The organism is Vibrio sp. 2130-1, from assembly GCF_033339515.1.
The window spans coordinates 245132-302802 of the sequence record NZ_JAWOUT010000001.1 but is presented as its reverse complement, the minus strand read 5'-3'; the positions used below and the strand labels follow the sequence as shown (position 1 = coordinate 302802).

52 protein-coding genes (1 of these 52 cut by a window edge) are annotated in these 57671 nt (G+C 44.9%); 20 read left to right on the top strand and 32 right to left on the bottom strand.

The window, feature by feature from the left end; all coding sequences use genetic code 11:
* Positions 1 to 372 precede the first annotated feature (372 nt).
* Together R7Q09_RS01455 and R7Q09_RS01450 are read left to right on the top strand one after the other, a co-directional pair.
* Positions 373 to 1290: a leukocidin family pore-forming toxin gene (locus R7Q09_RS01455; RefSeq protein ID WP_005376731.1), complete on the top strand. Its 918-nt coding sequence runs from the start codon at positions 373 to 375 to the stop codon at positions 1288 to 1290.
* Positions 1291 to 1365: 75 nt separating this feature from the next.
* On the top strand, positions 1366 to 2049 hold the full coding sequence (locus R7Q09_RS01450; RefSeq protein ID WP_132936823.1) for a topoisomerase I: 684 nt from the start codon (positions 1366 to 1368) through the stop codon (positions 2047 to 2049).
* A gap of 79 nt (positions 2050 to 2128) precedes the next feature.
* Here R7Q09_RS01450 and R7Q09_RS01445 read toward each other — a convergent pair whose 3' ends face one another.
* The 14 genes from R7Q09_RS01445 to R7Q09_RS01380 all read right to left on the bottom strand — a co-directional run bounded on the left by R7Q09_RS01445 (position 2129) and on the right by R7Q09_RS01380 (position 16218).
* On the bottom strand, positions 2129 to 2824 hold the full coding sequence (locus R7Q09_RS01445; protein ID WP_213886661.1) for an ABC transporter ATP-binding protein: 696 nt from the start codon (positions 2822 to 2824) through the stop codon (positions 2129 to 2131).
* A 22-nt stretch (positions 2825 to 2846) separates the two neighbouring features.
* Positions 2847 to 4130 carry an ABC transporter permease gene (locus tag R7Q09_RS01440; RefSeq protein WP_318070837.1) on the bottom strand — a complete coding sequence of 428 codons (1284 nt, stop codon included), beginning with the start codon at positions 4128 to 4130 and terminating at the stop codon, positions 2847 to 2849.
* Positions 4131 to 4132: 2 nt separating this feature from the next.
* Positions 4133 to 5347, bottom strand: coding sequence for an ABC transporter permease (locus tag R7Q09_RS01435; protein WP_318070820.1), 1215 nt, complete (start codon positions 5345 to 5347; stop codon positions 4133 to 4135).
* Positions 5344 to 6615 carry a TolC family protein gene (locus R7Q09_RS01430; RefSeq protein ID WP_318070819.1) on the bottom strand — a complete coding sequence of 424 codons (1272 nt, stop codon included), beginning with the start codon at positions 6613 to 6615 and terminating at the stop codon, positions 5344 to 5346. The genes R7Q09_RS01435 and R7Q09_RS01430 overlap by 4 nt, the downstream gene beginning before the upstream one ends.
* Positions 6608 to 7741 carry an efflux RND transporter periplasmic adaptor subunit gene (locus R7Q09_RS01425; RefSeq protein WP_186584819.1) on the bottom strand — a complete coding sequence of 378 codons (1134 nt, stop codon included), beginning with the start codon at positions 7739 to 7741 and terminating at the stop codon, positions 6608 to 6610. Before R7Q09_RS01425 ends, R7Q09_RS01430 begins: the two co-directional genes overlap by 8 nt.
* 228 nt (positions 7742 to 7969) lie before the next feature.
* Positions 7970 to 8530, bottom strand: coding sequence for a GNAT family N-acetyltransferase (locus R7Q09_RS01420; protein ID WP_080773719.1), 561 nt, complete (start codon positions 8528 to 8530; stop codon positions 7970 to 7972).
* A gap of 3 nt (positions 8531 to 8533) precedes the next feature.
* Positions 8534 to 8959 carry a GNAT family N-acetyltransferase gene (locus R7Q09_RS01415; protein ID WP_042523060.1) on the bottom strand — a complete coding sequence of 142 codons (426 nt, stop codon included), beginning with the start codon at positions 8957 to 8959 and terminating at the stop codon, positions 8534 to 8536.
* 19 nt (positions 8960 to 8978) lie between these two features.
* Complete coding sequence (locus R7Q09_RS01410) at positions 8979 to 9734, bottom strand: class I SAM-dependent methyltransferase (RefSeq protein ID WP_213970706.1); 756 nt, start codon at positions 9732 to 9734, stop codon at positions 8979 to 8981.
* 25 nt (positions 9735 to 9759) lie between these two features.
* Positions 9760 to 10392, bottom strand: coding sequence for a class I SAM-dependent DNA methyltransferase (locus tag R7Q09_RS01405; RefSeq protein WP_213970707.1), 633 nt, complete (start codon positions 10390 to 10392; stop codon positions 9760 to 9762).
* A 161-nt stretch (positions 10393 to 10553) separates the two neighbouring features.
* A complete protein-coding gene (locus R7Q09_RS01400; protein WP_151514996.1) occupies positions 10554 to 11081 on the bottom strand; it encodes a protein disulfide oxidoreductase in 528 nt (175 codons plus the stop codon).
* Positions 11078 to 13189: a protein-disulfide reductase DsbD family protein gene (locus R7Q09_RS01395; protein ID WP_213970708.1), complete on the bottom strand. Its 2112-nt coding sequence runs from the start codon at positions 13187 to 13189 to the stop codon at positions 11078 to 11080. The genes R7Q09_RS01400 and R7Q09_RS01395 overlap by 4 nt, the downstream gene beginning before the upstream one ends.
* A 64-nt stretch (positions 13190 to 13253) precedes the next feature.
* The gene (locus R7Q09_RS01390; protein ID WP_115386181.1) at positions 13254 to 13652 is read right to left on the bottom strand and encodes a hypothetical protein; all 399 of its coding nucleotides are present in this window, start codon (positions 13650 to 13652) and stop codon (positions 13254 to 13256) included.
* A 102-nt stretch (positions 13653 to 13754) separates the two neighbouring features.
* Positions 13755 to 14357 (bottom strand): response regulator transcription factor, encoded by a 603-nt coding sequence (locus R7Q09_RS01385; RefSeq protein ID WP_115386182.1) that lies wholly within the window; start codon positions 14355 to 14357, stop codon positions 13755 to 13757.
* 25 nt (positions 14358 to 14382) lie between these two features.
* Positions 14383 to 16218: a sensor histidine kinase gene (locus tag R7Q09_RS01380; protein WP_213970709.1), complete on the bottom strand. Its 1836-nt coding sequence runs from the start codon at positions 16216 to 16218 to the stop codon at positions 14383 to 14385.
* 179 nt (positions 16219 to 16397) lie between these two features.
* On the opposite strand from R7Q09_RS01380, the gene dsrO reads away from it, so the two are divergent.
* The 10 genes from dsrO (at position 16398) to R7Q09_RS01330 (ending at position 28486) form a co-directional block, all read left to right on the top strand.
* Positions 16398 to 17165: a sulfate reduction electron transfer complex DsrMKJOP subunit DsrO gene (gene dsrO / locus R7Q09_RS01375; protein WP_213970710.1), complete on the top strand. Its 768-nt coding sequence runs from the start codon at positions 16398 to 16400 to the stop codon at positions 17163 to 17165.
* Positions 17162 to 18292, top strand: a complete 1131-nt coding sequence (nrfD, locus tag R7Q09_RS01370; RefSeq protein WP_213970711.1) for an NrfD/PsrC family molybdoenzyme membrane anchor subunit — start codon at positions 17162 to 17164, stop codon at positions 18290 to 18292. The genes dsrO and nrfD overlap by 4 nt, the downstream gene beginning before the upstream one ends.
* Before the next feature lie 17 nt (positions 18293 to 18309).
* Positions 18310 to 21402 (top strand): tetrathionate reductase subunit A, encoded by a 3093-nt coding sequence (locus R7Q09_RS01365; RefSeq protein ID WP_170966811.1) that lies wholly within the window; start codon positions 18310 to 18312, stop codon positions 21400 to 21402.
* 277 nt (positions 21403 to 21679) lie between these two features.
* Positions 21680 to 22243, top strand: a complete 564-nt coding sequence (locus R7Q09_RS01360) for a c-type cytochrome (RefSeq protein ID WP_372059261.1) — start codon at positions 21680 to 21682, stop codon at positions 22241 to 22243.
* A gap of 8 nt (positions 22244 to 22251) precedes the next feature.
* Positions 22252 to 23304 (top strand): c-type cytochrome, encoded by a 1053-nt coding sequence (locus R7Q09_RS01355; RefSeq protein WP_005376684.1) that lies wholly within the window; start codon positions 22252 to 22254, stop codon positions 23302 to 23304.
* A gap of 303 nt (positions 23305 to 23607) precedes the next feature.
* Positions 23608 to 24939: a paraquat-inducible protein A gene (locus R7Q09_RS01350; RefSeq protein ID WP_005376683.1), complete on the top strand. Its 1332-nt coding sequence runs from the start codon at positions 23608 to 23610 to the stop codon at positions 24937 to 24939.
* Positions 24932 to 26578, top strand: coding sequence for an intermembrane transport protein PqiB (gene pqiB, locus R7Q09_RS01345; RefSeq protein WP_213970712.1), 1647 nt, complete (start codon positions 24932 to 24934; stop codon positions 26576 to 26578). Before R7Q09_RS01350 ends, pqiB begins: the two co-directional genes overlap by 8 nt.
* A complete protein-coding gene (locus R7Q09_RS01340) occupies positions 26578 to 27156 on the top strand; it encodes a membrane integrity-associated transporter subunit PqiC (RefSeq protein WP_213970713.1) in 579 nt (192 codons plus the stop codon). The genes pqiB and R7Q09_RS01340 overlap by 1 nt, the downstream gene beginning before the upstream one ends.
* A 110-nt stretch (positions 27157 to 27266) precedes the next feature.
* Positions 27267 to 28040 (top strand): hypothetical protein, encoded by a 774-nt coding sequence (locus tag R7Q09_RS01335; protein WP_031778929.1) that lies wholly within the window; start codon positions 27267 to 27269, stop codon positions 28038 to 28040.
* Positions 28041 to 28246: 206 nt separating this feature from the next.
* Complete coding sequence (locus tag R7Q09_RS01330) at positions 28247 to 28486, top strand: hypothetical protein (protein WP_213970714.1); 240 nt, start codon at positions 28247 to 28249, stop codon at positions 28484 to 28486.
* A 61-nt stretch (positions 28487 to 28547) separates the two neighbouring features.
* Here R7Q09_RS01330 and R7Q09_RS01325 read toward each other — a convergent pair whose 3' ends face one another.
* The 8 genes from R7Q09_RS01325 to sohB all read right to left on the bottom strand — a co-directional run bounded on the left by R7Q09_RS01325 (position 28548) and on the right by sohB (position 37670).
* Positions 28548 to 30386 (bottom strand): extracellular solute-binding protein, encoded by a 1839-nt coding sequence (locus R7Q09_RS01325; RefSeq protein WP_005385813.1) that lies wholly within the window; start codon positions 30384 to 30386, stop codon positions 28548 to 28550.
* Positions 30387 to 30885: 499 nt separating this feature from the next.
* Entirely contained in the window at positions 30886 to 31587 is a 702-nt protein-coding gene (gene pyrF, locus R7Q09_RS01320) for an orotidine-5'-phosphate decarboxylase (protein ID WP_005376667.1), read from the bottom strand.
* 84 nt (positions 31588 to 31671) lie between these two features.
* Positions 31672 to 32847, bottom strand: coding sequence for a lipopolysaccharide assembly protein LapB (gene lapB, locus R7Q09_RS01315; RefSeq protein ID WP_005376665.1), 1176 nt, complete (start codon positions 32845 to 32847; stop codon positions 31672 to 31674).
* Between the two features lie 18 nt (positions 32848 to 32865).
* On the bottom strand, positions 32866 to 33162 hold the full coding sequence (locus R7Q09_RS01310) for a LapA family protein (protein WP_005376663.1): 297 nt from the start codon (positions 33160 to 33162) through the stop codon (positions 32866 to 32868).
* A gap of 281 nt (positions 33163 to 33443) precedes the next feature.
* Positions 33444 to 33725, bottom strand: coding sequence for an integration host factor subunit beta (ihfB, locus tag R7Q09_RS01305; RefSeq protein WP_005385816.1), 282 nt, complete (start codon positions 33723 to 33725; stop codon positions 33444 to 33446).
* A 213-nt stretch (positions 33726 to 33938) separates the two neighbouring features.
* Entirely contained in the window at positions 33939 to 35609 is a 1671-nt protein-coding gene (rpsA, locus tag R7Q09_RS01300; RefSeq protein ID WP_005385817.1) for a 30S ribosomal protein S1, read from the bottom strand.
* Positions 35610 to 35719: 110 nt separating this feature from the next.
* A complete protein-coding gene (gene cmk, locus R7Q09_RS01295) occupies positions 35720 to 36400 on the bottom strand; it encodes a (d)CMP kinase (protein ID WP_021033981.1) in 681 nt (226 codons plus the stop codon).
* A gap of 208 nt (positions 36401 to 36608) precedes the next feature.
* Positions 36609 to 37670, bottom strand: a complete 1062-nt coding sequence (sohB, locus tag R7Q09_RS01290; RefSeq protein ID WP_172563545.1) for a protease SohB — start codon at positions 37668 to 37670, stop codon at positions 36609 to 36611.
* A 254-nt stretch (positions 37671 to 37924) separates the two neighbouring features.
* On the opposite strand from sohB, the gene R7Q09_RS01285 reads away from it, so the two are divergent.
* From R7Q09_RS01285 to R7Q09_RS01270, 4 genes are all read left to right on the top strand, one after another.
* A complete protein-coding gene (locus R7Q09_RS01285) occupies positions 37925 to 38671 on the top strand; it encodes a YciK family oxidoreductase (RefSeq protein ID WP_005372980.1) in 747 nt (248 codons plus the stop codon).
* Between the two features lie 129 nt (positions 38672 to 38800).
* Positions 38801 to 39493, top strand: coding sequence for a translesion DNA synthesis-associated protein ImuA (imuA, locus tag R7Q09_RS01280; protein ID WP_033905734.1), 693 nt, complete (start codon positions 38801 to 38803; stop codon positions 39491 to 39493).
* A gap of 4 nt (positions 39494 to 39497) precedes the next feature.
* Positions 39498 to 40901, top strand: a complete 1404-nt coding sequence (locus R7Q09_RS01275) for a Y-family DNA polymerase (RefSeq protein WP_172563544.1) — start codon at positions 39498 to 39500, stop codon at positions 40899 to 40901.
* Between the two features lie 27 nt (positions 40902 to 40928).
* Positions 40929 to 44003, top strand: a complete 3075-nt coding sequence (locus tag R7Q09_RS01270; RefSeq protein WP_213897728.1) for an error-prone DNA polymerase — start codon at positions 40929 to 40931, stop codon at positions 44001 to 44003.
* 72 nt (positions 44004 to 44075) lie between these two features.
* On the opposite strand, the gene R7Q09_RS01265 is transcribed toward R7Q09_RS01270, so the two are convergent.
* Together R7Q09_RS01265 and R7Q09_RS01260 are read right to left on the bottom strand one after the other, a co-directional pair.
* Positions 44076 to 45029 carry a chemotaxis protein CheV gene (locus R7Q09_RS01265; protein WP_005372976.1) on the bottom strand — a complete coding sequence of 318 codons (954 nt, stop codon included), beginning with the start codon at positions 45027 to 45029 and terminating at the stop codon, positions 44076 to 44078.
* Between the two features lie 363 nt (positions 45030 to 45392).
* Entirely contained in the window at positions 45393 to 46610 is a 1218-nt protein-coding gene (locus R7Q09_RS01260; RefSeq protein WP_005385828.1) for an ROK family protein, read from the bottom strand.
* Between the two features lie 410 nt (positions 46611 to 47020).
* Here R7Q09_RS01260 and pyk point away from each other — a divergent pair, with 410 nt between their 5' ends.
* The gene (pyk, locus tag R7Q09_RS01255; RefSeq protein WP_005372972.1) at positions 47021 to 48463 is read left to right on the top strand and encodes a pyruvate kinase; all 1443 of its coding nucleotides are present in this window, start codon (positions 47021 to 47023) and stop codon (positions 48461 to 48463) included.
* Between the two features lie 108 nt (positions 48464 to 48571).
* Here the strand turns inward: pyk and R7Q09_RS01250 are convergent, their stop codons facing one another.
* Both R7Q09_RS01250 and R7Q09_RS01245 read right to left on the bottom strand, forming a co-directional pair.
* Entirely contained in the window at positions 48572 to 49723 is a 1152-nt protein-coding gene (locus tag R7Q09_RS01250) for a patatin family protein (protein ID WP_005372971.1), read from the bottom strand.
* 44 nt (positions 49724 to 49767) lie between these two features.
* Positions 49768 to 49860, bottom strand: coding sequence for a YnhF family membrane protein (locus R7Q09_RS01245; protein WP_005372970.1), 93 nt, complete (start codon positions 49858 to 49860; stop codon positions 49768 to 49770).
* Positions 49861 to 49987: 127 nt separating this feature from the next.
* Here R7Q09_RS01245 and R7Q09_RS01240 point away from each other — a divergent pair, with 127 nt between their 5' ends.
* The 3 genes from R7Q09_RS01240 to R7Q09_RS01230 all read left to right on the top strand — a co-directional run bounded on the left by R7Q09_RS01240 (position 49988) and on the right by R7Q09_RS01230 (position 52706).
* Positions 49988 to 50578, top strand: coding sequence for an outer membrane protein (locus R7Q09_RS01240; protein ID WP_053349626.1), 591 nt, complete (start codon positions 49988 to 49990; stop codon positions 50576 to 50578).
* A 569-nt stretch (positions 50579 to 51147) separates the two neighbouring features.
* Entirely contained in the window at positions 51148 to 52614 is a 1467-nt protein-coding gene (locus R7Q09_RS01235; protein WP_213897726.1) for a sodium-dependent transporter, read from the top strand.
* The gene (locus tag R7Q09_RS01230; protein WP_005372963.1) at positions 52611 to 52706 is read left to right on the top strand and encodes a MetS family NSS transporter small subunit; all 96 of its coding nucleotides are present in this window, start codon (positions 52611 to 52613) and stop codon (positions 52704 to 52706) included. Before R7Q09_RS01235 ends, R7Q09_RS01230 begins: the two co-directional genes overlap by 4 nt.
* A 63-nt stretch (positions 52707 to 52769) precedes the next feature.
* Here the strand turns inward: R7Q09_RS01230 and R7Q09_RS01225 are convergent, their stop codons facing one another.
* The 6 genes from R7Q09_RS01225 to mltG form a co-directional block, all read right to left on the bottom strand.
* Positions 52770 to 53171, bottom strand: a complete 402-nt coding sequence (locus R7Q09_RS01225) for a hypothetical protein (protein ID WP_005396996.1) — start codon at positions 53169 to 53171, stop codon at positions 52770 to 52772.
* Between the two features lie 211 nt (positions 53172 to 53382).
* The gene (gene ptsG / locus R7Q09_RS01220) at positions 53383 to 54813 is read right to left on the bottom strand and encodes a PTS glucose transporter subunit IIBC (RefSeq protein ID WP_005372959.1); all 1431 of its coding nucleotides are present in this window, start codon (positions 54811 to 54813) and stop codon (positions 53383 to 53385) included.
* Between the two features lie 444 nt (positions 54814 to 55257).
* Positions 55258 to 56025 (bottom strand): TatD family hydrolase, encoded by a 768-nt coding sequence (locus R7Q09_RS01215; protein WP_005372957.1) that lies wholly within the window; start codon positions 56023 to 56025, stop codon positions 55258 to 55260.
* Positions 56016 to 56978 carry a DNA polymerase III subunit delta' gene (locus R7Q09_RS01210; protein ID WP_005372955.1) on the bottom strand — a complete coding sequence of 321 codons (963 nt, stop codon included), beginning with the start codon at positions 56976 to 56978 and terminating at the stop codon, positions 56016 to 56018. The genes R7Q09_RS01215 and R7Q09_RS01210 overlap by 10 nt, the downstream gene beginning before the upstream one ends.
* A gap of 24 nt (positions 56979 to 57002) precedes the next feature.
* A complete protein-coding gene (tmk, locus tag R7Q09_RS01205) occupies positions 57003 to 57635 on the bottom strand; it encodes a dTMP kinase (protein ID WP_005387350.1) in 633 nt (210 codons plus the stop codon).
* Positions 57632 to 57671, bottom strand: partial view of an endolytic transglycosylase MltG gene (mltG, locus tag R7Q09_RS01200; RefSeq protein WP_151515008.1) — the 3' end only. It continues 977 nt past the right edge of the window; the window shows 40 of its 1017 coding nt (coding positions 978-1017); its start codon lies off the right edge, out of view — the gene reads right to left on this strand; the stop codon is at positions 57632 to 57634. The genes tmk and mltG overlap by 4 nt, the downstream gene beginning before the upstream one ends.

The window sequence follows — 57671 nt, the reverse complement described above, 5'->3', positions numbered from 1 at the left end:
TAACCACATAACGATACTTTACTTAATTTGGTATAACAAAAACCCTAAAAATAACATGGCTAACATTTATAAAATTCACTTTTATCAATAGAAAACCTCAACACAACATTAGAAAATTAAAATTAAGCAATAACTTAAAAAGACAATACTTAATAACCAAATTCTTATTTATTATAGTTGAGTGGTGAATTTAAAAACTATGAGACATTAACCCCACGAATCTATCCTTTTTCTTTTTTTAATAAAAAACAAGATGCACTATTTCACCGCTCATTTATTGAGCTTGAATTTATAACCTGTCCATAATTATAAAGTGCCCATCAAGATGGTTTAAAACAAAAGTCTTTATGGGCTGACTAATAGGAAAAAATAATGGAAAAACAGCATCTTTCTGCGAGTATTATCGCACTCGCTTTACTTGGTTCTTTAGCACCAGCACATGCTGAAGATACATTGAAATCTTACACTTCGACGTTGCTTCAGCTTGATGATGGTGATGCTCGCTCGAAAAAAATCCGCTTAATTTATTCTTTAGAAAATGTCTGGAACCAATCTTTGCTACCAAATGGCGCTAAAGAAGCCAAGTTGATCCTAAATGGCGGTTCTGGCTTCGACATGACTAATGTTCCAAACAAAGAACAAATCTATGGTTTTGCTACTGGGGGAGATTACCGTTACACCGTTCCAACGGCTTTTAAGCTGGCACTGAGCTATTTAAATGGCGCCCCTTTACGCCACATGAGCCATGCTCCAGAAAACACCATTGCAACGGCATCTGTCAGTGAGTCGCTAGATTTTAACCTTGGATTCAGTGCTTCTACTTCTCCAAATATTAGTGGGGGAATCTCCTGGAGCAACCGTGTAACGTACGACCAGCCAGAGTTTCAAACGGTTGCCGATTTTAACCAAGCTAACGAAAGCATTAATTGGTTAATTGAAAACAAGACTATCCGCCATAATACGCCAGCTAAAGACTGGTTATTGTATCGTTGGACCAGTTGTGACATGGGTAATTTGATTGATTACAATGAGTTACCTGTCGTTATGCGTTCAGACTTTAAACCACAAGTCGGCGTCGTATATAGAAAAAATGACATTCAAGATGGCCTAGATACATCAGAGGTCAAGCTGGTTGCTGGTTGGCGAAAAACCAATTACTACTTTGGTCGCGACTGGTGTAGCTGGTATACCACTCCAGAAAATACCTGGAAGAAAAATCGTGATAGCAGTCAATGGACAGAGACTAGCCGAGCCGTAACTATCTCTTGGAATGACGATCTCTACCACTAACTTATTAGCCTGCGGCCACGGAATAAATAAGTGGCCGCTATATTTACTAATGAAATAAACGGTAAGACATGACACATGACAAGTAACAAAAAACTCTTGACTGGATCGGCGCTAGCACTTGGTGCAGTACTCGCCATATTTCTAATTAATTCAAATAACAAGAATGCCCAGACCGAACCTGTTGCAAGCCTTGATGAGCAAATCAAGACAGAAGACGCTGCGACAATAAGTGTAACGCCTCCTGAGAGCGATGCTGCTCAAGAGGTTGTTACCGCTCCAACACCACTAAGTCGCAATGATGATACTTCCGACGTCATTCCAGCTACACCTTGGATATCTGCCCCATTAAATGAACTGAGCAATGAACTGTACGATTTTATTGAAGCTGAACAGGTAAGTTACATCAGTACGAACGACTATCCATTCGACGAGAAAAAGCAAAAACAATTGCGAACATTAGCTAAGCAAGGGGTTCCTATCTTGTTTGACAATACGGAGTCATCCTATTTGGATAGCTACGGTGTCAGCGAAACCAAAGTCGTATCAGAGTATTTTGGTACGGCGTCTGAAGGTGATGTCATCATCGCTACCGGAGTACAGAATGCAGATGGCAGCATTCATTATCTAGTTTTGCCTTTGAAGAGCAAAGATCTCAACGATAACAGTAAATTGATTGAGGACACTAAGCTCGCAATCACTCTACTTAAAGAACAAAAGCATGACTTGATAAAAGAGAGACAAAACGAACATCGCGAATAAAAGTAAAGGGAGATAGCCTCTGTATCGCTATTTCCCTTAAAACTCAGTTCTCAATTAAGAAAAGCTCATTTCTCCCTACTTACCTTACCGGCACCCTATCCGAAATCACCTTGCCGTCTTTGATGGTGATGATGCGTTTAGTGCGCTCTGCCAGAGCGTTATCGTGCGTCACGATGATCAGCGTTCTACCTTCGGCGTGGAGTTGGTTGAACAAGGCTTCAATCTCTGCGCCGGATTTTGAATCCAATGCACCCGTTGGTTCATCTGCTAAGATGATTTGCGGATCGTTGACCAAGGCTCTTGCAATCGCGACCCTCTGTTTTTGACCACCAGAAAGCTGGTTTGGTTTATGGTCTAAACGATCCCCTAGCCCGACTTGCTCTAGCAATTTAGCTGCGCGCTGGCGACGTTCTTTGGCTTTGATACCAGAGTAAACCAACGGCAGTGCCACGTTATCAAGCGCCGTCGCGTATTCCAATAAGTTAAAGCTTTGGAAGACAAATCCGATCTTTTGGTTACGAATGCCAGCCAGCTCATTCGCACTTAAACTTGCGACGTTTTGGCCGCCAAGTTGGTACTTGCCATCGGTGGGCTTATCTAAACAACCGAGCATGTTCATCAACGTTGATTTGCCTGAACCGGACGGGCCAAGAATCGAAAGAAACTCGCCTTGATTAATGGTTAAGTCAACGCCGTCTAGCGCGCGAACTTCCGCCTCCCCGCTTGAGTAGTATTTACAGATGTTGGTCAGCTCAACAAGCGGCTTGTTCGACATGTTCTCTCCAGAGTTATTGTTGTTATTCACTTTGTAGCGCCTCCAATGGGCTGACTTTTGCGGCTCGGTTTGCAGGTAACCATGCAGATGCCACACCAATTATCACTAAGGTGAGGATGACAATCGCGACAACGACCCACGACAACTCAGGGACAGGTTTACCCAGTTGTTCATAAAAGGCATTGCCCTCTAAAGGAATGGAACTGATGGCAGACACCAGCGCGTACGTCACGCCTAAGCCAAGCGCGCCCCCCATCATCATTGTCAATAAAGACTGCACTAAATAGTGCATGCGAATGGCCGTTGGGGTTGCACCGACTGCCATGCGCACGCCGATATCACGCGTAGATCGCTTTACGGTGGCATACATCACATTGGCGATGCCAACGCCAGCAACAGCTAACGTCACGAAGCCGATAATGCCAAGAAAACTCTGCAAACCTATCAGAAACTGCTGCATACTCTTTTGTTTAAGGAACATATCATCGACTTGGACGATCTGCTCATCGCTGACACTTGCCCCGTGCTTACGGGCAATCACTTGCCTGATCGTCTTTGCTAAGGCTTCTCGGTCTACATCGGCTTGTGGTTGCACATTGATGCCACCAATTTCACCGTTGACATGAAATCGCTTCCACGTCGCTAACGGCACAAAGCTGGAATAGTTGATAAGATCCCCCAGTTCTATTTGAGCGCTGTTTTTCTCCAATACGCCCACAACGGTGAACTCCTCATTGCCGATTTTTACCTTTTTCCCAACAGGGTTGACTTGTAATGTGACTGTCGCAAACCAACTAAAGTCCTCATTCGGGTTGAATAAGTCGGCTGCCAGTTCATAACCCAGTACAACGACTTTGCGCGTCTCTTTTTGATCGAGTGGATTTAACCATCGCCCCCCCGCCATCGGCACCAAATTGGTCATGGATTGAAACTCGCTCGTGACCGCTAACGGTTCTTGCCACGAGCTTCTGTCACCAACGGTGATGCGCTCTTTCCACTTCGCAGTTGGCGAAACGCTTTTTACATCGGGTAACGCTCGAACAACCTCTGAATCGTCCATTTTTAGTGTCAGAAACTTACCTTGGTGAAAAGCACCATGGTCGACGGTGGCCATCCCTCCGGTCAAATAAATCAAGTTGCCGTTACCATTTTGTGCGGTTTTCAATACGCCCTGACGAATACCCTCACCTACCGCCAACATAGCAGCGATACAAAGGGTCGCCCACGCTACTGCTAGAATGGTCAAACCCAGTCTCAGCTTTTCTGCGGCCATTTCTTGGAAAATTTGTCTCATCGGTAACAACATGGCTAAGCCCTCGCACTCAAAGCAATGACTGGCGTGAGACGTGATGCTCGCCTTGCTGGGAAATACGATGCCATCAATGCCAAGATAAGCGTCACAAGTAAAGACCAAGCAATGGAATCTGGCGTGATCACAGGCAAACCAATCCATTCCGGTAATTCCATGCTGCTTAGGACAGATACCACGGCATACGAAAACATCAGACCTAATGCCGTGCCCACAGCTACCAAAATAAGCCCCTCAAGAATAAACTGACTGAGTATGGATTTTTGAGTCGCCCCGATCGCCAAACGCACACCGATTTCACGCGTGCGCTCAGTGACGGATAAAAACATGATGTTGGCAACACCAAGCGCACCGACCGCCATGGTCATCGCACCGCTCGCTCCGAGAAAAATCTGAATGCCACGCAAAATTCCACTGATGACCGCCGCACCTTCACTAAAATCGGGTAATTCGACCGCATCTTTATCACTTGGGTCAAAATGAAGCTGCTTGGCGAAAAAGTTCACGATATTTTGTCGAAATGACGATGCATCCATCCCTTCTCTCGGCTTCATCAATACCATCCAAGGTTTCGCATCCCACAAATCGCGGTACGTTGTTTGAGGAATGAAAACCGTGCGGCTATCGCCGAATGAAATGCCAGTGTCCTCACCAACGGTTATCCCAATCACCAAAAACGGAATGCCGTTGACTTTGAGCCTATCCCCGATTTGGATTCCGCCCATTTGCGCAATTTGATCGCCTAACACCGCCACGCGAGTATGGTTGTTCATATCACTTGGTGACAGGTTTCTCGAACCAGATTGCAGCTTGCGTTGCATTAAAGGAAAGTAAGACGTGTCAATACCGCTGACCGTACTCGATAAGTTCTGTCCTTTGAGATTGGTGATATTCGCATCCCATTTGGCGTAAACGCTCGACGCCTGTTGCACGAAGCCCGACTGTTTGATCGTGTCGACTTTTTCTTGTGGTATATCAATTTGGCGCCTTGAAGGTAACCCTTGCCACGGTTTACTGGTACTCGACGGAAACACCACTTGCACATTGTTGATCATAAATGAAAACGACTGGGTCTGATGGCGATAAAAGCCTTCTCCAAGTGCGATTAACACCACCACAGAGATCACGCCCCAAGCAATCGCGATAATGGCTAGCACGCTCTTCATGCGGTGCGCCATCAACGTTTGCCAAGTTTGCTGCAACAGGCTGCTCATGAATGAAAAGCCCGAGAGATCAACACCATGGTATCGTCATCGAGTTTCCCTGCGGTTTGCAGTAAGCCGATTCTCTTACGCCAATAGCTGTACAAGTTGGTTTGCAGACTGTTTTTCGCCTCAAACAAGCTGTTGTGTGCACTGATAACTTCCGACACTTCAAGCAGGCCAGCGTCGTAAAGTTTCTCTTTGCTTTGCAACACTCTGGCGCGCGACTCAACCAGCTCGTTCGCTATTAAAACTTGATTCCAATTGATATCGACCTGCGTAAACTGCTGAATAACTCGTTTCTGAATATCAATTTCCACTCTACGCATATCTTGCTTGGCGCTTAAAATGTTCAACGATGCTTCGTCCACTTTCGCTCGCACTGCACCATTGAGGTCAATCGGCAAACTCAAACTAATCCCAGCGTTAAACTCGCCGTTTGAACGATTGTCACCATCGCTGTAGCCCACACTGCCTTTGACGGTTGGGTAGTATCCACCTTTAGCTGAATCTTTCGCGAACTCGCTCGCTTTCACCATCTGCGCCGCGACCAACAGCTCTGGACTACTGTCTTTCGCCAGCTTTAGCCATTGCTCCTGAGAGTCCACCAGCATCGGCGGCTGAATTAGAGAATCCGTTCGAATTTGGTCGACACTCTCCGGCATTTGATTGATTAACGCCGCAAGCTCTGCTTTTTTCACTTCGAGATCGGCTTTTGCATTGAGGATACTTGCTTGCTCAGAAACTTGATTCGCTCGCATCTCTTCAACATCAACCGACTTCACTTTGCCTGCTCGATAGCGTTTCTCGATGATGTTGAGAAGTTCTTTCCCCTCCTCCAGCTTGGACTGCGCCAATTTGAGGTCGCCCTGTGCGCTTGCCACATCTAGGTAAGCGGTGAGCAACTTTTGCGCAAGCTCGTTATGCGCTTGAGATAACTCTAACTGTACTTTGAGATAATTGGCATTCGCTTGATCCAGTTCCGACCACAAACTACTATCCCAAATAGTTTGAGTTAAGGTAGCGCCGTAACTGTTCGAATGGCTTGAGGACTCATTCCAATCCGCTGACGCACTGGCACTTAAACCCGGCAATAACGCACTGCGGCTGCTCTGTACGCCAACCTCGCCAAGCTGGACGCCGATTTTCGCTTTTTCGTAATTTGGATCGTTCTGCTTTGCTTGTTGCCAAGCTTGTTCAATAGAAATTGCATAGGTAGGCAAACTGAGCGTGGTAGCCAACAATACAAAGGCGATTGTTGGTCGTTGCAGCTTAACCATGCGCCGCTCCCATCATACTGTTGTCGATAACCTCTTCATCAAGCTCCACGCCGTCAAGCACTTCGACATTGATGCCATCTGACAGACCGAGTTTCACAGGTTGTTTATGAAACCCTTGTTCTGAGCTATCGGGGATCAGAACATTCGGTGCGTCACCATCAAATTGCAGAGCGCGCTCCGGTAGAGTGAGCACGTTTTCAGACTTCTTCAGAATGATTTGAGCCGTCGATGAAAAACCAGAACGAAGCAACACATCTTGTGGGATCTTGAGTTCTCCCACTTCAACCTCAAAACCGTTATCAAAACTTTTTGCCGAAGCATTGCCCTCTGGTGAGTTAAGGTTCTCAGATTGAATCGCCACTTTGGTTAGCACACCAGAAATCGCCACATCAGGATAAGGCGCAACCGTCAACATAACGGGCATTCCCGGAGACAACTGCGCAGCATCATGCTCACTGACGCTACCTTTAAAAATCAGACTGTTCATGTCGGCCAATGAAATCATTTCAGTCGCGGCTTGGCTTGATTGAGTCGAGATGATCGGCTCTCCGACCTCTACTTTCTGGTTGAGTACCGTGCCATCAATTGGCGCGTAGATCGTCGACGTTAAACGCGCATCACCGATAGACGCCTCACCACTGCGGATGAGTTCGAGATTCTGGCGCTTTTGCAATACGTCCGCTTGCGCAGATTTGACTGCCGAGCGCGCACTTACGTATTCGTCGTAGTTACTTGGAATAATGTCCTGCTTGACCAAGCTTTCTAAGTTGGACAGTTTTTGTTTGGCGGATTCCAGATCGGCTTCGCTACGCATGAGTTCTGCCGATGCATCCGTTAATGCTTGGGGTGTTGGGTTTGGACGCACTTTGATCAGCGGCTGGCCTTGCTTCACCTTTTCACCAACTTTCGCGTAAATTTCACCGACGATACCGTCAATTTGTGACTTGATAGACACAGAGTGTGCAGGGACAATTTTACCAACAGCCACCGCTTGTTTTTCAATTGTGCCTTTTTCCACAATCAATGTAGGCAGTAATTCTGGTTGAGCAGCAGATTGGAGATAGAAATACGTACCACCGCCGAGCAGCGCAATGCTCACAGCGGAGACAAGCCAACGTTTCGTCATTATTTATTCCAACAATTATTGGGTAGTCTAATGACTACTCCTAAAACACAAAGTTGAAGGAATAATATCCTGCTTTAATAGAGGTTTGGTTGTCACAGTTGGTATGGTTTTGTCAGTCACCTCTGACAATCAAAGACTAAAAAAATCTCGAGGAATCATTCAGCAAAGACGCTGTCTACGATGGCGACTAACATGCTCTGTAACCGCTCGTTTCAACCGCTATCAATTTCATTCTGAACAATGTGCAAAATGGCGCAGTTCGATATCCTCCAATTGCATATCCATACAGTCTTGCGCCTCACGTCCTAGAGCAGGAAAAACTGCATGCGCTTTTAAAATGCCTTGGCTGATAAAGCCGCATTTCTCCAACACACGGATACTCGTGTGGTTGCCAATATGCGGGGCGGTGCGAATGCGCGTTATACCCAAGCTTTGCAGGCAGACAACGCCAAGTTTGCAGGCTTGGGTTGCATAGCCTTTTCCCCGATAGCGAGCAGAAATACCAAAATGGATTTCACTGCTGTCTTGCTCAGGTATCAGCACCAGACAACCAATAGGAGTTTGAGAAGTGAGTTCTTCAATAGCGAAGACTAAGAGATTGGGAGACTTTTGATCATATTGAGCACGCCATCTTTCGATAGCTTCAAGGGTTTGATTAACATTTTGGTGGACTTGGCGATTGAGGAAGCGGCATGCTTGCTCATCGCCTAAATAGTTTTCAAACAGGGGAGCAGCGTCTGTTGTTTTGAGGTGTCTGATTGCCACTTGTTGAGATTCAACTCTCATCATGATTTAGCTCTGATAAACATTCGGTTTCCAGATTTGCATGAAGTTTTCTACTGGAGCAATAGGAGTGAACCCAAACTGTTCGTACAACCCATGAGCATCGCGGGTTGCAAGCATCATACGGCGTAAGCCTTGTAGTTCTGGATGAGCAATAATTTCTGAGATCAACCACTTACTGATGCCTTTACCACGGTGTACCTCCACAACAAACACATCGGCTAGGTACGCAAACGTGGTACGATCGGTAATTAACCGAGCAAAAGCAACGAGTTGATTTTCGTCATCCAAAACCGCAAAACAGAACGAATGGCGCAATGATTTCTCCAGGCGTTCTCTTGGAATGCCCTTTCCCCAATAACTGTTTGAAATGAACTGGTAGATAACGTCTAAATCCATGTCATCTAACGACGTGGTAATTCGAAACCCTTGCATTGTATCCCCCAACATTGATTTATATTTTCTCAGCCACACAGACAAGCGAGTTGGCATTCGCCTCAAATGCTTGCGCTGACCAAGACTGGTACTTCTCTATGATTCTGAATCCCGCTTGTTCAAGGAAAACGTCTATGTCTTCCAGCGGACGATATTTTAAATCAATGCTGGAATGCTCAATCATTCCACCTTCAAAATGGCGCTCTTTCTTCAAATACATGATGGATGTTTGCAAGTCATACTCGACCTTCATACCGAAATAATTCACTTCACCATAAGTTGGAGAAACATAGGTTTGCCACAGTGCCATCTCATTATCCAATTCTAGATTTTCTGGCGTTGGTAACCGCGTATCGAAAACAAATCGCTTACCTTTTTCGAGGTGTCTTGATATTGAGCTCAGTGCACCTGCTAGCATCTCATCACTTAAAAAGGCTTGGAATGCATTCCCTGTCATTATGGCTAGGTCAAACTTCTTACCTAACGAAAACTGGGTTGCGTCGAGATGAAGAAAACGCAAGTTACTCCTGCTTTTGGCTTTGTCCTTTGCGTGTTTGAGCATCCCTTCAGAAATATCAATGCCAATGGCGTCGTTGAGTTGCTCAGAGACTGGAATCGTGACAATGCCGGAACCACAACAGACATCCAATACACTTCGAGCATTGGTTTCTTCGATTAACCTTGTGATGAAAGCAATGTCGTGATGGTAATGCTGGTCGTATTGAGCATCGTATTCAATGCCAGACCCGAACTCGGTTAAATCTTGTGTTTTCAAAAACAATCCTTGTTTGTTACTTATTTCAGCGGTGTGACTTTTTCAGCTCTAGCATTAAGTATCGACACACATAACCAATACCAGATACGTAACCAATCACGTTTTCTAGTGAAACCACTTCCAACCCAGCTTGCTGACAGAGTTGCTCAACTTCACTTTCGGTATATGCCTTATGCACGACCGATCCACTATAAGTATTTCGAGGCAAATCTTGTCCATCCGGATCGTGGTATTGAAAGCTGATAAAACATCGTCCATTCGCAGTTAGCTTATGCGAAATACACTCCAAAAGTTGTTGAGGCTCTGCTAGAAACTCAGTAAAACCAAGTGCGGTGATAAGGTCGAAGGTTTGCTCAAACAAAGGGGAAAATGGCTCATCGAGGTTATGAACCGCGACGCTTTGATAGAGGTTAGTTTGGCGCGCTTTATCAACCATTTTGGACGAGATGTCTAAGCCATGGATGGCGAGTTCTGGATAGTGACTTTTTACGACATGTCCGATACTGCCAGTCGCACAGGCTAGGTCGAGAACCGAGCCTTGCTCGATGGGAAAGGTTTTTAACTTCTCAGAAATCCAACGTGGACCGACGTAGTGACTGTCATCCACCAACTTTTGATAGCGATCCGACACATCATCATACATTTTTGCTACGTTCATCGTTTCCTCCTTGATAACCAGAACGATGCTCGAATGTAGCACGCAATAAGCATCTAGACACTTATTGGTTAACTAGTTCTTTATGGTATGTGACCGACTGGTTGTTTAGGACAACAAAAAAATCCGATACTCAATATTTTGAATATCGGATTTTTATAGCGTTATCGAGCTAACCAAATTCTCGCTAGTATTCCTATCGGAGTGGTAACGCCAGTTGTGACAGAGGAAATTTCACCATTTCTTAAAACATAAATGGTTGGGGTCACGCTAATTTTCCATTCACGCATAATATCGCTTGAAGGATCGTTTATGTTTTCAAAACGATATTCTTTTGCCTGCATAAACTGCGCCACACGCTCATTTGGCCCTGATGAGCCAGAAACGCCAACTACGGCATAGTCATCACTCAGCCAGCTCACGCTTGGACTTACAAATTTACAAGCGGGACACCAAGTCGCCCAAAAGTAAACAACGACAGGTTGTTCATGACTTTGTGCGATTGCATCGAAGTATTCACCATCGCTCAATACGGAGCTCAATACGGAGCTCAATGGTGGTGCCTCCTGTTTGGGAATATCTTTGGTGCGATACCAATCCATCGCGATAGAAATAACGGTGACAATGAGCACCATCTGTACGATTTGAACGAGCCAATACCGGACTGTTCTACGCTGCTTTGTCGAACTCATTGAATGGATCCCCCACTCGCTTGTTTCACCGCGCTTAAAACAACATCATCAGTCAGAATCACAGGTAACGGGATACCTTGTGGCGCCGCCGGGCCATAGACGATGTTAAACGGCACACCGTAACGCCCATTAGCTCGTAAAAAGTCCGTTACCGAGCCGTCCGGATGCGTCCAATCCCCTTTTAACGTCGCCACATTAGGGCTTTGCAGCAATGAGTAGACAGGATCTTGCCAGATCACGCCGATCTTGTTCGCTTTACACGTGACACACCAATCCGCAGTCACATCCACAAACACCACTCGCCCATTATTGACGTGCTCTTCAATCGCTGAATTAGAAAGCTTTTGCCAAGCTAGATCATCCGGAAGTGGCGTTGCCCATTGGTCAGCAGTGACACTGCCAAGTAGTAAGCCGCCAGCTATTAACACTAACGATGCGGTCCCTGATACAGCAAGTGCTTTCTCACCATACACACGCTTAATTCTTGCCATCATGACGACAAAAGCAACCACAGCGATGAGTGCAATCCATAACATCGGTACATGATTTGCCATTAATGAAAGTAGCCAAACGCTGGTTGCCAACATCATTATGCCAAACACGATCTTAACGACATTCATCCACGAGCCAGGCTTTGGTAGTTTCAGCGCGATATTTGGAAACACAGCGACTAAGAGCCAAGGCAGTGCCATACCCAATGCTAATGCTGTAAAAGTTGCAAATAACGTTAATACGTCGGCACCCAAGGCAAACGCCACGGCCGTTCCTAGAAAAGGCGCGGAGCAAGGCGTCGCAAGCAATGTGGCAAACATACCTTGAACATAGTGACCAACTAGGGAGTTATCACCTTTCGAGGCCAGCCATGTATTGGTACCCGATGATAGACGGATTTCAAACAGCCCCAGCATATTGGCCCCAAACAAAGTGGTGACCAACACCATCAAACCTAAGAACCAAGGGCTTTGAAATTGCACGCCCCAGCCAATGGCATTACCTGTTAGCTTAAGCACCAAAATAAAACCAGCGAGAATCCAGAACGACGTTAATATACCAAGTGACGAGGCAACAAACTGAGCGCGAATTTGACGACGCTCGATACCTTGAGCGGCAACAATGCTACTTAGCTTCATCCCCAAAACCGGAAGAACGCAAGGCATAATGTTAAGAATTAAACCGCCGAGCAACGCGAATAGAAAAACACTCGTTAGAGACGTGCTCGGCAACGGTTCAACTATTGCCTCAGCAGTTGCTTGAGTGGTTTCTTCTGCTAGTAAATTGGTGTCTTTGATGGTCACAAACAGCGACTGACCATCTAACTCCACATCGCCCAGCCAAGTATCAACGATATAGCTCGCGGTGACGATGTTTCCTTCTTGATGCATTCCTTCAAGCTTGAAGCTATAGTCTCGCGTTGCTTCATCGACGCCATCCACCAGCACTTGTGGTTGTTGCCAACCCTGACTGTTCTTTAGCTTGATTTGCAGTTTCGATTGGTTCGCATCCCAACTCGCCTGAGTAACATCAATAAACGGCGATGGCTGCGGCACGTTACTCACTGCTTGAGCGTAACTGAACATCACGTCTTCATCGACTTTTAGATCAGAAGGCAAGAACGTCAATTGAATTTGATAGTCCGTCAACACACAAATCGTCGTACAAGAAGAAAGTGTCAGTACCGCATCAATCGTGACAGGTTTGGACATGTCTTCGACGTGCAGCGTCATGGGGAACAAAGTGTCGCCTTTATACCCAAGAGTCTCGATACCTAATAATTCGAATTTTTGTGGATGCGGCCATTGCCAATCCACTTTGGATAAATTTTGTGAATTTTGCCAATCAATAGATGGTGCTACGCCGCCCTCACCAGGTGAACGCCAGTAAGTTTTCCAGTCTCCGGTTAACTTGACGTCCAGATAACCAGTGATTGTTTTGGCTTGCGGATCTTGTTGACCAGTGAGCACAAAGCGCGTTTGCACTGGAGGATGTTGTGGGTTGGTCAGCCAACCTGTATCAGTAGTTTGAGCTGAAATACTCAGAGAGAGCAAACTCAAAGCAAGCGTCATAAAAAACATGAACGCAAACTGAGTCAGTTTAGTAATTTGATTCATAGTGATTCCTAGTTAAAAGACAAAGGTGCTAAATAACTGACGCTAGTGGTCAGAAAGCACGCTTTTATTCTCGGAACACACAGAAAGTCAGATGGACTCGATACTTACGGCCTATCGGTTCCGTCCAATGTTGCGCACCAATATAGGCACTGCACAACCAAATTGCCGAAGCAAAAAGACCGACAAACAGAACAACAATAAATACATCGAGTTGATGTTGAGAAAACTGAATTAACTTTTCAGACAATTTGCACTTGCTGGTTTCTTTAGTATCAATCGACTTGACGCTCGAACGCTCATCAGCAAGTGAAACCGCGGGCGATTCCGTCTCATATTTCATAGAGCATGACGATGCAAAGCCTGAATTTTGCATCAGACACACAACCACCACCCAGCCAATAATCGCCAGTAGCCATTTTGCCCGCTTATGTGGCGTGTGATGCCGTTTAGTCAACAAACTCATAAGAATTCAGATAAAGTAAGAACGAAGAAGATAATACGCGAGTCGTCATAAAGCTCAAGTTGTATCCTCTAAATAGCCTTAAGAGGCTTCACTCGCTAAGCTTTAATCTAGCTTGCCATAAATATATGCCAACTCTGCGACGGTTTTTGCCGAGAACTTCTTCAATAGATTAGCTCGGTGTACTTCAACCGTTCGCATTGCTATGCAAAGTTCGTCAGCAATACGAATGTTGCGTTTTCCTTCAATGATCAAACGTAAAATGTCTTTTTCTCTAGGTGTGAGCGATTCATAAGCCGATTTAGCTGCTGCCATATCGAGGTTTGTGGCAGACTGCGCCTGTCCCTGCAAAATGGCTCGTGCCAGTTCATCGCCTTTGACTGGTTTTTGGAAGAAATTGACCGCCCCAGCTTGCAATGCATCGACCGCCATCGGAACATCACCATGCCCTGTCAGATAAATAACGGCTAGCGGGCTGTTGGCTTTATTTAAAATTTGGTGCACTTGCTGGCCACGAAGGTTGGGCATTCGGCTATCAAGGATCACGCATCCGGCCTGATGAATGTTCACTTTATCGAGAAAAGATTGCCCATCAGCAAAAGTCGTCACGTTGAAGTCATGCTCTTCCAACATAAAAGCGAGCGAGTCACGCACCGATTCATCATCATCGACTACAAAAACAGGTAGCTGCTTTTCATCGCTGCTCATTAAGTGCTCCTATGCCTAGTTCAGATTAGTTTTGATATGGAAACACAAGCTCAACCAAACAACCATGTGGTGCTGTCGAGCTGATGACAAACTCGCCACCATGCATTTCCATCACATCGCGACAAATGGCTAACCCTAGCCCAAGCCCTTCTTCTTTGCTACTCACAAACGCTTGAGTCGGATTCTCTTGCTGCAACCCTGTACCATTGTCTAACACTCGAATAGAGAGTTGACTGATTTGGTAATCGCAATGCAGGGCAATTTTACCTTGATAACCTGATGAGTGATATTTCTCTTGGAACAAAGTACACGCATCAATCGCGTTGCTGATCACATTAACTAAAACCTGTTGTACGCCAACTGCATCGACAAGTAACGGACGAATGTTCCCTTCTGTACTGGCCACAATAGAAATGTTTTGCTTCTGCATCCGAAAATGGAGTAACTCAATCGTGTCATCAATGAGTACTTGAAGATCGCACGACGTTTTGTCGACACTGCGCTTGCGAATCAACGTTCTTAATCGCTGAATAATTGCATCGGCTCTTTCAACTTGGCCCTGTATTTTCTCAAGTACAGGGACAATATCTTCATGAGGGCGCTTTTTGGCCAAGCGAAGTAAACCGCCTTCACTATAGTTGCGAATGGCTGCCAGTGGCTGATTGAGTTCATGAGCAAGACTAGTGCCGATTTCTCCGACAATCGCGACCCTTTGTGAATGTTCTAACTGTTCACTTTTCTCTTTTAATCGTAACGATGTCTGCTCCAACGCTTGCTTACTCTTGCTAAATCGATACTCAAGCCAAAAGTGGTACGCGTTCAACACAATCACAAACATGAACAGCGCCCATGCCCACTCTTGATGACTACGCAGCCAGCGTAGAGCCTCACTCCACCAAGGTTGTTGCAACGGATGGAGATCCAACGCCTGATAAAGTTTGTCGATGCTCAGCAAGCTGACGGGGGACGTCCAACCTGACGCGCCTGCCGCAATAACTGCAGGGTGTTCAGGTGGCATCGCTAACAATACTTGCGCAATCTGTTTGGCAATCTGAGCTGAGCCGCGCTCTGTTTTGGCAAATGACCAGTTAGGATAAAGCGGTGTGGAAACAGCGCATAACGAGCGCTCGTTCGGCTGTTGATTTAAAACTCGGTAATTACCCGGTTGTAAAAGCCCTTCACTTAACATCTGTTCCAATAAACAAGCGGGGACGACGGCCGCTTCCACATTACCATCACGTAATTGATACAGGTTGGCATCAATAGGAAAACCAAGATAGCGGACATCAGAAAAGAAATCGTTTGGATTAAGCCCCATTTTGACTATTTGATAGCGCATCGTTAGATAACCACCAAACGCTTTTTCTGATACCGCCGCAACGGGACGTCCTGAGACATCTTGCACCGTTTGATAACTTGAATTGGCTCGAACCACCAGCGCCGAACCAATGCCGTAATTCGAGTTTTGTGGTGCTCTGCTGGTTAGCGTTGCCATCCACGACAGCGCGTATTGCCTGCCCAATCGCACTGCCTGACCTGGGTTGGTTAAGATGAAATCTATCTTCTGAAACTTCACCGCTTCGCCCATTTCATCCAAGTTAAGGGGATGAAGGACAAAATGCACATCGGAAATTTGCTGATTGAGCCAATCAATGGTCGGTTGCCATCTCTGCTCAGCATAAAGATGGCCGCGTATCGCTAACACGCCCACTTCGACTTTTTGCTTGACCTGTGGCTGCTCTGCTTTTTGCTCTTGCATTCCTTGCAGATATTCTTGTTCAGAAACAGCGCCCTGAGCCAAAGATGCAAAGGCAACTAAGCAAAGAACCCAAAACTGAAGCAACCGTGGCGTTTTGTTCATGATGAGTAGAATCGTTCCTTCGAAAGTAATGGAGCAAGAATAACAGCTACCCTTGGTAAACCACATTTGTTTTAGATCAAGTTTGATCTGGGTATGTGGAAATCCACAATATAAGCCTCGCAGTGCATTTCTCACAATGGAATCAGTCAATTCAAATACAACAAAAAAGCAGGTGAGTTATGGATTCCACCAAACGTCGCTTTCTCAGCGCGGTCACAGCCGGAGCCGCGTTAATTCCAGTCGCAGGCATTGGCACGGCAACTGCGGGAAACATTATTCGAAATAACCAGTCCGCTGACCGAAAAGGACAAGTCGGGAAGCGTTATGCCATGGTGATAGATTTGCGTAAATGTGTCGGATGCCAGGCTTGCACTGTGGGTTGCAGCATCGAGAACCAAGTGCCTATCGGTCAATTCCGAACCACCGTAAAGCAATACGAAGTTACGTTAGATGATGGCTCTACAGCCACGCGAGAAGCAAAAGCCTTTATGCTACCGCGCCTTTGTAACCACTGCGACAACCCACCTTGCGTGGCAGTGTGTCCGGTTCAAGCAACCTTTCAGCGCGAAGATGGCATTGTCATGGTGGATAACAGTCGCTGCGTAGCGTGTGCGTATTGTGTACAAGCTTGCCCTTACGATGCTCGCTTTATCAATGAGGACACCCTCACCGCAGATAAATGTACCTTCTGTGCTCACCGTCTAGAACAAGGTCTATTACCTGCCTGCGTGGAAACCTGTGTTGGCGGTGCACGTGTAATTGGTGATTTGAATGATCCATCAAGCGAAGTCCGCCGCTTAATTGCGAAGCACCAAGACGATATCAAAGTGCTAAAACCCAATGAAGGCACCAAGCCTCACGTGTTTTACATCGGCATGGATGAACGCTTCACCAGCCACATCGACGGACAACCTGCTATTTACGACCCAAAGGGAGATCGCGCATGAACATCACCGAAGTGTTAGTCCAACCTCAAGCGATGGCTTGGCTACCGTGGGCGGTGCAGTACTTCTTCTACATCGGTTCGGCTTATGCGGCTGCTGTTTTATTCCTAATCGCCCTATTATTTGAAAAACACACCAGTCACAGACTGCGCGCTGCGCTTGTTCTGACGCAGGCCATCGGCGCCATCGTGGGGCCATTAGCGTTAACTGGCGACCTTCACCAACCGGGACGCGCATGGCATTTTTACGCACACATCACTCCGTGGTCATGGATGTCTTTAGGGTCGCTTTTCTTGCCTGTTTTCTCAGGTTTAGCGGTAGTGACTGCATGGCTGTATCTCCGCGAGGATCTGATCAACTTACGTAATCAGCCAGGGAAAGTACTGCCTCTAATTTCAAAGCTGTCACTGGGTGACTGGGCGCTCTCTCGTAGAGTCATGCTTATGGTGTCTGCCATCACGGTGCTATCAGGCATCACCATTGCAGTCTACACAGGCGCTGAAATTGCGGTCGTTAAATCGCGCTCTTTATGGCACCAACCCGCGTCACCAATTCTTTGGTTTGTCACTGCATTTATGGGCGCTGTCGGATTTTCTCTGCTGATTTGGTTACTGCTGCCTAGTCAGTCAAAGACGCTGACATCTGGCGATACTAATTTACTTAAAAAATCAGTGGTTACCAGCGGTGTATTAACGCTGATACTGCTACCGATTTGGGCATCCAACAATTCCGCATTTTCGCTCTATTCTAGCGAACAATGGATGCACAACATTGCCCTGCTCACTTTTGTCGTTTTAGGTTGTGTTTTGCTCGCTTTCATCTTCTTGCGCGATACCAAAAAGTCCGCATCAGCCAGATTTCGTCACGTCATAGGGCTCAGTTTTGTGTCTGCTGCCGCACTGGCAAGTGCATGGCTGATTCGCTGGTTTACCATCATGGAAGTGCAAATCATCGCCAAGTTCGATGCAGGGCTGTATCCATACCAACTCACTATGGATGGAAATGGCTGGATAGGCATTATCGGCATGCTCGGATTATGGCTTGCACTGGCACTGCTCGGTTCGGAGCTGGTTCAGCCAAAACAAAAGATCGAAGTAAAAGCCTCATCACTCACCTTAACTGAACGCTAATCAAAGAGGATTTCATCATGGATAACAAACGCCGTCAGTTTTTGAAATCAGGCATTGCAGTGGGTGGGCTTGGCGCATTCGCTGCGGGTTACGCTACCACCACCAAACACATAGTCGAGGGTGCGCTCGAAGGCACTGCGGGAGAAAAAACGCGTGATATTCACCACGGTAACTCGCTTGAACCAGAGTACACGGTCAACAGCAAAGGCAACCTAATCCCGAATCCAAATCAGCGCGTTGCGCCATCGATGTGTTTTGGTTGTTGGTCACTGTGCGGATTGCGTGTACGCATTGATAACCGCAGCGACGAGATTTTGCGTATTACTGGCAACCCATATCACCCACTCTCTCATCAGCAACACATTCCGTTCGAAACGCCAGTCAAAGATGCTTATTTAAGTTTGACAGGAGAAGCGGGCCTTGACGGTCGTTCAACAGCATGCGCACGTGGCAATGGGATGCTAGAAATTCGCAACAGCCCGTACCGCATTACTCAGCCACTGAAACGAGTTGGAAAACGCGGCGAAGGAAAATGGATTCCGATCAGCTACGAGCAATTGATAGAAGAAATCGTAGAAGGTGGTGATTTATTTGGTGAAGGCCATGTTGATGGCTTACGCGACATTCACGATTTAACAACGCCCGTAGATCCTGAAAACCCAGAATATGGACCGAAAGCCAACCAATTGTTAATGACCAACGCCGGTAACGAAGGCCGAGACGACATATTCAAACGCTTCGCGTTCAACAGCTATGGTACACGTAACTTTGGGCATCACGGCTCTTACTGCGGCTACGCATTTCGTGCTGGCAGCGGCGCATTTATGAACGACTTAGATAAGAACGCACACTTAAAGCCAGATTTTGATAATGCGGAATACATCATCTTCATCGGTATGTCGCCAGCTCAAGCGGGTAACCCTTTTAAGCGTCAGGCGCGCCAACTCGCCAATGCGCGAACAGAAGGCAGCTTGGAATACACCATCATCACACCAAGTTTGCCGGCGGGTTCATCGAGCTTGGCAGCAGGTGACAATAACCGCTGGACACCAATCAAACCGGGCACCGACTCTGCCCTCGTGCTTGGCATGATCCAGTGGATCATCGAAAACCAACGCTACAACAAAACCTTCTTGGCGCAGCCGGGGGCAAACGCGATGAAACGAGCCGGCACCGCGCACTGGTGTAATGCTACGCATCTCGTGATAAGCGATAATCAGCACCCGAGAAACGGCACGTTTTTACGCGCGTCGGACTTGAATCTGCCATTCGAGGGCGAAGCGTTGTCTGACTCCGACCCGTACGTCATCGTGGATGAGCAAAGCGGCGAATTTGGTGTTCATACCCAAGCTGAGGAAGCGGCACTGTTTGTCGATAAAACGGTTTCGCTTGCATCGGGCGAAGTGCGAGTAAAATCGTCTCTACAAAGGCTCAAAGAAGAGGCGTTTAAATACAGCCTTGCGTTCTACAGTCAACAATGTGAGATCCCTGTAGAGCAAATCGCAGAACTAGCGAAACGCTTCACAAGCTATGGCACAAAAGCGGTGGTCGATACCCACGGTGGCAACATGCACACCAATGGGTTCTATAACTCGTTTACCATCATGATGCTCAATGCGTTGATTGGTAACATCAACATGAAAGGCGGCGCGATGGCGAAAGCGGGTGGCTACCCAACTTCCGCTGCGGGTCCTCGTTACGACTTCACCAAATTTGCTGGCAAAGTCGGCCCGAAAGGCGTCTTTTTATCGCGCAGTAAATTCCCATACCACAAAACCAGCGAATACAAACGTCGCGTTGAGGCTGGTGAATCCCCTTATCCAACTCGCGCACCTTGGTATCCGTTTGCAGCGCCACTGCTGACAGAACACCTATCTGCGGCTATTGATGGTTATCCATATCGCGTTAAAGCGTGGATCAACCACATGGCGAACCCGATGTATGGTGTGCCCGGTTTGAAAACGCTGCTGGAAGACAAGCTTAAAGATCCAAAACAACTCGGTTTGATTGTGTCTGTTGATGCGTTCATTAACGAAACCACCGCATTGTCGGATTATATTGTGCCGGACACGGTCACCTACGAAAGCTGGGGTATGGCAACGCCTTGGCACGACGTTCCGGTGAAAACCGTCACCGCTCGCTGGCCGATTGTGGAAGCGCGAACAGAGAAAACCGCCGATGGTCGTTCAATTTGCTTAGAAAACTTTTTGATTGATGTCGCCAAGAAAATGCAACTAGGCGGCTTTGGTGACAACGCGATTCAAGATGCGCAAGGGAATTGGCACGCTCTCCACAGCGCTGAAGATTTCTACTTACGTTCCGCGGCAAACTTGGCTTATGTGAAAGGCGGGGTGCCTGAAGTTTCGGCAGAAGACATTGCGTGGTCCGGCCTAGAGCGTTTAATGCCAGCCATGCAGAAGACGCTGACAGCGGATGAGATGAAACGTGTGGCGTTTATTTTTGCTCGCGGTGGACGTTTTGAAAATGCAACCGAAGCGTATCAAGGTGAGCAAATGAAGCACAAATGGACACGACCTGTCGCGATATGGAATGAACGTGTCGGCAGCGCAAGAAACACCATGACCGGTGATTTCTACACGGGTTGCCCAACATGGCATCCACAAAAACTGGCCGATGGCACACCAATGGAAGACCAGTTCCCAAGCTCAGAATGGCCTTTCAGCCTAACGAACTTTAAATCCAATATTCACAGTGCGGTATCCAACCTATCGCCAAGGTTGAACTCGATTAAAGGCGTAAACCCAGTGTACATCCATCCAATCGATGCCGAGCGCGCAGGCATTAAAACGGGTGATGAGTTTGTTATCGAGACACCATCTGCAAGCACCAAAGCACTTGCGATGATAGTCAACGGGATTCGCCCTGGCACACTCGGATTTGAACATGGGTTTGGTCATACCGAGCTAGGACAACGCTCGCACTGGATCGGCGATAAACAACAACCCGTAAAAACGCGCAGCCAAGATGGCGTCAACATTAACGACATTGGCTTAATTGATCCTACCCGAGAAGGTAAAGGTGTATTGTTGGATTGGGTAGTGGGCGCCGCGGCACGTCAGTCCTTGCCGGCCAAAATCCGCAAAGCGTAACGCCGCACGTTAAGACGTCTCTACCACTTAGAGCTGCCGATTTGTGCAGCTCTTCACCACTTTGTTTTTATAGCTTATAGAACAACCAATAAAAACAAATACGGCCATTTACACTTATTAAATATGTGGAAATCCACAATACCTTTCATTATTGACAAGGCCGACAATATCGTCCGAGTGACTACCAAGTAGCACTTAGACATATTAATAAAAATTAAAGTGAGTCAGCATGTCAAAAATTCTTCCAGTGGTGGTGGCCTGTTTGTTAGCAACCACTATGGGCGCAAGCGCCTCGTCTATTCCGGAAAAAGCCAGCGTATGTAGCGGTTGTCACGGCCAAGATGGCATGGGACAGCCAAATATCGCGCCGATGATCGCTGGTTTAAACGCGAATTATCTCAACACTCAAATCGAACTATTCCTTAGTGGCGAACGCCAAAATGTGGTCATGCAAGGCATGGCGAAGGAACTCAGCGATCCCGCAGGCCGTAAGGAAGTTATGGAGTACTTTGCTAACCTCCCGAGCTATGAGTTCACGAATCCAGAACAACGCGGCGACCAAGCTGATATTCGTAACCCGTATCGTAAGTTAATTTTCCAAGGCGATTGGGATAGAAATATTCCAGCTTGCGCAACTTGTCATGGAGCCAGCGGTATGGGCGTCGACAAGTTCCCTCGCCTCGCAAGCCAACATGCTGATTACTTAAAAACGCAATTGATGGCATGGAAAAACGGCACTCGCAGTGGCGACCCGCTCAATATGATGGGGACCATCGCAAAAAATCTCACTGACAAAGAGATCGAAAATCTTGCTTACTACTTTGCCTCATTACGTTACTAGGAGCAGTCATGAAACGTTTCTATTCTTTGTTCGCACTGCCTTTCATTTCTACGCTCGTACTAGCTAACGCTCCATTACCGGACCGCCAGAAAGAGCTACCTGCGATAGAAAAGGAAAAGCACGGTGAATACTTAAAACCGCGTGATCTCAGCACAATCCCAAACACCGCATTTGGTGAGCAAGTAAAACGCGGTTACTCGCTCTTTGTTAACTCACAACAAATGCGCGGAAAATACGTTGGCAACGAACAAAACTGTGTGAACTGCCATATGGAGGCAGGACGAAAAGCAAACGCTGCGCCACTGTGGGCAGCTTACATGGCATACCCGGCATATCGTAAGAAAAACGATCGCGTAAACAGCTATGCTGACCGTATCCAAGGTTGTTTCGAGTATTCCATGAACGGTAAAGCGCCCGCTTACGATTCGACAGAAATTGTTGCCCTTAGTGCTTACGCCTACTGGTTAGCGATGGGCGGCTTGCTTGACAAACATGGTATGGCGGATGAACCCATTCCAGAACTAGACGCAAAAACGTTGCAAATTGGTGGAAAAGCAAAAGACTTCCCGTTGCCCGAAGCCATCGCACAAGCATTACCAATTGAAAAGCGGGGTAATCTCTCTGGGCGTGGCTACCCAAAAATCGCCGCCCCTGAGCAAGAACCATCAATAGAGCGAGGCGCATTGGTCTACGAAAAGAACTGTGAAACTTGCCATCGCGCCGACGGTTCAGGCATCAAAGACACCAACGACCATTCATACATTCCACCACTTTGGGGCGAATATGCGTATAACTGGGGCGCAGGTATGCACCGGATTAACACAGCGGCCTATTTTATTTACGAAAACATGCCGCTTGGGAAAAGTGTGCAGCTGACAGAGCAAGAAGCTTGGGATGTCGCAGCATACGTCAACAGCCATGAGCGTCCACAAGATCCTCGATTCAAAGGCAATGTCACCGCAAACGCGGAGAAATATCACCAGCACCAAGGCTATTACGGCAAAACGCTCAACGGTACGCAAGTCGGCTCCAATGCCTTTAAGAGCGGAACGGTCAAGTAAAGTACAACTAAGTACCTTAAATAAAATGCTCTTTTTCCCTGCTCTGATTATCTGGGCAGGGTTACTTACCCTTAAAAACAAGTAATTACCCCCCTCCACAGACAAGCAATATCACATTATTTTCGACTTCCAACATACTCATCTTCGCCGTAAAATCTTGTACCAAACGCGACTTCGTTTATGTCTTAGATCTCCCATATCCTCTAATGCCAAAAGTAAGAAACTCGTAAACTCCTGAATCAAAACAAGCGTGCCTAGTGAAAAAAGAGTATTCTTAAAGCAAATGAATCTAAAACCTACCCGATGAGTATTCAACCTAATTCCCGTCAGTTAATTTCATGCGAAGAGTGCGGCCTTGTTGTTCGCATTCCCGATATCGAACAGGGGCAAAAAGCACAATGTCCTCGATGTTCGCATTCGCTGACTAAAGTGAATGCCAAGCCTTACCAAAGCGTGATCGCCATATCATCGGCATGTTTGATCATGTTAGTGCTAAGCATTTCTTTCCCTTTTATGTCGTTCAGCGTGCAAGGGTTGTCGCAAGAAATCACCTTGTTGCACGCTGCCAAAATGCTGGCTGAGTTTCAAAATGTGCTTTTGGGTGTGCTGCTACTCGCAACAGTTATCGTTTTGCCTGCAATCTATGTTGGTCTCATTCTCTTTCTTCACCTTGAAGCATTAAAAGCACGTAAACATACCCCCTCTAAAAAGCAGCAACGAATGGCAAAAGTTTTATGCCGTCTTCTGTTTCGAGTCGAACCTTGGTTAATGGTGGATGTATTTTTGATTGGCGTGTTGGTCAGCTTAATTAAAATCGCTTCCCTCGCAGACATAGGAATGGGCACTTCATTCTGGGCGTTTTGTGTATATACCGTTCTGGTAGTCAAATGCATATCAATGGTCGACAAAAGCTGGCTCTGGGGGCACTTTATTCCAGCTATCGAGCTACCTGATGTAAAAGAGGGTGATACGCACCATAACCACAACCATATTGGTTGTCATACGTGCCACCAGCTCAACCCTATTGAAGCTAAAAAACACCAACACTGCATTCGTTGTAAAAGCCCTATTCACAAATACAACCCCGCAGACAATTTACAAAAAGCTTGGGCGCTTTTGTTTGCTTCAATCATTTTCTATATCCCTGCGAACCTCTACCCTATGATGTACACCGTAAGCCTTGGACATGCAGAAGGTTCAACTATCATGGAGGGGGTAATATTGCTTTGGCATTTAGGTTCTTACCCTATTGCGATGGTAATTTTCTTTGCTAGCGTATTTATTCCAATGGCGAAAATGCTGGCACTCGCGTGGCTGTATTACAATGCGCAAAAAGCGCGATATCTTCCGCACGAAGAGAGTATTTCACGCTTAAAGATCTACCGTATAACTGAGTTTATTGGCCGTTGGTCCATGATCGATATCTTCGTCGTCGCGATCTTAGTTGCACTGGTTCAGCTGCAAAACTTAATGGCGATTTATCCAGGTCCTGCTGCGCTCTCTTTCGCGGCAGTGGTCATTTTTACTATGCTTTCTGCAATGATATTTGACTCACGTTTGTTGTGGCAATTGCCACAAAACGAAGTGCAGGAGCCGATTTCTGACAACTTAAACGAGAAAGCCAAATATGAGTGATGAGAACAACGTAACCGCTCAAATAAAACCGCAAAAGCAGATTTCTGCGATATGGATTGTCCCGATCCTTGCGCTAGCCATGGGAGCGTGGATGCTGTTCCAATATATCAACAGTACAGGCCCACAAATTACTCTCCAACTGCCAACCGCAGATGGGATTGAGGTTGGCAAAACCGAAATCCGAGCATTGAATGTAAAAGTCGGACTGATTACTGAAGTCACTCTCAGTGAAAATTACGATCACATCATCGCTAAGGCACAAATGAACAAGGATGCAGAACGCATGCTGCGAGATGACACCATGTTTTGGGTGGTGAAGCCTCGTATTGGCCGTGATGGCGTTTCAGGTTTAGAGACCTTGCTCTCTGGCGCTTATATCCAACTTCAGCCGGGTAAATCTAAGATAGAGAAAGAGCGCTTTACGGTCTTAGATGTTCCCCCAGTGGCCTCTCCTGATGCAGAGGGGTTACGCCTTGTGTTAACACACCGCGAGGCTGGTAAGCTAGGCGTTGGTGACCCCGTCATTTATAAAGGCTTTACGGTTGGTCGTGTAGAGAAAACTAGCTTTGATGTTGACACTCGCAAAGCGTTATACCAACTCTTTATTTTCAAGCCTTATGACAGCTTAGTGCGCACTCGTACCAAGTTCTGGCTGAATTCTGGCGTAGATTTACAGCTCAATGCTGAAGGGTTCGAAGTCAAGTTTGGCTCATTAGAGAGCATGCTAACGGGTGGTGTTACCTTCGATACCGTTCCAGGTCTTGAATCCGGTGAACAGCTCACTGAAAATATGGTCAACTTCCGCTTGTACGATGATATTAAACAACTTCGAGAAGGTATGTACGATGATTATATTGAATTCGTTATGCTTTTTGATGAATCGGTACGAGGACTTAAACGTAAGGCACCTGTCGAATATCGAGGCTTGAGAATTGGTACTGTGATGCGTGTACCAATGCGACTTCCAACCCCAGAAGAGAACTTTTCTGCGAAAAAAATCCCTGTATTGGTACGTATCGAGCTCGGCCGTGTTTATGGCGATTTCCAATCCCAATCTTTACCAATGTTAAAAGATAAATTGAAGAGTGAGTTTGCTAAAGGCCTACGTGGTACTTTAAAAACAGGTAACTTATTAACAGGCGCACTGTATGTTGACGCCGACTTCTATCCAAATGACGAGCCTTACGTCCCGAGTAAGTTTGCTGATTTAGATGTTTTCCCAACCATGCGTGGTGGTTTTGCGCAGGTTCAGCGCCAAGTGAACGACTTCCTAAATAAGATTAATAACTTACCGATGGAAGAAACGCTAGATTCTCTCAATTCAACGTTAAAAACGTCTGAAAAAACGTTAGCTTCAGCAGAACGCGTGGCGGACAGTATTGATAAACTTTTGAATCAAAAAGAGACGCAAGAGATCCCAACAGATATTCGCCAAAGCTTACAGCAATTACAAAAAACACTCGATGGTTATGGGCCCAACTCAACCATGTACAGCGAAATGGAAGCCACGCTAAAAGAATTAGAAAGCGTGATGACAGAGTTTAAACCCGTACTTAAACAGCTAAACGAAAAGCCAAACTCTCTTGTGTTTGGAGAAGATGAAATCAGTGACCCAATACCAATTAAAGGCCAAAACTAATGAAACGAGTATTCTTTCTGTCTATCGCGCTATTTGTCGGTCTAACGGGTTGCAGTAGCGCTCCGCAAACTAAAGGAGCTATGTACCTTCTACCTAAGGTGGAACCAGTGACGCTGAGCTCTTCTGATATCGCTCAGCGCCCAACTTTAGTTGTTCGTCCAGTGACATTGGCGAGTTATTTGAATGATAATGGCATTGTTTATCGAACCTCTGAGACCCAAGTTATTCAGGCGAAACACAATCAATGGGCGCACAGTATTTCTGAGCAAATCACTCAGAGAGTCGTCGCGGAACTACGCCACAAGCAAAGTCATTACTGGCCGACTGAAATGAATAATCTGTTGGATCAAAGCGGTGAAGCCAAACTACAGCTTACGTTAAATAAATTTAATGGCAGCTACAAAGGTAATATCGAAATTGAGGGAGAATGGTTACTCATTAATGCCGAAGGTAAGGTCGAAAACAGTGCGCCAATACAAATCTCAAAGCCGCTTCAAGATGAAGGCTATGAAGCGCTCGTCAACGCTTTATCCATAGGCTTAGAAAGCCTAACCTCAGACATTGCCAAACAACTCTAAGTCAATGTTAATTACAGGGAAGCAAGTTGCTTCCCTTTTTTATGCAGAGTGTAGCGACTTCTACTAAGCTGAAAGCTGACGAAAAGCCGAAAAGCCGAAAAGGAAATTGGATGAAACCATGTAACCTGCTATCACTCTCCTCACTCATTCTTGTATTACCTACATCAGTAGCGCTCTCAGCCGAGACACAAGAATCTCGTTGGCGAAATAGCATAGAAGTGTACATGCTAGGACTGAATATCCACGGGGATACCAGTATTGGTCGCTTTTCATCAGAGGTGGATGTCGATCCTAAGTTCATCGTAGACCACCTCGATATTGGGGCGATGTTGCGATTCGAGAGTATTTACCAAAGTAAGTGGGGCTACTACATAGATTATAGTTTCATGAACTTAAGTGGTGATGTTAATAATATCAAGGGCGCTCTGCCTAACGCTCGTTATCGTGCGGACATCGAAATACGGCAAGGTGTTCTAGAAGCAAAGGCATTCCAACGCGAACAATATTCATTTGGTAAACTGGATTATATGTTTGGATTACGTTGGTGGGACAATGACATCACCGGCAAACTGTATCGCAATGATAACCGGGTACTAGAAGATAGACTGTCATTACAAGAAGATTGGGTCGATTTTTTAGTTGGCTTGCGACTCATTGATGAATTGAGCGAAAACTGGCGATTTCATGCCAGTATCGACGCCGGACTTGGCAACGATACTCACTTCACTTATGCCATTCAAACTGGTGTTCGTTATAGCTTTAACGAATGGTCTGATCTCAACTTAGCTTACAAGTCGACCTGGGTCGATTACAAAAATGAAGAGGTATTTGAATATGATACGGCTTCTCAAGGGCTTTTAGTCGGACTTGGCTTTTACTTTTGATTAGGTGAAACCCTAGCCTATATTCAAGCGTTGTAACGTGTACTAGCTCTAGGTACACGTCTAGTGCCGCGTTACAGATGCTTAAATAAGGCAAATTGATCTTCATCAGACTATAAATTGCTCTTCGGTGTTACTCTCTGTCGCAAAATATAAAACCCCACTCTATGACCTCATATAGGTCTTGTTGATAAGGTTCCCGAGTAGCAATGTCGATTAACATTTCCGATTTAACCACCGCCCTAAATAAGGTGGAGCATATTCATAAAGTGCAGTTTGAAAACGTACATCAGTTCTTCAAAGCAAACGAAGCTTTCTCGTTGCAAACATTCAGCCAGCTGATATCAAGCGACTCGCTTGATGATCGATTGAAAACCATCGATAAAGCTTTCTCTTTGCTTGGTGATGCAAAAACCTACCTTTTAGAAGTGTCTTACCTTATTAAGTAAAAAAAGAAAGCCCCGATAAAATTCATTACCGGGGCTATCATTTTCTATCTAAACTAATGACTTACAATTTGTAACGATCATCAATTACCGTTAATTCTGGGAAGGTTTTACCCTCGTCCATCGCTTCCTCTGTCTCTTCTTTTACTTGGTTATCAATCCAGAAATTACCGATATCCATTGGATGAAGCACCCATTCTGTCGCTTTTGTCATGCCGTTTTTAGGAATTTTAACCCAGCGCCAATGAGCAACTCGAGAATAAGGCACCATGTAGCCAGGAACGATGATATTTGCTTTGCTGACATAGTTTTGGATTTGATGCGACAAGTCGTAACGCTTCTCCTGATCAAACTCAGAGTCATACGCTTCAATTAACTTGTCTAGCTCAGGGCTGCTGTAGTTGGTGTGAGCATTCGTTTGTGGTCGATTTGCATTATCCGAGTGTAGGTATTCCCAATACGCAGGGATCTCACCAGAGCCCATATTCAAAAACGCTAGCTGATGCTTTTTCTCAAGAATGTATTTAAACGCAGATGAGCCATCCACCAAGTTTAACGTGAACTCAAGACCAGCAAGTTTCGCTTGCTCTTTCAGGTATGCAATACGCGGTGTCCAAGAGTTGTATCCGTAGGTGATAGCAAAGCTCAAGCGTTGGCCCTTGTCGTTAACACGAATACCATCTGCGCCCACTTTGTTAAAGCCCGCTTTTTCGAAGTGTTTAACCGCCGCATCAGCATCAAACTTTGGCGGTGTATTGTTAGGATCATCGTATTCGCCATGACCAAAGCCGAGTCCATGCGGTTTACGTGAATAATCTCCACGCATGATGTTTTCAATCATGCCGTCATAGTCAGTGGCTGCCATAACACCTTTACGCACTTCTAGGTTATCCAACATCGGCATCGCTGTGTTCATCCAAAGACCACCAGCTCCTTGCGGTGCTTCGTTAAAGCCCCAGTACTTTTGGATATAGCCTTTTTTGTACACATCACTATTGGTTTTGTCATGCCAAAAGCTTGGTAGCACCATCTCAAAGTAGTCTAAGTTGCCTTTCTCAAAGTGCTTCATGGCAATATCAGGATCGCGAATTACCTTAATGCGAACCTTTTCAACGTTATAACGGTTTTTATAGTAGCGGTTGTTGTATCCCCACCAATCTTCACCGACATGTTTGAATGTCACGCTCTTACCTTTCTTCACTTGATCAATGTAGTAAGGCGCTGCGGTTGGCTCAGATTTAAAGTTAAACTTTCTGACGAAGTTATCAGGCATGCCATCGTTATTTGCGTCCTTTTCTCCTTCAAAGAAGTGTTCAGGACGAGGCTGAAAACCATTACTTGGCATGTTAATCATAACCATAAGTGAGTCATGACTTTGAGCTACAGCAAGGTTGACTTTGATCGTGTAGTCATCAATTTTTTCAACACTCACAATACTGTTTGTGAAGAAGTCGTTATACCACGGGTCGATAATGTCTTTTGACGTGTAGTACTTCATCATAAAGACGTAATCATCTGCTGTAATTTTTTCACCATCTGACCACTCGGCCGTTTCGTCGAGTTTAAAGAATACGGTTTTGTTGTCCTCTCCAAATGCCCATGACTTAGCAAGTTGAGGGATCCATTTGCCAGTATTTGGATGACGCTGAGCCAGTTTTGGTGAACCATCCATTAAGTATTGGCGCAAACCTGAGTTCGCATCTGGACCAACACTTCGTAATGTTTGCGGAAAGCTCTGAATGTAAGTGCGATAGGTGCCACCTCGTACCGCTTCTTCAGAGGCAAATAGAGGTTCGTTGTTGTTTGAAATCCATTCGATATCAGCTGGCAATTCTGCCGCACTCAGTTGAAAACTGGCAGCGGTCAGTGTTGCTAGTACTGAAAATGGCAGTTTTTTAGTCATGTTTCTTCCTTGTTGTGTTTGCGCACTAAGGTCGTAACAAGGAAGACAGCGTGTGAAAGCTCACAGAAAGCTGCGATTTAAAATACGCAGATAGGAAATAATAGGAACGTAATATGAAGTGACGTCCTGCCAGCTTCTATATTAATTTCAAAGAGTTTCACTAGGTCATCCTAGACCTTACAACGCAGTGAATGCATCTTCGCCATAGTATTCTTTAGACATTTGTAACGCAAGCCATCAATAACACATGGTTGCATTTTCGAGGCATCACAGTGAGTTATGTTACAAAAGTGTGATCGGCATAGTACCAAGCCCTACTTTACTCAGAATAAACCGCAGAACCTTTATCTCAATTGGCCCCGATATACCAGTTAAAGCGAGTAAATGATCAGACATAGCTGGTTAAAAGGAATGGTTGTTTACCGCGATCAGTATTTTCATTCGATGTAAAAAGTGAGGCATCTTAGCCTCACTTTTCTCCATACAATCGAGACAGTGCTTACATGTTAGATAAGCTCTCATTGATCGACTTCAGCACTTCTGCAGGATTTGACGCTTGAGTGATAGGGCGACCAATCACAAGATAATCTGAACCTGATTGGATAGCGTCTACTGGCGTCATGATACGGCGTTGGTCACCTTGTTCTGAGCCAGCAGGTCGAATACCAGGGGTCACTAACTTAAATTCTTGGCCTAGTTCGCTCTTCAGTAATGAGGACTCTTGCGCTGAACATACCACACCATCTAAGCCTGCGTTTTTGGTCAAGGTTGCTAGACGAATCACTTGCTCCTGAGGCGCAACATTCAAACCAATACCAGCTAAATCACTTTGTTCCATACTGGTTAGTACCGTTACACCGATAAGAAGTGGACGATCTTTACCATATGGCTCAAGAATTTCACGTGATGCCGTCATCATACGCTCACCACCGCTCGCGTGTACGTTCACCATCCATACACCCATTTCAGCCGCAGCGCGAACTGCTTTCGAACAGGTGTTTGGAATATCGTGAAATTTTAAATCTAGGAATACCGAGAAACCACGTTTATGGAGTTCACGTACAAAATCAGGACCAAATAGCGTAAACATCTCCTTGCCAACTTTTAGTCGGCATGACGCAGGATCAATTCTATCTACAAACGCAAGTGCATCTGCTTGGTTATCATAATCCAGTGCGACAATAACTTTTTGGTCGATCATTTCATCTCCTAACTGTTTTGGTTCTTATTAAATAAAAAGTTAAAAAAATGCAGCGGACAGAAACTCTGCCAGCTGCATTAAGAATTATTCACCATCCAATCCGCGGATTGGCTTGATCGTCCCCCATCCTTTACAGGACGGACAATGCCAATAAAGGGAATGGGTAGAAAATCCACACTTCCGGCATCGGTAATGCGGTTTCACTTTTAATTGTTCACCCACCATCGCTTGTAGTGTTGATAGGCTGTCTTTCGCTCGACCATCTTCTGCTTCTGCAATGTGGTAGTCAATTAAACGGTAGAAGCCCTTCATGGTTGGATTTTTCAGCAATTGTTTCGTCAGTAACTCTTGAGCAGCCCCAACGTTCTCGTGATGAGCAACTAATTGAGCCAACATCAACTCGGCTGATACGCCTGCTTTCTTATCAATACAAGCTCTCAGAAACTCGACAAGTTCATCTTCCTGACCCAGATGATGATAGCATTCTGCAATAGTTGGCAAGACATCACTGATAAAGTCTTTATCTTGCTCAAGTACCCCCGTCAGATATTTGATGGTGTGCTTATAGTCTTCAGACTCTAGGTAAATTCGTCCCAAAGCAATACTTGCTCGAACACACTTCGGGTCTTCCGCTAACGCTTTTTTAAAATGCTGTATTGCCTTATTAGTATTCCCATCAGCTTGGTCGAGCATGGCTATTTCACACCAAAAATGGGCAATATTTGCACGCATCCTTGAGCGTTTATTACCTAACTTAGCCAATTGGTTCGCGTAATAAATCGCCTTTTCCCATTCTCGTGTTTGCTGATAAATGGTCACTAATTGTTGAAGAGCCGCCTCTTTGTAATCTGGCTCTTCGACTAACTGTTCGAAGATTTTCTCTGCACGATCAAGAAAACCAGAGACCATGTAGTCTTTCGCTAACTGCTGAAGGGCGAGGTTCTTTTGGTCCAGTGTTAAGCCTGAACGAGAAATAAGATTTTGGTGAATTCTGATTGCGCGGTCGACTTCACCACGAGACCGGAACAGGTTACCCAACGCAAGGTGAGTATCGATGGTCTCGTTATCAACTTGGAGCAATTCAATAAAGTGATCGACAGCCTTATCTGATTGGTCAGAGAGCAGCAGATTAAGACCCGTCATATACTGACGAGAGATTTGATGAGATTGCTTCTGCTTGTCTTGCTGAGCGCTGCGATGCCCCATATACCAGCCATACGCAGCAGCTATAGGCAACAACAAGAAGAGTAGTTCAAGCATTAAAGTTAAGCCTTATCCTTATGCCTGTTTTTCAATGGCTGGCTTATCAGCAGCGTTGTTTGATTCAGTTGGTTCGTACTTTTTCAGTTTTTTCTTTAAACGACGGACCTGTAGCTGAGTTTTCAGTTGGATGCTACCAAAGATAACCCACGCTAAAGCAAAGCCAACCACAAATACTACACCTAATAGCGTAGATAAGTGGAACTCTCCTTTTGCTAGAAGATAGTTAAAAGTCACGAGCTCTTGGTTTTGGGAACCTAACGCCAATGCAATTAAAAAGAGAGCTAAAACAGCAACGATTTTTATAATTTTCATGTTACATCACCCTTCTAGGAGTAAGTCGGTAAGATTATGCAGGAAAATGCTTCTTCAGACTACGTATATTAGCAATAATCTATACCCAAGTAACCTCAAGATGCTTAGTTTGTAGACATGCTTAGAAGTTAAAGTTATTTGGGTATAGAAAGCAGCAAAGAAAACAGCTGAATCCACAATTAGATTAGTAAACGATCTTGGATGTATGACTAACTTGGATACATTACAAAAAAGCGGCATACACAAACGTATGCCGCTTTTTTCAAACTAATAAGAGTGCATTAACCAATATTTACACGCTCACGAAGTTCTTTACCAGGTTTGAAATGTGGAACGTATTTACCTTCCAATTCCACTTTATCGCCCGTTTTAGGGTTACGACCTACGCGAGGCTCGCGGTAATGAAGAGAAAAACTACCAAAGCCACGGATCTCGATACGGTCACCGCTCTCTAGTGTAGAGGCCATGTGCTCTAAAATATCTTTTACAGCATCCTCTACCTCTTTCGCTGATAAGTGTGTTTGCTCAGCGCAGAGTCTTTCAATCAGTTCAGACTTAGTCATAGTTGCCCTCTTTGAGTATCTTTATCACTTATTATAGTAAGTAATACTAATTCCAACAAACACTTGCTGACAATTCTAGACAAATTTTATGCAAAATGCGCAATGAAGAAATGCCTTTTATTAAGATAGTTTACTGTCATTAGTATTACTACTTAAATATGACCAAATATAAAAAAGGAGCCTTGCGGCTCCTTTTTTGCTTAAGCGAGTATATTATTCGCCTTTAGCAGCTTTGAAAGCGTCAGCCATTGCGTTACCGAATGCATTGTCATCTTGCTTGTTGATAGATGCCATTGCTTCTTGCTCGTCAGCTTCGTCTTTAGCTTTGATAGATAGGTTGATTACGCGGTTCTTACGGTCTACACCTGTGAACTTCGCTTCAACAACATCACCAGCGCTTAGGATTAGAGAAGCATCTTCTACGCGATCGCGTGATACTTCAGAAGCACGGATGTAACCTTCAACGCCTTCTGCGATTTCAACAGTAGCGCCTTTAGCGTCAACAGCAGTTACAGTAGCGTTAACTAGAACACCTTTCTTGTTGTCAGCAACGTAAGCATTGAATGGGTCATTTTCCATTTGCTTGATGCCTAGAGAGATGCGCTCACGCTCAGCGTCTACTGCTAGAACAACTGCAGAGATCTCGTCGCCTTTCTTGTACTCACGTACAGCTTCTTCGCCAGCAACATTCCAAGAAATGTCAGATAGGTGAACTAGACCGTCGATGCCGCCTTCTAGACCGATGAAGATACCGAAGTCAGTGATAGACTTGATCTTACCAGTAACTTTGTCGCCTTTAGCTTGTGCTTCAGCGAATGACTGCCATGGGTTAGCTTTACACTGTTTCAGACCTAGAGAGATACGACGACGTTCTTCGTCGATTTCAAGAACCATAACCTCAACTTCGTCGCCAACATTAACAACTTTAGAAGGGTGGATGTTCTTGTTAGTCCAATCCATTTCTGAAACGTGAACTAGACCTTCAACGCCTTCTTCGATTTCAACGAAGCAGCCGTAGTCAGTTAGGTTAGTTACGCGACCAGTTAGTTTGTGACCTTCTGGGTAACGCTTAGCGATTGCTACCCATGGATCTTCGCCTAGTTGCTTAAGACCTAGTGATACGCGAGTACGCTCACGGTCGAACTTAAGAACTTTAACTTGGATCTCGTCACCAACGTTAACGATTTCAGATGGGTGCTTAACGCGCTTCCAAGCCATATCAGTGATATGTAGAAGACCGTCAACGCCACCTAGGTCAACGAACGCACCGTAGTCAGTAAGGTTCTTAACGATACCTTTAACTTCAGAACCTTCTTGTAGAGTTTCTAGAAGTTCGTCACGCTCAACGCTGTTCTCTGATTCGATAACTGCACGACGTGAAACAACTACGTTGTTACGTTTTTGGTCAAGTTTGATAACTTTGAACTCTAGCTCTTTGTTTTCTAGGTGAGCAGTGTCGCGGATTGGACGTACGTCTACTAGAGAGCCAGGAAGGAAAGCACGGATACCGTTTAGTTCAACAGTGAAACCGCCTTTAACTTTACCGTTGATGATACCAACAACAGTTTCAGCTTCTTCGTAAGCTTTCTCAAGTACGATCCAAGCTTCGTGACGCTTAGCTTTCTCACGAGAAAGTTGAGTTTCACCGAAACCATCTTCAACAGCGTCTAGAGCTACGTCTACTTCAGCGCCAACTTCAACTTCAAGTTCGCCAGCAGCGTTCTTGAACTGTTCAGCAGGGATAGCAGATTCAGACTTAAGACCAGCGTCAACAAGAACGAAACCGTTCTCGATAGCTACTACAGTACCTTTAACGATGCTGCCTTGTTGGAATTCTGTTTCGTTTAGAAACTCTTCAAAGAGTTGAGCAAAAGATTCAGTCATTTAATTAATCTTCAATAAATTAAACTTCCACGGGTATCCTACCGCATGGGGTTATTAAATTCGCCAGTCATCATCCTTGCGACCAACGCTCTTAGCCTAGTCGAGTATTATTACTCAGCTAGCTTCGATTCGATATATTGTAGTGCCTTTTCTACTACTTCGTCGATAGTCATCGACGTAGAATCTAGCACAAGCGCATCCTCAGCAGGGCGTAATGGCGCCACTGGGCGGTTACGATCTCGGTCGTCACGCTCTTGGATCTCGCTTAAAAGGTCAGCAAATCTAACATCTAACCCTTTCTCTTGCAACTGTTTAAGGCGTCGATTTGCACGCTCTTCAGCACTCGCATCAAGGAAGATTTTTGCTTGCGCACTCGGGAATACAATTGTGCCCATATCACGACCATCAGCAACCAGACCCGGAGCGGTCTCAAATGCACGCTGACGACGTAGTAATGCTTCACGAACACGTGGCAAAGCCGCAACTTTAGATGCTGCCATACCCGTTTCTTCTTTACGAAGCTCCCCTGACACGTCTTCGCCTTCTAGAATGACCTTAACTAAGTCACCTTCCGCGATAAATTGAACGTCTAGGTGGGTTGCTAGTGGGACAAGAGCATCTTCTGACTCGGTGTCGACACCGTGGTGAATCGCAGCGAGTGCAAGTACACGATAAATTGCGCCAGAATCTAAGAGTTGGAAACCCAACTTTTTCGCCAGCAACATACATAAAGTGCCTTTACCTGCACCACTAGGTCCATCTACGGTTACAACCGGAGTTTGAGAGGACATGTTCTTCTCCACCAATAGTTTCTTTTCAGCAATTTGCTCGGTTTTCGAGGCGCACATTATACGGGTAATCAGTCTTTGGAGCGAGGAAAAATGTCGTGTAAAGCATTACACCTAATGCGTAATTGGATTCATCAATAAACATAAAGTTCAACAAAAACGGCGAGAGCTTCCGCCCTCGCCGTTTTAAATGTCATGAACTTAAGCTCGATTAAACAATCGGCTTTTGACCACGCTCAGCTAACTTTAAAATCACACTATCAGCGACTTTACCCGCCACACCTGCTAGCTTGTCGGCCAGTTTTTTCTTTTGTATATAATGCACAGAAAGTACAGTTTTATCTTTGCATGCCGCAACAACGATATCATCAGATGTACTAATGTCATCCACCAAACCAAGCTCTTTCGCTTGTGTACCGAACCAGTGCTCACCAGTGGCTACTTTGTCTAGGTCCAAACTAGGGCGACGCTCACGAATGAAGTCTTTAAACAAGACATGTGTTTCTTCAAGTTCTTGCTTAAACTTATCGCGCGCTTTATCGGTATTCTCACCGAACATCGTTAGCGTGCGTTTATATTCACCCGCTGTTAGTTGTTCGTACTCAATGTCATGTTTCTTCAACAGTTTGTTGAAGTTAGGAATTTGTGCGATAACGCCAATAGACCCCACAATTGCAAATGGTGCAGAAACAATCTTATCTGCTACACATGCCATCATGTAACCGCCACTTGCCGCAACTTTGTCAACAGAGATGGTCAGAGGAAGACCCGCAGCTTTGATTCGGTCCAGTTGAGAAGAGGCAAGGCCGTAACCATGAACCATACCACCGCCAGACTCTAAGCGAAGTAACACTTCATCACCTTCACGTGCGACAGCCAAAATAGCGGTGATTTCTTCACGTAGAGACGCGACTTCTTTTGCGTCTATGCTACCGTTGAAATCAAGAACAAATAGGTGTGGTTCACGCTTGCTATCTAATGAACCGTCTTTGCTCGCTTGTTTGATTTCTTTCTCGCGAGATTTGTTCTTCTCTTTTTCTTCTTTCTTGACGGCTTTATCTCGAGCCTTGATGAAAGCATCGTCATGCAAATGATGCTCTAACTGCTCAACAGATTGTTTGTGTTGCTCTGAAAGGTTGGTAATCTCTAACTCCCCTTTCGCCGCACCCGATTTGCCACCAGCCGATTTTGCAATAATGAGCAGAACAATTATCGCAGCAACCACCGTGATAATTTTGGCCAGAAACAGACCATAATCTAATAAAAATTCCAACGAGAGCTCCTTTATCTCATTTCAGATGACGTTAGTATGTTACGCAGAAACATCAGCGAGAAGGCAGCGCGGTTTGTAACCACTTGTTCTGATTGATAGCATACCTAACGAAAGTTCTGGAATTGGTATAACACATGAATTGGTGTATTGTAACCATCTTGTCACGATTACCAAGATTTTCCATTGAGAAACAGGCGTTTTTTAGCGTCAATTAACTATCATGGACCCTCTTACAATAATAAGGATTTATCGCCGTGAACTACTCCGTTTCAGCTGATGCTCTAAAAGGTAAAGTCATTCTTGTTACTGGCGCTGGTAATGGCATCGGCCGTCAAGCCGCGCTTTCTTATGCCGAGCACGGTGCAACTGTTATTCTCTTGGGTAGAAATGTGCAAAACCTTGAATCTATCTATGATGAGATTGAAGCTGCTGGCTATCCACAAGCAGCTATCATTCCATTGGATCTCAAGGGCGCAACTCAGCAGAATTACATTGATATGGCAGAGACAATCGAAGGACAGTTTGGTCGCTTGGATGGTCTATTACACAACGCAGGTGTCTTGAGTTCGCTGTGTCCATTTGATCAAATCAAAGAGGAAGACTTCGACGATATCATGCAGATCAACGTGAAAGCCGAAGTGCTAATGACTCAAGCACTACTGCCTGTGATGCGTAAATCAGAAGCTGGGCGTATTATCTTTACCTCTTCAACCGTCGGCCACTCTGGCCGCGCATTCTGGGGGCCATACGCTATCTCTAAATTTGCCGTAGAAGGCATGATGCAAGTTTTGGCTGACGAGCTGAGTGATACACCGATCCGCGTTAACGCAATTAACCCTGGTGCCACTCGTACTCGCATGCGTGAAAAAGCATATCCGGGTGAAGATGCGAATACTCTCAAAACGCCACTGGATATCATGCCGCTATATTTGCACTTAATGGATCCTGCGGTTACCGATGTGAACGGTCAGTGCATCGACGCTCAACCGAAGCGTAAATAACTCATTCAGGTTACCTCACATAATCGATTGAAAAGGCAGCAAACGCTGCCTTTTTTCATTTCTCTCTTCATAAAAATCTTGCGACTTTCTCCCACAGAAATATACTGTACATATATACAGGTGTTTATTATGCAAGATATTATTCAGAACTTAAAAAGCCAACACCTTGTTTGGCAAGCAAATTTAACGAAAGCAGATCCTCAGCAGTTGCAGACTAGTTCCGGTTTTTCTGAATTAGATGATTTGCTCGGCGGAGGCTTTCCACCTCATGGCGTAGTGGAGATGGAATCTATTGGTAGTATTGGTGAATTGCGTTTGCTCGCTCCCTATTTAAAAGCCACTCAGACCAATGGTATGACCGCATTTATTCAACCACCTGCGCTAGTGAATTCTCTGTTTTTACACTACATCGGGTTGGATATAAACCAAGTGTGGGTCGTTACTCCAACTCACCCCAAAGACGCTCTTTGGGCTGCAGAGCAATGTCTGAAAAGTGGGGTATGCAGTAATGTTTTGTTATGGCAAGAAGAGCTTGAAATACATCAAGTGAAACGCTTACAGGTAGCAAGTGAACAAGGGAGTTGCCCTCTCTTTATGCTTAAAACAGATACTATCAACCGCTTGTCTTTGCCTGTGTCACTCAGTTTAAAACTGAAAGGCGACGAGCAAGGGATTCATGTTGAAGTGCTGAAAAGGAAAGGAGGCTGGAATAGAGGTAGCGTTAGTATCGGATTCCAACACCATTACCCGCAACTGGTGAAACCATCATCTGAAACTGTGCACTCGACTGTGGTCAATTTCCCACTGGCGAACCAAGGTTAGTGATATGGCTCTGTGGATTTACTTGCACTTCCCTCGCCTACAGCTAGACGCACTCTTTGGTGATAACCAAGAACAACCCGTGGTGATTGTCGAAAGCCAACGTTGCCAGATTATTCAATACAACGAGATTGCCGAACAACAAGGCATTAAGCCAGGTATGGGCCTAGGCAGTGCTGCGTCCTTGTGTCGAGATTTACAAGTGCATCCTTATCATCCACAAACCGAATTAAATAAATTACAAGAGGTAGCTCAGTGGTTGTATTTGATCACATCTGACGTTGTGTTGATGCCAAACCAAGGTATTTTACTGCGTGCTACTCCAATGCTCGCTCTGTATGAAGGGCTTGAAAACTATTGGAATAAAGTCAGAGCTCACTTATCGGAGCTGAAACTGAGTTTTCAATTCGGATGTGGTTTTTCGCCTTTTGCTGCCAAATTGATGGCAATATCAGGAGCGAACGTCATCAGTGAAGACAAATCTGCCATACAAAAAGCTTTATCACCACTACCGTTAAAACTGACAGATTTATCAAACGCTACCGTAGAGAAGTTACAACGTGTAGGCGTCACCACATTGCAAAACCTGCTTGAACTGCCATTGCAAGACATCGCACGACGCTTTGATATCGATTTGGTGAACTACGTTGGTCGACTGACTGGGCAGTTTAAACACCCTGTCGACTTTTATCACCCTACCGAATCCTTCCAAGTTTATTTAGAGCTCTTGTTTGAGATCGAAAACGTTCAGTGGATTGAAAAGCCGTTGGCCAAATTACTTCGTCAACTCGAAACCTTTCTTAAATTAAGAGATAAGGTCGCTTTTGAACTGTGTTTAACACTCCACCAGCGTGAGAAACAAGAGCAACACCTTCAACTCACTTCTGCGCAAGGTGATTACCTATGTCAGCGTTGGCAACAGTTAGCGAGTTTGAGCTTAGAGTCACTCTCGCTTAATGGCCCAGTCACAGGGCTAACGTTAAAAGTCATCCGTCAAGGTGAGCCTCTTAGTGCATCACGCGATCTCTTTGCTGGGCAGAAAGGAAACATGAATGCTTTAGAGCTGCTCTCTTTACTGCAAGCTAAATTGGGGAAAAGTGCCGTTTTAAAACCCAATATTGCTTGCGATCCTAGACCAGAAAAGGCCAGTCAGTATCGCCCTGCTGATGCTCCGGATGAAAAGGGGCACGCCATACCTTCCATACTACGCCCCGCAATGCAATTACCCACTCCCATTGTATTGCAAGAACAAGTTTCTTTGGTCCACGGACCTGAGCGAATAGTTTCTGGGTGGTGGGATGGTGATGAGATCATGCGTGATTACTACATTGCACACACCAAGCAAGGCCGCTGGTTATGGATATTTCGTGATCAGCACAAGCACTGGTTTCTTCATGGCTATTTTTGTTAAATCGACAGTTATTTTTGTTGGATCATTATGAGTTACGCGGAACTATTTTGTCAGTCTAACTTTTCTTTTTTGACTGGGGCTTCTCATGCAGAAGAGCTGGTACTCCAAGCTGCTTTCTATCGCTATCAAGCTCTAGCCATAACGGATGAATGTTCAGTCGCGGGCGTTGTCAAAGCCCATGCGACCATCGAACAACATAAACTCGATATCAAACAAATCGTTGGAAGTATGTTTTGGTTAAATGATGAATGCCAAATCGTACTGCTTTGCCCTTGTCGCAAGGCTTATGCCGAGTTGTGTCGTATCATCACAAACGCAAGAAGACGCAGTGAAAAAGGCAACTATCAACTGTTCGAATGGGATTTGATGTCGGTTCGATATTGTTTGGTATTGTGGCTGCCCACACATCAAGAGAGTGATCACTATTGGGGGCGCTGGCTCAATCAACACCACGCTAATCGTTTGTGGGTAGCGATTCAGCGCCATTTGAGTAACAACGATACTGAGTACATTGCGCACTGCGAGCAGTTAGCACATGAATTTCAATTACCTATAACTGCCTGCGGAGGCGTTCTCATGCATGATGTTGAACGCTTGCCATTACAGCATGTACTTACTGCTATAAAGCATGGGTGTAGCGTCGATAAACTCGGTTTTGACCGTATTTCGAATACTGAGCGAGCGCTTCGTCCTTTTAAAAAGTTGATTCGGATTTACAAACCAGAATGGCTGGAAGAAAGTACTTACATCGCCGATTTATGCGAGTTTAAGCTCTCCGATTTAAAATACGAATATCCTACCGAGCTGATCCCAGATGGTTATACACCCGACTCTTACTTACGTATGTTGGTCGAACGTGGTAAAAAGCTGCGTTTTCCTGAAGGCGTGCCAGCAGAAGTCAATCAAACCATCGAGAATGAACTGGCGCTTATTCAAGAGCTGAAATACCACTACTACTTCCTTACTATTCACGACATCGTAATGTTCGCGAAACAGCAAGGCATTCTTTACCAAGGGCGAGGTTCCGCTGCAAACTCTGTGGTGTGTTATTGCCTGGAAATTACCGCCGTCGATCCTCGACAAATCGCTGTCTTATTCGAACGATTTATCAGTAAAGAACGTAAGGAACCGCCGGATATTGATGTGGACTTTGAACACGAGCGCCGTGAAGAAGTTATCCAGTATATTTACAAAAAATATGGTCGTGAGCGTGCAGCACTTGCTGCAACAGTGATCAGCTATCGCTTTAAAAGTGCCGTGCGTGAAGTCGGTAAAGCACTAGGGATTGAAGAGACCCAATTAGATTTTTTCATTAAGAACGTTAATCGCCGAGATCGCAGCCAAGGCTGGCAAGCTCAAATTATTGAACTTGGCTTACAACCAGAATCTCTCAAAGGGCAGCAGTTTATCCAATTGGTCAACGAGATCATTGGCTTCCCACGCCATTTATCTCAGCACGTAGGTGGCTTTGTAATTTCATCTGGCCCTTTATATGAGTTGGTACCTGTTGAAAATGCCTCGATGGAAGATCGCACTATCATTCAATGGGATAAAGACGATTTAGAAAGCTTGAAGCTACTAAAAGTCGATGTACTCGCACTCGGCATGTTAAACGCCATCAAAAAGTGCTTTCAACTGGTCGAGAAACATCACCAGCGATCCCTCTCGATTTCCGAGATCACTCGCCGACAAGATGATCCACACGTGTACCGCATGATCCAAAAAGCTGACACTATAGGCGTATTCCAAATTGAATCTCGTGCACAAATGAGCATGCTTCCTCGCCTAAAGCCTGCTTGTTATTACGACTTAGTGATTCAAATTGCAATTGTTCGTCCAGGCCCTATTCAGGGTGATATGGTGCATCCTTTTTTAAAACGACGAGATCACAAAGAGCCTGTCAGTTATCCATCGGAAGAAGTAAAAAGCGTTCTTGAGCGGACTATGGGCGTCCCTATTTTCCAAGAGCAAGTCATCAAGCTAGCCATGGTAGCCGCAGGGTTTAGCGGCGGCGAGGCCGATCAACTCCGTCGAGCGATGGCATCATGGAAAAAGAATGGCGATCTCGCTAAATTCAGACCAAAACTGATCAATGGTATGCAAGAGAGAGGTTATGACTTAGCGTTTGCTGAGCGCATTTTCGATCAGATTTGCGGCTTTGGTGAGTACGGCTTCCCTGAAAGTCATTCAGCGTCTTTCGCAGTGCTGGCATATTGTTCTGCATGGTTAAAATATTATTACCCAGCCGAATTTTACACTGCATTGTTGAACAGCCAACCAATGGGATTTTATAGCCCGTCGCAATTAGTACAAGATGCTCGCCGACATGGCGTCGAAGTATTGCCGGTGTGCGTCAATCATTCAAAATATCAACATCATCTCGTCTCACGTCCGAATGGCAGGCTCGGCGTGCAACTTGGTTTTCGCTTGGTGAAAGGCTTTAACGCAGAAAGCGCACAAAGGCTTATTGAGCGCAAACCACTTAATGGTTACCGATCGATTCAAGAAGTAAAGCAGATATTAAGAAGCCGAAGTGACATTGAATTATTGGCTTCAGCCAATGCATTTCAAGCCTTATCGGGAAATCGTTATAACGCTCGCTGGGCAGCAATGGATTCCTTATCTGACCTACCATTGTTTCACAAGGTCGAAGAACCCAATGTTAGCTACCAGACTCAACCCTCTGAATATGAAAATTTAATTGAGGATTACGCAAGCACGGGACTATCTCTTAGCCGCCATCCAATTAAATTATTAGAAGAAACGGGCAAACTCCCTCACTTTACCCGCATGAGGCAACTGACAGAGAAACCGCATAAGTCACTGGTCACAGTGGTAGGTGTGGTAACAGGAAGACAATCTCCAGGCACCGCCGCTGGCGTGACATTTTTTACGTTAGAAGATGACACGGGCAACATTAATGTGGTCGTTTGGCAAGCGACAGCACGAGCCCAAAAGCAAGCGTATTTAGGCGCTAAAGTATTAATGGTGAAAGGCATTCTTGAAAGAGAGGGAGAAGTCACGCACGTTATTGCTGGCAAGTTGATGGATTGCACGCACTACTTGAACAATCTACAAAGTAAATCTCGGGATTTCCATTAGTACAGAGGAATTAAGGAGAGAGATGTTAAAAATCAGAGAGAGGTGCGCTCCCTCTGATTTCACTAGATCTAATCATGCACTTTTAGAAAGCATCTGGCGTAATCGGTCTTGAGCAACTTCAACCAGCAGATCCGGTTGGAATTTAGATATAAAGCGATCACAGCCTACTTTTTGTACCATGGCTTCATTAAAACTACCGCTCAGAGAAGTGTTCAATGTGATAAACAACTTAGACATACGTGGATCTTGGCGCACTTCATGGGTCAGTTTATAACCGTCCATTTCAGGCATTTCAGCATCCGTAATCATCATCAACAGCTCTTTTTCTACATCTTTACCTTCATCACACCAACGTTTTAAAACCGTTAACGCTTCTAGCCCGTCACGACACTCGATGATATTCATACCCAATTGAGAAAGCGTATCGCGAACTTGATTACGAGCTGTAGAGGAATCATCTACAATCAGAACATTACGCCCGACCATTGCTTGGGCCAATTCTTGATCGAGAATGTCCTCCGAGATAGTCACGTCGTAATGTACAATCTCTGCTAAAACTTTTTCAACGTCAATAATTTCGACAATTTGAGAGGCATCCCCCTCTTTGATTTGCGTGATAGCCGTGAGGTAATTCGAGCGACCAGACGTGGAAGGAGGCGGCTGAATTTCAGTCCATGCCGTATTAATAATGTTTTTAACCGGACCGACTAAGAAGCCCTGCACCGTGCGGTTGTACTCTGTCACGATCAAATTTTCTTCTTCCGCTTCGCCACGCAAAGCAGGAAAACCAATTGCGCCTCGTAAATCAATCACTGGTACCGCTTCACCTCGTAGAGAAGCAACCCCACGAATATTGTAGTGCGAGCCAGGGAGCTTGGTTAACGGTGGAAGCTTGATGACCTCTTTCACTTTGAACACATTAATCGCAAATAATTGGCGACTATTTAAAGTGAACAGCAGAAGCTCTAGTCGATTTTCACCAACCAAGTTTGTACGCTGGTCAACCGTATTTAACACTCCGGACATACTACTACCTAAATTATGGATAATTCTTATTTTACTCGAAATCAGTACAGACACAGCAAGGTTATATAACCAAATAACCTTAAAATATTTGGCTTTTCGAGCACAGCTTTAAAGTACAACAGTTTTAGCGTATTACTTCTCTTTGCATCAGACGCAAAGTCACGCAGCACATTGAAAGCCATTTTGTTTATTTACTTGAGCTTTTTAGGAAATTACATGAATGGCGCAGATATAGCAATGCAACATAACTCAAATTCCCTTTCTAGTAATAGGCGATCAAAAAGGGTGAGCCGTTAAGTCTCACCCTAAATCACCTACAAATGCAGTCTCAACAGCCAGGCACATCATCATGTTAAAAAGTACTTAACCTTCCACAACCTTCATCAATAGTTGACCATCGTACAACGCTTGCTTAATCAACGCGGCACCAGGCATTGTGGCTTGCTTATAGAAACGAGACTCCACCAGCTCAAGATCTTGGTGATAAACAGGTAAACTCTGCTCTTCGATACAGCGACGAACCGCAGGATAAAGCACATCTTTTGCTTGGTTAATCACACCACCGATCAAGATTTTCTCAGGGTTAAATAAGTTGATCACAATAGCAATTGCAGAGCCTAAGTAGCGTCCAAGTTTTTCAATCACATCGACGGCCAAAGGATCACCGTTTGCAGCGGCTTCACAAATGCTCTCAATACTCATTTCTTCTTGTTTAGCAAGAATAGAGTCTTCGCCATCAGCGATTCGTCTTACGACTTCTTCACGAATTGCTTGAGAACTGGCAACGGTTTCCAAACAACCAATATTGCCGCAATGACAACGTTTTCCATTTGGGTCAATTTGAATATGCCCGAGTTCACCAATGTTACCGTGACGGCCTTGCAAAACGCGCCCATCCAGAATGATGCCCGCACCTAAACCGTGGTGGATAGAGATAAGAACGGAGTTGTCATTATCTTGAGAATGACCAAAAAGCTTTTCTGCTAATGCCCAAGCTCGCGTGTCATTGGCAATGAAAACTGGCAAGCCTGTTGCTTTGTATATCTCTGGTCCAAGAGCAAGATTTTCGACATTGTAATGAGGCATCTGCAAAACGACACCTTGCTCTGAGTTCACGAGACCAGGCAGTGTAAGGGCAATACTGGTAACCCGATCCAGTTGATCCGCGTAAGTCTGAAAAAATTCATCAATTTCGTAAAGCAGGCGCTCAAGCACATCGTCTTGGTCAAGCTCGTGTATCTCGATTTTAGTATCGATCAGTACATCACCGCCTAACTCATGCAAAGCAATGGTTAAATAACCCCGCCCCAAACGCATTGACAAAAATTGCCAGCCTTCATTATTGACCTGCAAACCGACAGCAGGTCGACCACGACTCGTCGCTTCTTGTACTGTCGTTTCATGAATCAAGTGCGCTTCAATTAATTCTCGAGTGATTTTGGTGATACTAGCAGGAGCAAGCTCACTCTGCTTGGACAAATCAATTCGAGAAATAGGACCTTTTAGGTCAATTAGTTTATATACACGACCAGCATTGACCTGTTTGATATGATCAATATGGCCCGGTTGAGCCATGTACATCTTGCACTCCGAAATTCTATAACGGGACAATTTTTTTACTTTGCGAACTAATTGTGAAGTGAATTAATAAATCCCCGTGACAAGCATCACGTATAAACCTGTTTGTTTGTGTATTCAATCAAATAACGAAGAATCTACTCCTGTTAAATTGTTTGAAAAATAACTTATTTTTATTCACTAAATTATGAAGTAGTGCCTTTAAAGCAGCGCATTTTTATCAATAAGGCCATTGCCTGTCGAATATCTGTCTGTTTTACCGGGGTTACTCTTAATGTAAACATTCTGTGCATATACTTATATTCAAATAGCTTTAAGGTGTGGGCTCAGCAACGAGGCTAACCTTGAGAGCGATTGCGTAAAGTAAGGATAGAGTTCAAGTTACCTTTACACACACATTCATCGGAGAATCTATGACTTCCAAATTAAGACGAACAAAAATTGTCACTACGCTGGGTCCTTCAACGGATAAGGACAATATACTTGAGGAGATCATCAAAGCCGGTGCAAACGTTGTCCGTATGAATTTTTCACATGGAACCAGTGAAGACCACATTCAACGTGCGAACAAAGTCCGTACCATTGCAGCAAGACTTGGGCGTCAGGTTGCAATTCTTGGTGACTTACAAGGCCCTAAAATCCGTGTATCAACGTTTAAAGACGGCCAAGTCATTTTGAATGTGGGCGATAAATTCACATTAGATAGTGATTTACCAAAAGGTGAAGGCAATCAAGAATCTGTAGGGTTAGATTATAAAGAACTACCGCAAGATGTTTCACCAAATGACATTTTATTACTCGATGATGGACGCGTTCAGCTGCAAGTTACCAAAGTAGAGGGTAATAAAGTTCATACCCGTGTGATTGTCGGTGGTCCACTGTCCAACAATAAAGGGATCAACAAAAAAGGCGGCGGATTGTCAGCCGATGCGCTCACAGAGAAAGATAAAGCCGACATTCTTACCGCCGCAGCAATTCAAGTAGACTACCTTGCTATTTCATTCCCGCGTAACGGCGAAGACATGCATTACGCTCGACGCTTAGCCAGAGATGCAGGCCTTGAAGCCATGTTAGTGGCTAAAGTCGAACGAGCAGAAACCGTCGCGACCAATGAGTCTATTGACGACATTATTCTCGCATCCGATGTGGTGATGGTTGCACGTGGTGACCTTGGTGTAGAAATCGGTGACCCTGAGCTCATAGGTGTCCAGAAAAAACTGATTCGCCGCGCACGCAGTTTAAACCGTATCGTGATTACTGCGACACAAATGATGGAGTCCATGATTACTAGCCCAATGCCAACGCGTGCTGAAGTGATGGATGTGGCCAATGCGGTTCTAGACGGCACTGACGCGGTGATGCTTTCTGGAGAGACCGCTGCAGGTAAATATCCTGTAGAAACGGTCAAATCCATGGCCGAAGTATGTGTGGGGGCAGAAAAAATGTCGGAGGCAAGTCTATCAACCTATCGCTTAGATAGAACCTTCGAAACCGCTGAAGAAACCATCGCAATGGCAACCATGTACTCTGCGAATCACATGGAAGGAATTAAAGCGATGATCTCGTTAACTGAGTCCGGCAGGACTGCGTTGATGATGTCTCGCTTAAGCTCTGGCTTGCCAATATTTGCCTTATCACGGAATGAATCGACACTAAATCGAGCAGCATTATACCGAGGCGTGACACCTGTATATTTCGAGTCAAAAAGTGATGCGGGTTTACCAACGGCTCAAGCAGCGATTACTAGCCTTAAAGAGCAAGGGTTCTTGCACAAAGGTGATTTAGTCATTATTACTCAAGGCGATGTAATGGATGTTGTGGGCTCAACCAACTGCATGCGCATTCTACAAGCGTAGTCGTTATACCTAACCGGAGTTAACCACAAGAACCCGCAAATAAGGCTCCGAAAATGGAGCCTTATTTATATGCTTTGTATATTGCGCACATCGTGAACGTAAGAAGGTTTATGCACTCTCTCTACCATCAATTTCAACATCCAGCTGGTCATAGAGTTGAACTAGGTTAAACCCAGCTTGAAGCCCAAGTTGATAGTCATGCTCTAGTGACTCTTGGTCACTTAACAAAGAAGAAGAACGAAGTCCCTCTTTAGGCGCAACTTGTAAAATAAAAGTGTCGTCAGGTGGAGCAGATATAAAGGCCTGAGTGAGCTCAAATGTTTGATAATGAATCATCAGCATGTCGGCTAAACCTGAATCAAAATTCTCACCAATCAGATGACTTAAACGATACAAGTTATCGGCACCGAACAACCAACGACCTCCATTTAACAGCATTTTCCCTGCAAGCTTCGATTGATGTGCTGCATTAATTTTTTGTTGGAAGAACGACGCCCAATCCAGCTTCCACTGATTCACTTTTTGCTGCCATGATTGCTGTACTGAGTTGATAGACTCCCGATACCATTCGACAGGCACATCCCCCACTTCACTTTGGGCTCTCGCTTCAATCTCTGAAAACGGCTCTGTGCGAATGACAATAATGTTGCGAGCATTCTGACGCCACGCTTCTTGTACAGGGATAGAGGCAGACACGCCGCCATCCACAAACTTATTGCCATTTACGTCGACAGGTCCGTGGTACAACTTGGGAATCGCACATGTCGCTAGCATAGTGTTAAACCACGAGTCATCCAAGATTGGTAGATATTGATCTGATAGCGTCTCTATATTCGTTACCGCAGCAAAAGCTCCTCGTTTTCCCAATGCACTGCGACCTAAATCAAGGTCAAGCTTGTATGGGAAATCTTGAATCCGTTCTAATGCCCACTCTAAACCTAAGTACTGCTGCTTTCGGATATAGCGAAACAGATTAAAAAATTCAGGAGACGTTGTCAGCTCGGTAATAAAAGCTTTGCCCATGCCATGTTGACGACACAAGTAAGAACATAAGTTGAGTGCTCCGGCAGAGGTGCCATAGAATTCATCGAAAGGATCGAAGTTGGAAAGTAAAAAGGCGTCTAAAACGCCAGCGGTAAAAATCCCTCTCTGCCCTCCACCTTGCGTGACTAAAGCAGTTTTACCATGCCTAAAGTGCTCATAAACTTTTACATCAAGCTCTGCATGGCTTTCTGTGATTATACCGCTGTTACGTATCATAGGCTCACGCCATTTTGTTAAAACGTTTGGTAAAAGTGGTTATCTTAAGCTGTTGTAATAGCAATGATGCCAAATGACAAAAGCACTGCAAAAACAGTCACCACAATGATTAATGCGGATTTTAGATCGTGTTCCATAAACACCTCCTTAATATGTAACAAATTAATAACACCGGTGTGAAATATGTTCAAGATTTGCTTAATTTAGTCGCGCAATTTTGACTAACCCATCACAATTAGCTTAGTCATAATAAGGAGATAGGGCATGAACCAAAAACTCAGCTGGCTAGTAGGAATCATGATGATGAGTACTGCTATCAATGCACAAGCGAATATCATCGTTACGCCATACATAGGCTATACAGGAGGCGGCCAAGTAGAGGATGAAAGTGGTAATACATACGCTCTCGACCCCGCAGTGAATTACGCTCTTTCAGTCGAGACTCCCTTAGAAAAAGGAAGGATCGGATTGTTTTACTCCAATCAATCGACGGAACTTGAAAAGCTGTCCAACTCGGCAGATATACATTATCTGCACTTCCAAAGCAGCATGTACTATCCTGTCGCAGAAAATTGGCAAACCTATATCGGTGTAGGTTTGGGCGCTTCTTATGCCGATGTGGATTGGGTAGACAAAAAATACGGATTTTCGGCTAGCGCTTTTGCAGGGCTGGAATATGAATTTTCAAAGAACTTTGCATTAACGGCCCAACTGAGATGGTTAGGAACGGTCGTTGATAACGATACATCTGGCGCCTGTACTCTACCTAATGACGGCTCAAACTGTATCATTAAGTTCGATACTGATTGGATGAACCAATTCCAATCAAATGTCGGTTTTAGTTTCCGCTTCTAATTTTTATGCATGTTCCTTTGTAGGACTCGTCACAAAGAACGCTGAACGAGTCCTGCACAGAGCCGATAAAGGATATCGTCTAAACACCATTGTTTGGCAAAGTAACGAAGCATCATCTAGATAGGTGCACAAAAGATAGCCGTACGCCCTAATTCATCAAAATAGTCTTAAACACCAAAGCAATTATTAGATCCCAGTCATTTATTCCAGACAAACAACCAACCACCCACACAAAACCACAATCAAACTCAAATTTAACAAGATTAAAACCAGACAACGCATCTGAATTAACATTTAGATTCTATTGCGCTAAGTATTATTAGAAGTTAGTCTGATCAGTGAAAACAGATAAATATTTCAGTTTTATCAAACACACATCAATTTTTTAAGATTAATAATCTACTTTCTCTTACAGTAGCCAGAATATAGCTCTATAAAATTATAAGAAGTTAGAATTAAGGATAGAAAAGCTGATGGATAACAGCGGTCCTTTCTTCCAACTGTTTGCGCAATTATTACTGTGTTACGTAGAGAGCTTCATTCCTCAGGGAGTCTTATAGGAGTCAAATATGAAGCGAGAACAATGGGGATCCCGGGCGGGATTCATCTTAGCAGCAGTTGGGTCTGCTATCGGTTTGGGAAACATTTGGCGTTTCCCATACATGGCCTATGAAAACGGTGGCGGCGCATTTTTTATTCCTTACATTTTTGCCATGATCACTGCCGGTATTCCATTTATGATCCTTGAGTTCAGTATGGGACAAAAATACCGAGGCTCGGCACCAAAAACACTTGCGAAAATTCATTCTAAATTTGAATGGCTTGGCTGGTTCCAAGTTGGTGTGGCTGCAGTTATTGCCGTTTACTATGTGGCTGTTATCGGTTGGTCGATTTCTTACTTTGGGTTGTCGTTCACTCAAGGTTGGGGAACCGATACCAACGCATTTTTCTTTAGTGAATACCTAAAGCTAGGTGACAACTCACCAACAGACTTAGGCAGTATTCAATGGAAGATTGCTTTATCCATGGTAATTGCTTGGGCAATTACTTACACCGCCATTGCCAAAGGCGTGAAATCAGGAATTGAACGAGCATCTAAAATTATGATGCCAATCCTATTCTTGATGGTGATTTTCTTAATCGGACGTATGATTTTCTTGCCAGGAGCTCTAGATGGCGTGAACTACATGTTCGAACCCGATTTCAGCAAAATTTGGGATGTGAAAGTATGGGCAGCGGCATATGGTCAGATCTTTTTTACGCTAAGTATCGGCTTCGCCATCATGCTAGCTTACTCTAGCTACCTACCAGAAAAGTCGGACATAACGAATAACGCGTTTATGACCGTGTTGATCAACTGTGGCTTCTCGATCCTAGCCGGCATCATGATCTTCTCAGTATTGGGTTACATGGCTCAAGAGCAAGGTAAGCCGTTAACAGAGGTGGTATCTGCAGGCGTTGGCTTGGCTTTTGTTACTTTACCTGCGGCAATTAACCTACTACCTGCCCCATATATTCTTGGTCCACTGTTCTTCTTTGCACTGGTGGTTGCTGGTCTAAGTTCGCATATTTCAATTATGGAAGCCGTAACTTCAGCCATTATCGACAAGCTGAAGTGGAGCCGTAAAAAAGCTGCAAATGTTGTGATTGGTATTGGCTTCGTTGTCTCTATGGCGTTTGCTACCAATGGCGGTCTGCTGCTACTCGATCTAGTAGACCACTTTGCAAACAACGTTGGCATCATGGTTGGTGGTCTGGTTGAGATTGTCTTGATGGCGTGGCTATTGAAGCGCGTGCCAGAAGTACGTAATTACGTTAACGAGCGCTCTGATTTCTCTGTTGGTCAATGGTTCGAGATCTGCTTACGCTTCGTTACACCAATCATGCTCGCCATTATCTTAGCGACCAAGCTATACGCCCTATTTACTGAAGGCTACGGTGGCTATGATCTAACTTTAGGCTGGGCACTTATCGCCGCACTCTTTATCTTTGGTCTAGTGATCAACGTAGTGAACCGCAAGGAGACAGCAAAATGACAATCAGCGCAATTATTATGATGGTTATTGGTTTAGGTATCACTTGGGGCGGAGCTGCCGTTTGCATCAAGCGAGCCATGGATAAACAATAGCAGTATTGCATTCCAAACAAAAAACGCCGGTATTTACCGGCGTTTTTTTATGTTTCTTTTGTTCTAGAAACTGTACTTGATGCCAACGGCGCCGCCAAGTTGCAAGTCAGCACCTTTGTAAAGATCTAGCTCTGGGTGTATTTGACCATAAAGGTCCCAGCCGCGTGATAAATCCCAGTTCACACCAAGTGGTACTCTCACACCAAACTCATCATCCCACTCATACCAACCACCAACGCCAACATACCAGGTCACTGGCATGTTTTGATCGAATGTTCCACGTTTAGCGATGTAATCAAACGCCATACCATCGTTACCGATAATGCCGCGATACTTATTATCTAACTCAACAACAACACTCAACTGTTGATCGACAGCCATACCAACAGACAAGTTCGTTGGCTCATTTGCCGCCATTGCGGTACTAGAAACTAGTCCTGCTAATAAAATTAATTTGCTCTTCATACACGTTATCAATTATTAAAAAAACATCATGCGCTATTCAAACATAGTGGTGCTTCAATATGTCAACGATGAGTAAGCGCGATGTATGAAAAGACTGGCAAAAGTAAAGATGAGTTTAGGATCACACTAAAAAGGAACTGTCAGTTAATAAAATAGGAACTAAAAAAGGAGGCCGAAGCCTCCTTTTATGCATTACTATGAATGACTGCGATTAACCGTGGTTACGGATCCACTCATCCATTTCAGTTTTTAGGTTATCAGACTTAGTACCGAAGATAGCCTGTACACCACCAGCTACAACTACAACACCAGCAGCGCCCAGTTGTTTTAGCTTGTCTTGGTCAACAGCTGCTGTATCTGCAACTGCTACACGTAGACGTGTGATACATGCATCTAGACCAGTAATGTTAGCTTTACCGCCAAACGCTGCAACCAGTTCACCGCCCATATCAGAGCCAGAAGTTACAGCTGCACTTTCCGTTTCATCTTCACGGCCAGGTGTTTTTAGGTCAAGCGCTGTGATTACACCACGGAACACTACGTAGTAAATTACTGCGTAAACTAGACCAACGGCAATCATTAGCACCATCTTCTGAGCGTTACCAGATAGAACTAGGAAGTCGATCAGACCGTGAGAGAAAGAAGTACCGTGTACAAAGCCTAGAGTGTTCGAAACGATGTATGCAGAACCAGCTAGTAGAGCGTGGATACCGTATAGTAGTGGAGCAACGAATAGGAATGAGAATTCGATTGGCTCAGTAATACCAGTTAGGAATGAAGTCAGTGCAGCTGACGCCATGATACCCATTACTTTTGCACGGTTTTCTGGTTTAGCACAATGAGCAATTGCGATTGCTGCAGCTGGTAGACCGAACATCTTGAACATGTAACCACCCGCTAACTGACCGAAGCCATTACCAGCAGCACGAGATGCTTCATCAGCAACTAGGTAACAAGTTAGTACACCATTTTGAGCTTCACCGGCAGCGTTAACACAAGAACCTGCTTCGAAGAAGAACGGTACGTTCCATACGTGGTGTAGACCGAATGGGATTAGAGAACGCTCAACAACACCGTAGATACCGAATGCTAGCTGTGGGTTTTGGTGTGCAGCCCAATCAGAGAATGCAGAAATTGCACCGCCAATTGGTGGCCAGATAACAGAAAGGATAACACCTAGGATGATCGCAGCAAAACCAGTGATGATTGGCACTGCGCGCTTACCAGCGAAGAAGCCAAGGTACTCTGGAAGTTGGATTTTGAAGAAACGGTTGAATGCCCAAGCAGCCACACCACCGACAAGGATACCACCTAGTACACCTGTATCGATTTTCTCAACACCCATAACGCCCGCCATTACACCTAGCGTTGCCGTCATGATGCCGTAACCAACGATAGCTGCAAGACCTGCAACACCGTCGTTGTTAGTGAAGCCTAGAGCTACACCTACTGCAAATAGAAGTGCCATTTGGCCGAATACTGAACCACCAGCTTGTTCCATAAGATTAGAAACGATCTCTGGAATAAAGCTTAGATGGGCAGCACCCACACCTAATAAAATACCTGCAACTGGTAAAACTGATACTGGAAGCATCAGAGCCTTACCAACTTTTTGCAGGTTAGCAAAAAGGTTCTTAAACATGTTTATGCTCCTGATAAATTTATAAGTATTATTTGGGCACTAACGGCACACCCCCGTAGCCTAAAGGTTAGCACCCAATGAAAATGTAACCACAACTGCATTATATTTTCCGGCTCTAAATATATATTGATGACCCTCAAACTTTCCACACAGTTACGAAATTTAGTTTCAAAACAAGTCTTGGATCACACCCAAAAACAGCCGATGAAAAGGTTTGCATTGCACTTATATTACTGTTTTATAAAGAATTAATTATTTATATAATTAATTTTAAGGCGTAAATAAAATACGCCCCAATGTTATTTTTAGTAACAAAATTACATTTGTGATTTTTGAATGTTATTAAATCAACATTTTTAGTAAACATTAAACTCGTGAGCGTATCTGTTGTTTTTATCAACAAAAAAGGAGCCTAAGCTCCTTTTTTATGCTCTTATTATTTTTTCATCGCAAAAAAAGATTTCGGAAGTTTTCGGTGGTTTTTTGTGCCACTTCAGAAAGAGAGCACGATTTGAGTTGCGCAATATAAGAAGCGACTTCGACAACATAAGCGGGTTGATTCTCTTTGCCACGATGAGGGACAGGAGCCAAGTAAGGAGAATCTGTCTCAATAAGAAGCTTCTCTAAAGGTAGAGTCTTCACCACTTCTTTTAACTCTGTAGCTTGACGGAAAGTAACAATCCCCGAGATAGAAATATAAAACCCCAGCTCCAGTGCAGCTTCAGCAAATGGAAGATCTTCTGTAAAACAGTGGATAACACCACCACATTTCTCTGCCCCACCCTTACGCAAAATATCAAGAGTATCCGCACGTGCGTTTCTGGTATGGATAATTAAAGGTTTGTTGAGCTCCACTGCAAGATCAACGTGTTGCTCAAAGCGCTCTTTCTGTAACGCGGCCGTTTCGGGCTTGTAATGATAATCTAAACCCGTTTCGCCAATAGCGACGACTTTTGCATTCGACGCATGGTGGCGCAATACGTCCATCGAAAAGTCGCTTTCAACATCAAGTGGATGCACACCGCACGAAGCATAAACATTGTCATAAGGCTCGATCATTTCCATCATTTTCGGGAAAGAATCCAGCGTTACTCCAACAGAAAGTAGCTCAGTTACGTTTGCTTGTTTAGCTTTGTTAATAACGTCTTCCACATTGATGTGGAGATCGTCGTAATTCAATTTGTCTAAATGACAATGAGAATCTACGAACATAATGCCTCTCGTGATTCAATTAACCAATTCATTGATAGTAGCTCAAGGTTCAGGCCAGGAAAGGCTTGCACCTGAGCTTTCAGGTTCATCAGCGCCTTCGCTGATGAGTACAAACCGTTATAGTTGTCCGGTTGAAACTTTGTCGCGCCCGGAAGCATTTGAGCTTCTGATACACCAAACTGCGCTTTCTGAGCATCTGTCAGTAAATACCATGCCCAGTCTAGTGATTGCTCTGAGTGTTTAGCGATTAAAGAAGCACACTCAGAAACGTCTGAAACAGGCGAAGACATTGCCTTAATAAAACTGCGTTCAAAAGCCAAGTAAGCTTCGAGATCGCCATTATTTAACGCATCCAATGTTTTTATTGGAGAGCCCATATTCAGTTTTAAGGCGTAAGCAGGAACTTGCTTCGCCCCTTGTTCGTGCATCCATTGCATCGCTTGTTCCGCTGACGGAGGCGCAACAACCCAGTGTTGGCAACGGCTACGAATCGTTGGGAGCAGACGCTCCTGATTGTGGGTAACGAGCAAAAACAAGCACTTTGCCCCAGGCTCTTCTAGCGTCTTTAACAGCGCATTCGATGCCGACTCGTTCATAGAGTCCGCCGGTTCTATTACAAATAGGCGGTAACCATTAAGCTGAGATGATTCCTGAGCAAGACGGTTACAAGCGCGAATTTGGTCCACCGTTATCGCCTTTCCTTCTTTCTCTGGCTTGATCCAGTGTAAATCAGGGTGGTTTTGAGATTGATTTAGCTGGCAGCTATGACAAAAACCGCATGCTTCACTCGCGTAATTTTGGCAAAGAAGTGCTTGGCTAAAAAACTCGATAAGTTTTTCGATGCCCAAGCCCTGCTCGCTTTGTAATAAAAGCGCACCTGGTATTCTGTCCGACTCTAACCCTACTTTGAGGTTATCCCATATTGGCTGTAGCCATGGATAATCATTTAACATGAGTCACCTAAATTTACGTTTCACTTATTGACGAGCTAGCCACTCGTTTAGAGCGTCCCGAATATCACGCGACACGCCTTCAATCGTCTGTTCTGCGTTAATGATAACGATGGAAGGATCGGCATGAGCAATCTCCAAATAACGCTCACGTGTACGCTCGAAGAAACTAATATCCATCTTCTCTATACGATCTAACTCACCACGCCCACGTGCACGCTCAAGCCCAACACGAGGGTCAATATCCATATAGAGAGTGAGAGCAGGTTTAAAATCACCAAGCGTTGTATCCCGGAGATTTTTCATTAACGATGCGTCAATCTGACGGCCACCACCTTGATAAGCTTGCGACGACATATCGTGTCGGTCACCAACCACCCACTGACCGTTTTCCAAAGCTGGTTTGATCACGTTCTCAACCAACTGAACACGTGCAGCGTACAGAAGAAGCAACTCCGTCATGTCCTTAAGTTCTTCGCCTTCGTGCTCTTCTTTCACCAGAGCGCGCATTTTTTCTGCTAGCGGTGTGCCTCCTGGCTCACGGGTATTTACGATATCCTCAATACCGGCCGCTTTTAGCGTATCTAAAACGGTTTTAATCGCAGTGCTTTTACCCGCGCCTTCTAGGCCTTCAACGACAATAAAGTTTGCTTTCATCATTTGTTCTTTCTTAGTTCTCTTAAATAGGCACGAACA

What these genes read in the sequence shown, in the direction of transcription:
- R7Q09_RS01455 (WP_005376731.1), top strand. Translation starts at nt 373, where the DNA reads ATGGAAAAACAGCATCTTTCTGCGAGTATTATCGCACTCGCTTTACTT.
- R7Q09_RS01450 (WP_132936823.1), top strand. Translation starts at nt 1,366, where the DNA reads ATGACAAGTAACAAAAAACTCTTGACTGGATCGGCGCTAGCACTTGGT.
- R7Q09_RS01445 (WP_213886661.1), bottom strand. Translation starts at nt 2,824, where the DNA reads ATGTCGAACAAGCCGCTTGTTGAGCTGACCAACATCTGTAAATACTAC.
- R7Q09_RS01440 (WP_318070837.1), bottom strand. Translation starts at nt 4,130, where the DNA reads ATGTTGTTACCGATGAGACAAATTTTCCAAGAAATGGCCGCAGAAAAG.
- R7Q09_RS01435 (WP_318070820.1), bottom strand. Translation starts at nt 5,347, where the DNA reads ATGAGCAGCCTGTTGCAGCAAACTTGGCAAACGTTGATGGCGCACCGC.
- R7Q09_RS01430 (WP_318070819.1), bottom strand. Translation starts at nt 6,615, where the DNA reads ATGGTTAAGCTGCAACGACCAACAATCGCCTTTGTATTGTTGGCTACC.
- R7Q09_RS01425 (WP_186584819.1), bottom strand. Translation starts at nt 7,741, where the DNA reads ATGACGAAACGTTGGCTTGTCTCCGCTGTGAGCATTGCGCTGCTCGGC.
- R7Q09_RS01420 (WP_080773719.1), bottom strand. Translation starts at nt 8,530, where the DNA reads ATGATGAGAGTTGAATCTCAACAAGTGGCAATCAGACACCTCAAAACA.
- R7Q09_RS01415 (WP_042523060.1), bottom strand. Translation starts at nt 8,959, where the DNA reads ATGCAAGGGTTTCGAATTACCACGTCGTTAGATGACATGGATTTAGAC.
- R7Q09_RS01405 (WP_213970707.1), bottom strand. Translation starts at nt 10,392, where the DNA reads ATGAACGTAGCAAAAATGTATGATGATGTGTCGGATCGCTATCAAAAG.
- R7Q09_RS01400 (WP_151514996.1), bottom strand. Translation starts at nt 11,081, where the DNA reads ATGAGTTCGACAAAGCAGCGTAGAACAGTCCGGTATTGGCTCGTTCAA.
- R7Q09_RS01395 (WP_213970708.1), bottom strand. Translation starts at nt 13,189, where the DNA reads ATGAATCAAATTACTAAACTGACTCAGTTTGCGTTCATGTTTTTTATG.
- R7Q09_RS01390 (WP_115386181.1), bottom strand. Translation starts at nt 13,652, where the DNA reads ATGAGTTTGTTGACTAAACGGCATCACACGCCACATAAGCGGGCAAAA.
- R7Q09_RS01385 (WP_115386182.1), bottom strand. Translation starts at nt 14,357, where the DNA reads ATGAGCAGCGATGAAAAGCAGCTACCTGTTTTTGTAGTCGATGATGAT.
- R7Q09_RS01380 (WP_213970709.1), bottom strand. Translation starts at nt 16,218, where the DNA reads ATGAACAAAACGCCACGGTTGCTTCAGTTTTGGGTTCTTTGCTTAGTT.
- dsrO (WP_213970710.1), top strand. Translation starts at nt 16,398, where the DNA reads ATGGATTCCACCAAACGTCGCTTTCTCAGCGCGGTCACAGCCGGAGCC.
- nrfD (WP_213970711.1), top strand. Translation starts at nt 17,162, where the DNA reads ATGAACATCACCGAAGTGTTAGTCCAACCTCAAGCGATGGCTTGGCTA.
- R7Q09_RS01365 (WP_170966811.1), top strand. Translation starts at nt 18,310, where the DNA reads ATGGATAACAAACGCCGTCAGTTTTTGAAATCAGGCATTGCAGTGGGT.
- R7Q09_RS01360 (WP_372059261.1), top strand. Translation starts at nt 21,680, where the DNA reads ATGGGCGCAAGCGCCTCGTCTATTCCGGAAAAAGCCAGCGTATGTAGC.
- R7Q09_RS01355 (WP_005376684.1), top strand. Translation starts at nt 22,252, where the DNA reads ATGAAACGTTTCTATTCTTTGTTCGCACTGCCTTTCATTTCTACGCTC.
- R7Q09_RS01350 (WP_005376683.1), top strand. Translation starts at nt 23,608, where the DNA reads ATGAGTATTCAACCTAATTCCCGTCAGTTAATTTCATGCGAAGAGTGC.
- pqiB (WP_213970712.1), top strand. Translation starts at nt 24,932, where the DNA reads ATGAGTGATGAGAACAACGTAACCGCTCAAATAAAACCGCAAAAGCAG.
- R7Q09_RS01340 (WP_213970713.1), top strand. Translation starts at nt 26,578, where the DNA reads ATGAAACGAGTATTCTTTCTGTCTATCGCGCTATTTGTCGGTCTAACG.
- R7Q09_RS01335 (WP_031778929.1), top strand. Translation starts at nt 27,267, where the DNA reads ATGAAACCATGTAACCTGCTATCACTCTCCTCACTCATTCTTGTATTA.
- R7Q09_RS01330 (WP_213970714.1), top strand. Translation starts at nt 28,247, where the DNA reads ATGTCGATTAACATTTCCGATTTAACCACCGCCCTAAATAAGGTGGAG.
- R7Q09_RS01325 (WP_005385813.1), bottom strand. Translation starts at nt 30,386, where the DNA reads ATGACTAAAAAACTGCCATTTTCAGTACTAGCAACACTGACCGCTGCC.
- pyrF (WP_005376667.1), bottom strand. Translation starts at nt 31,587, where the DNA reads ATGATCGACCAAAAAGTTATTGTCGCACTGGATTATGATAACCAAGCA.
- lapB (WP_005376665.1), bottom strand. Translation starts at nt 32,847, where the DNA reads ATGCTTGAACTACTCTTCTTGTTGTTGCCTATAGCTGCTGCGTATGGC.
- R7Q09_RS01310 (WP_005376663.1), bottom strand. Translation starts at nt 33,162, where the DNA reads ATGAAAATTATAAAAATCGTTGCTGTTTTAGCTCTCTTTTTAATTGCA.
- ihfB (WP_005385816.1), bottom strand. Translation starts at nt 33,725, where the DNA reads ATGACTAAGTCTGAACTGATTGAAAGACTCTGCGCTGAGCAAACACAC.
- rpsA (WP_005385817.1), bottom strand. Translation starts at nt 35,609, where the DNA reads ATGACTGAATCTTTTGCTCAACTCTTTGAAGAGTTTCTAAACGAAACA.
- cmk (WP_021033981.1), bottom strand. Translation starts at nt 36,400, where the DNA reads ATGTCCTCTCAAACTCCGGTTGTAACCGTAGATGGACCTAGTGGTGCA.
- imuA (WP_033905734.1), top strand. Translation starts at nt 38,801, where the DNA reads ATGCAAGATATTATTCAGAACTTAAAAAGCCAACACCTTGTTTGGCAA.
- R7Q09_RS01275 (WP_172563544.1), top strand. Translation starts at nt 39,498, where the DNA reads ATGGCTCTGTGGATTTACTTGCACTTCCCTCGCCTACAGCTAGACGCA.
- R7Q09_RS01270 (WP_213897728.1), top strand. Translation starts at nt 40,929, where the DNA reads ATGAGTTACGCGGAACTATTTTGTCAGTCTAACTTTTCTTTTTTGACT.
- R7Q09_RS01265 (WP_005372976.1), bottom strand. Translation starts at nt 45,029, where the DNA reads ATGTCCGGAGTGTTAAATACGGTTGACCAGCGTACAAACTTGGTTGGT.
- R7Q09_RS01260 (WP_005385828.1), bottom strand. Translation starts at nt 46,610, where the DNA reads ATGTACATGGCTCAACCGGGCCATATTGATCATATCAAACAGGTCAAT.
- pyk (WP_005372972.1), top strand. Translation starts at nt 47,021, where the DNA reads ATGACTTCCAAATTAAGACGAACAAAAATTGTCACTACGCTGGGTCCT.
- R7Q09_RS01250 (WP_005372971.1), bottom strand. Translation starts at nt 49,723, where the DNA reads ATGATACGTAACAGCGGTATAATCACAGAAAGCCATGCAGAGCTTGAT.
- R7Q09_RS01245 (WP_005372970.1), bottom strand. Translation starts at nt 49,860, where the DNA reads ATGGAACACGATCTAAAATCCGCATTAATCATTGTGGTGACTGTTTTT.
- R7Q09_RS01240 (WP_053349626.1), top strand. Translation starts at nt 49,988, where the DNA reads ATGAACCAAAAACTCAGCTGGCTAGTAGGAATCATGATGATGAGTACT.
- R7Q09_RS01235 (WP_213897726.1), top strand. Translation starts at nt 51,148, where the DNA reads ATGAAGCGAGAACAATGGGGATCCCGGGCGGGATTCATCTTAGCAGCA.
- R7Q09_RS01230 (WP_005372963.1), top strand. Translation starts at nt 52,611, where the DNA reads ATGACAATCAGCGCAATTATTATGATGGTTATTGGTTTAGGTATCACT.
- R7Q09_RS01225 (WP_005396996.1), bottom strand. Translation starts at nt 53,171, where the DNA reads ATGAAGAGCAAATTAATTTTATTAGCAGGACTAGTTTCTAGTACCGCA.
- ptsG (WP_005372959.1), bottom strand. Translation starts at nt 54,813, where the DNA reads ATGTTTAAGAACCTTTTTGCTAACCTGCAAAAAGTTGGTAAGGCTCTG.
- R7Q09_RS01215 (WP_005372957.1), bottom strand. Translation starts at nt 56,025, where the DNA reads ATGTTCGTAGATTCTCATTGTCATTTAGACAAATTGAATTACGACGAT.
- R7Q09_RS01210 (WP_005372955.1), bottom strand. Translation starts at nt 56,978, where the DNA reads ATGTTAAATGATTATCCATGGCTACAGCCAATATGGGATAACCTCAAA.
- tmk (WP_005387350.1), bottom strand. Translation starts at nt 57,635, where the DNA reads ATGATGAAAGCAAACTTTATTGTCGTTGAAGGCCTAGAAGGCGCGGGT.